A 55,433-nucleotide genomic window follows, 5' to 3' on the forward strand; every position below is an offset into this window, starting at 1 on the left:
CTCCGGGTAGGTGAAAGCGTCGCAACTTCCACCTCGCCGGAGGTCTTCTCACATCTCAAGCCGCCACGCCGTCAACAACGGTCATGATCACTACACCTAGCAGGCCGTATCTACATCCGAGCGCGCGATCCGAAACAGACTGTGGGCGCGCCCGCAGGCCGACGCCGTAGGACCGGACGCACGCAGGCCGGCTCGCCGGCGCCGCATGACGGGGCGCGCGATACTCGGCCGGTCACCGCCGCGCGTGCGCGATTTGTTCAAGAACCGCTCGGCACGCCGCTCCTAGTGTCGACCTCGTGCCCGACCTGACCGACTTCCGCGCTTCGCTCGACGGCGAGTTGACCAGCCCGGACTACGCCCGCCGGGGGCCGCGTCCCCGGCTGGTCGTGCTGTGCCGGTCGATTTCCGATGTCGTGAACACCATCAGGTTCGCGTCAACCACCGGTGACCACATCGCCGTTCGCGGCGGCGGGCACTGTTTCGCGGGCCGGTCGTCGACGGACGGGATCGTTCTGGACACGTCCGGGCTCGACGGCATTGCCGTTGCCGATGACGGAGTGGCCGTCGTCGGAGCGGGTTCCCGGCTGGGTCAGCTGTACACAGCCCTGCACACCCACGGCCGCACCCTTCCGGCAGGCTGCGGTCCCACCGTCGGCATCGCCGGCCTGACGCTCGGCGGTGGCATCGGACTGCTCGGCCGCCGGTACGGCCTCACCTGCGACCGCCTCGTCGCCGCCCAGATCGTCCTCGCGGACGGCAGCGTCGTGAACTGCGACCAGCACCGCGAGCCGGACCTGTTCTGGGCTCTGCGCGGCGCGGGTGGCGGCCAGTTCGGCGTCGTCACAGCCCTGCTATTCGACTCCGTCGAGGAGCCGACCACCACCCGCATCGAGGCGCACTGGCCGAACGTCGCCGCCGAGCGAGTAGCCATTGCCTGGCAGGACTGGGCACCGGACGCCCCGGACGAACTGACCGTCAATCTCACCCTGGCGACCGGGCCCGGCGTACCCGTCCGAGCCACCCTCAGCGGCGCGGCGACCCTCGGCGAGAAGGCGACCCGGGACCTGCTGCGGCAGTTCACCGGCCTTGCCGGAGCGGCCGCCACGGTCGAGGTGCGCGCCGGCCTGCCGTACCTTCGCCTGAAGGAGACCTTCGCCGACCCGCGGGGCTCGACCGGGCACGCCCCGCGGATCAGGTCGGAGTTCTTCTCTCGGTCGATGTCCGAGCACACCCTCGCCGCGTTGCTGGCCCGGCTCCGCGATCCGGGCACCGTAGGCCGGCGGCAGCTCACCTTCACCGCGATGGGCGGGGCTTACAACCGGGTCGCCCCGGACGCCACCGCGTTCACCCATCGCCGGGAGCGCTTCCTGCTGGAGCACATCGGCGAGGCCACCGATCCGTGGGTCGACGACTCGTGGGCGGTGGCGCACGCCGACGGGTCGGGCCACGTCTATCCCAACTTTCCCGATCCCGCGCTCGACGATTGGGCCACTGCGTACCACGGCGACAACTACCCCCGACTGCTAGCGGTCAAGGACGCCTACGACCCACGCCGGCTCTTCACCTTCCCGCAAGCCGTCTCATCCGCACCTCAAGGAGAAGCATGAGCAAGGTCATCGTCGGACTGTCCGTCTCGGTCGACGGTTTCATCACCGGTCGCGATCCCGGCGCCGGCCGCGGCCTCGGTGACGCTCCGATGCTGTTCGACTGGTACTTCAGCGGCGACACGCCCAGCGAGGTGTTCGACGGGTTCCGGCTGAGCGAGCCCAGCGCCGGCGTCTTCGACGCCCTGGCCGGCCGAGTCGGCGCCACCCTGGCCGGCCGCAACACCTACGACGACTCCGGATGGTCGACGGGCGGCACTCCGCACCCGGACGCGCAGCTCGTGGTGCTGAGCCATCGCCCGGCACCGCAGAGCAACGAGCGGCAGATCTTCGTCAGCACAGGCATCGAGGACGCGATCGCCGCCGCCCGGAAGGCCGCCGATGGCAAGGACGTGGGGCTCATGGGCGGCGGCGTGACGACCGCGGCGCTGACCGCGGGTCTCGTCGACGAGGTGATCCTGCATCAGGTGCCGATCCTGCTGGGCGCCGGACGCCGCTTCTTCCAGGAGCTTCCGGAGCACGTGAACCTGAACCTGCTCGCGGCCGTCCCGGCGCCCGGTGTGACGCACCTGCACTACGAGGTGGCCCGATGATTCTCGTCACCGGCGGGCTCGGCATGATCGGCGCCCACACCGCCCGTGCTCTGGTCGAGCTCGGACACGAGGTCGTGGTGACGGCGCACCGCCGGACCGCGGTTCCGTCGTTTCTTGCCGGCGTCATCGTGGAGTCCGTGGACGTCACCGACCGGGACGCCTTTTTGGCCCTCGGCGAGCGTCACCACATCAGCGACATCGTCCACCTCGCCGGCAGCATCCCGGCCGAGGATCCGGTCGGCTTCTTCCGTACGGACATGGCCGGTCTGCTCAACGCGCTGGAGGCCGCACGCGCGTGGAACGTCCGCAGGTTCGCGGTCGCCAGCAGCATCGGCGTCTACATCGGAAGGCCCGAGATTCCCTGGCACGAGGAGCTCCCACTGCCCAGCGCGGAACTGCCGCACCTGATCATCGCGTTCAAGAAGGCCGTCGAACCAATCACCACGCATAGCCTCGCCGGCACCGCAGTGCAGCCGGTCGTCCTGCGGATCGGCAGCATCTGGGGGCCATTGATGGATCCGGAGTCGCCGTTCAACCCGATCCCGCCCTTCGTCAGCGCTGCTCTGCGCGGTGAACAGCCGCGGCCGTTGTACGCCGACGACGGGGGCGACAGCTGCTACGCGCCGGACGCCGGGCGGGCGATCGCTCTCCTGATGAACGCGCGGACGCTTCGGCACACCACCTACAACGTGTCCAGCGGCCGGCCGATCACCAACCGCGAGCTGGCGGCTGCCCTGCAGGCGGTCATCCCCGGTGTGCGGCCCGAGTTGCTGCCTGGGCGGCAGCACGGTCCCGGTCCGGATCCTCACCTCGACATCACCCGGCTCACCCTCGACTCCGGGTTCACACCTGCCTTCGACATCGCCGAGGCAGTGGCCGACTACGTCACTTGGCGGTCCGACAACCCGCGTTGAGAAAGCACCAGACCTGGCGCGCCGCCAATGCGGCCTGAGGAAACACCCGGCTGCGGCCGGCTGAGCCCGCGCACGAGCCGACACCCGACCGCAGCCAGCCGACCTCCGCGCACCCGGCACGGCCCGGCGCCACTCCGACACATCACGAGCCGGGCGCGCAGCGCTTGCCGATGTCCCCGAGCCGTGATGTGCTTCCTTGAAGTCTGGCCCCTTCCGTTTCGGACGCGCCGTCACCGCAACCGGAAGGCAGCACCATGACTCAACGACGCTTCGGCCCGCCTCCGCATCAGGAGGACCCCTACTCCAGGCTCACCTCACCACGAGGTATCCCGGTCGATCAGCTGGTGTCCGTCCTGCAGAAGGACATCCGCCGGGGCAACGTCGACAACGCTGTGCTGGCAGCGTACGAGATGCTTTCGACCTCCGCCGAAGTCGCCGAGCACCTGTGGCGCCGGCTGAAGCTCATCGCCGTCGAGGATGTGGGCGTGGGCGCGCCCCTGGCCCCGCTCCTGCTGGAGTGTCTGCACCGGAATTTCCGAGCTGCTCCGGGCGGCGACACCATGATGGCCGTGCACGCCGTCCGCTACCTCGCCCTGGCCCGCAAGGACCGGACCAGCTCCGAGCACGCTGATCTGGTGGCCACCAAGGTGGAGAGCGGCGACCTCCAGGTCAGCGTTCCGGACTACGCCCTGTGCGTCCACACCCGGGCCGGTCAGGAGCTGGGCCGTGGGCTGATGCAGTGGTGGGAGAACGGGGCCCTGGTCGAGGACGAGATCGAGACGGCCGACCACTCGTACCGCGACGAGCTGATCGCCATCCATCGGGCCGCCGAGCAGGAGGAGCGACGCCCTACCTGATCACGTCGTGCGGGGGCCGGGCACGCCCATCGGGTTGGGGTACGGGATGACGACCGCGGCGGCATCGGCCAACGGTGCCAGCAACCCGGCCAGCCGGGTGCGGTCGGCGGGAGCCAGCGCGGACCATGGCTGAGCGGCCAGCCGGTCGGTGTGGTCCTCAACGGCGCGGTGGACGGCCCTTGCCTCGGCGGTGGGCCGGCTGTCGTCGTCCAGCCAGCCGCGCGATGCCAGTTCCTTGCCTGCGGCGTCCCACTCGGCATCGGTCCAGCCCCGGTTCGGCTGCAGCTGCTCCCTGCCGCCGTGCAGCGCGTCCCGGAGCACGAGCGCCTGGCAGCCGTTCACCTCAGCATGAACCAGCGCGGCTATGTGCCCGTCACCCCGGTGTTCGCGCAACACCGTGGCGGCGTGCCACAGCCGGGCCAGCGGCTCGGCCGGACGCGGCAGGGCGGCGTTGGCGGCACTCAGTGCACGGCCATCGGTCACCGCGGCCCGCGCCGCGACCTCCAGCAGATCGGCCGCCGCTGCCCAGCGCTCCGGCTCCGCGGGCAGCACGGCCCGCAGCGCGGCCACAGCGCCGTCGAGTCGAGCGGCCAGAGCCTGCTCCGGCGACGCCCGCTGCCACACGTCGGGCAGGGCGCGGGCCACCATCGCCGGTGCGAAGGAGAAGAACAACGCCGTGACCGGTGCCGCCGGCACGGCTCCGAGCGGCGCGGCCCGGCCCGCGAAGTAGCCCCGCCAGAACCCGCGCAGCCCGGCACCTTCGAACGCGGCCCGGGCTTCCGGCGCGAAATAGGTGACCGCGTGCAACGGCTCGTACAGCTGCCACAGGTCTCGGGCCCCAGCGTCGTCAGGCATACCGATGATTCAAGGGCCGGGGCCGCCGAGCCGTAAACGGCCAATCGCCAAGAGGCGGCTACTGCGTGAAGTAGGCGGCGCTCGCCGCGTCCGCCGGGTAGTACGACTCGATCGCGACCTCGTCGAGGGTGATGTCCATCGGCGTGCCGAACGTGGTGATGGTCGAGAACATCCGCAGCTCCCGCCCGGCGACGCGGAGGATCATCGGGATCACGACGTCGGCGTCGACCCGGTCGCCCGGGGTGTCCCCCGCGGCGGGGGCCAGCAGCTCCTCGTAGAGCGCGGTCAGCTCCGGGTCGGGCGCGGTGGCCAGCTGGCGGGAGATCCGGGTACGGAACACAGCCCGCACGTCACCCAGATTGACGACCAGCGGAGCGAGCCCGCGCGGGTCCAGGCCCAGCCGCACCAGGTTGACCGGCGGCCGCAGCAGGTCCGGGGCGACGCCGGCGAAGAACGGCTCGACCGCACGATTGGTCATCACGATGTTCCAGCGTCGATCGAAGACCAGCGCCGGGTACGGCTCGTGCGCGTGCAGCACCCGGCGGACCGCGTCGCGCGCCGCGGACAGTGCGGCGTCGTCGAGCGGACGTTGCCCGTACCGGGGTGCGAAGCCGGCCGCGAGCAGCAGCCTGTTGCGATCGCGCAGCGGCACCTGCAGTTGATCCGCCAGCCGCAGGACCATGTCGGCGCTGGGCCGGGATCTGCCGGTCTCGACCAGGCTGACGTGCCGGGCCGAGACGTCTGCGGCGATGGCGAGGTCCAGCTGGCTGAGCCCCCGGCGGTGCCGCCACTGCCGCAGCAGCTCCCCCACCGTGTCCACGAACGTGCAGCGTACTCATCGTGGCGCAGGACGCCATGAACTCCCGTTTCATCGACAATCGCGGCGGTCGCGGAAACACTCCGTCCATGACCACCGACAACAAGGCCGTCATCCAGCGGGCCTTGGCCGCCCTGCTCGAGACGCGCGACGTCGACGCCCTCGCACCGTTTCTCAGCGACGGCTTCGTCCACCGCCGGCCGGATTCCACCTTCTCGACCAAGTCGGAATGGCTGGCCGCCGTCCGGGCGGCGCTGGTGCCCCTCGCGGACATGCAGGTCGAGGTCCTGCAGCTGCTGGCCGACGGCGATCACGTGGTGCTGTGCACCCGGCGCTGGCTGCCCGGCGGGCCTGAGATCACGGTCGTCGAGGTCTGGCGGGTACGCGACGGGCTGATCGCCGAGGGGTTCGAGATCATCGAGCCGGTGTCCCGGGCGGCCGCCAATCTGACCTGGTGGGAGCCTGCTTCACGCTGACCTCAACCAGATGCGGTGAACCTGACGTGCCGGAGCCCCGACTGGATGCGTGAAGGAGGGGCCGATGAGTAGCGCCGCTGGGCAGGAAAAACGCGCTTGCCGCGGCGGAAAACGGGCACTCAGCAATCGGCCGCAGCGAAGGCCGACAACAAGCACCGAGGGAACGGCTACGGAGAAAGAGGGAGCCCAGTGGCGAGCAGGGAGCGACCGCCGATGACCGAGGACGGGCACTTCGTCGTCATCTCGGGGCGGCGCTGGCGGGCCACCGACCCCGCCATCCCCGAGGACGTGGCCGCAGAGCTGCGAAAGGCGCTGATGGCCGCCCGGCGTGACGTCGGCACCGCGCTTCGCGCAGGCGTGGACCCCGCACCGGCCCGCGCTCGCGTACAGCTGGCCAAGGTCGCCCTCGGCGAGCGCGGTGTCCCCTGGTGGGAGCAGACGCCCGAACAACGGCAGCGGCGCTGGGAACAGGGCCTGCGCGACCTGTCCCCCGTGCGAGCTACCCAGGAGTGTCCTCCGTGCGGTGACGATTCCGGCGCGACAAATCCATAGCGTTCAACGCAGCCCGCGGCGCTCCAGCCGCGGACTTCATGGAGGAGTCAACATGCGTCTGGTGAAGCAGTTCCTGGCGGTTGCGGCGGTCGCCTTCGTCGGTGGCCAGGGTGTCGCCGCGGTGCAGGGGAACCCGTGGCTCACCCTGGTGCTCGGGCTCGGGACAGCGGTGCTCGCGGTCCTGGTCTACGCGTGGGTCGTACGGCGCACCGAGCACCGCGCACCGACCGAGGTGGCCCGGTCGGGGGCCGTCGCCCGGCTCCTGCGGGGCGCGCTGATCGGGGCCGGGATGTTCGCGGCCGTCATCGCCAACATCGCCTTCCTCGACGACTATCACGTGCACGGTCTCGGTTCGGTCACCGGCGCGTTGGGGCTGCTGGGGTTCATGGCCGCCGCTGCCGTGACCGAGGAGTTGCTGTTCCGTGGCGTGCTGTTCCGCGTCATCGAGGAACGGATCGGCACCTGGATCTCGCTGCTGCTGACCGGCGTGGTGTTCGGCGCGATGCACCTGGTCAACCCGGACGCGACGCTGTGGGGCGCGACGGCCATCGCGATCGAGGCCGGGTTCATGCTCGCCGCCTGCTACGCCGCCACCCGCAACCTGTGGGTGCCGATCGGGCTGCACTTCGGCTGGAACTTCGCCCTCGGCGGCATCTCCGGCGCGGCGGTCTCCGGCAACGGCGAGTCGAAGGGACTGCTGGACGCCACGTTCTCGGGTTCGACCCTGGTCACCGGGGGCGACTTCGGGCCGGAGGGCAGCCTGTACACGGTGGCGGCCGGGGTGGCCCTGACCGTCGTGTTCATGTGGCTGGCCCACCGCCGCGGTCACATCGTCCCGCGTCGGCGCCGCGCGGCCGGTGAGCCGGCGGCGACCGCTACAGTTTCCCGATGATCGACCTCCGGCGGGTCCCGGAGCGGTGGCGTCGCTGGGACGTCACCGTCCGGGACCTCCCGTTCGCGCTGCTGCTGGTCTTCCTGTCAGCGGTGCCGGCACTGCACAACCGCGGCACACAGCTCGGCGAGCTGCCGACGCGCCCGGCCGACGCGCTGACGGTGCTGGTGGTCGCGCTCGAGTGCCTGCCGCTGGCCGTGCGCCGGCGGTGGCCGGCCCTCAGCCTCGGCCTGGTATCGCTGGGCTTCGCGATCGACCAGCTTCGCGCGTATCACACGGCGGCGAGCATCGCGCTGCCCATCGCCCTGGTGAGCACGGCTCTGCATCTGTCCCGCCACCGGCGTACCACCGTGGTGCTGCTGTCCGTCGCGTACGTCCCGCTGGCCGTCGCTCTCGGCCGCAGCGGGTCGGTCGAGACCGTCGCCGACTTCATCACGTTCTACCTGGCGCTGGCCGTCGCCTGGGGCATCGGGGCCTGGCTGCGCCGGACCCGGCTCGCCGAGGCCGAGCAGCGCCGGCACGTCGCCGAGGCCACCCGTACGGCCGAACGCACCCGCATCGCCCGCGAGCTGCACGACGTCGTGACCCACCACGTGACCGCGATGGTGGTGCAGGCCGAGGCGGCGCGTTACCTGACCACCGCGCCCGACCGGCTCGACGAGAGCCTGACCGCGATCACCGACACCGGCCGGCGGGCCATCACGGACCTGCGGCACCTGCTCGACCTGCTCAATCCCGACCACAGCACCGAGCCGCGGCTGCCGTCCGTCGGCGAGCTGCACACGCTGGTGGAACAGACCCGGCTGGCCGGGCAGCCGGTGGAGTTCACCCAGGACGGCACCCCGGCGCAGACGACGGGCAGTGCCGAGGTCGCGGCGTACCGGGTGGTGCAGGAGGCGCTGACCAACGCCCTCAAGTACGCCCACGGCAGTCGCACCGTCGTGCACGTGCGCCATGGCGAGAAGGAGACCACCGTGGAGGTCAGCACCGAGGGTCCGGGCTCGCACGCCGGCTCCTCCCCCGGCGGCGGCGGGCGGGGCCTCGCCGGGCTGCGCGAACGGATCGGGGTGCTCGGCGGCGAGTTCAGCGCGGGCCGGGGCAACGGCGGCGGCTTCGTCGTGCGGGCCCGCATCCCCGGCGGGAGCCCGTCGTGACCGCGCCGCTGCGGGTGCTGATCTGCGACGACCAGCCGCTGATCCGTACGGGATTCACCACGATCGTCGGCGCCCAGCCCGACCTCGAGGTGGTCGGCGAATGCGGCGACGGCCGGGCGGCGGTCGAGCTGGCCGGCCGGCTGCGGCCGGACGTCGTGGTGATGGACGTACGGATGCCCGTGCTCGACGGCATCGAGGCGACCCGCCTGCTGGCCGGCGCCGGGGTCGCCCACCCGGTGAAGGTGCTGGTGGTGACCACGTTCAACCTCGACGAGTACGTCTACGAGGCGCTGCGCGCGGGCGCGAGCGGTTTCCTGCTCAAGGACGCCCCGCCGGCGCAGCTGCTGCACGGCATCCGCACCGTCGCCACCGGCGCGGCACTGCTGGCCCCCGAGGTGACCCGGCAGCTCGTGGGCCGGTACGCGGCCCGGATCCGGCCCGCCGAGGACACCCCGGACGACGTCGCGCTGACCCCGCGCGAGCTGGAGGTGCTGCGCCTGATCGCCGACGGCCGGTCCAACGGCGAGATCGCGGCGACCCTGGTGATCAGCCACGAGACCGTGAAGACGTACGTGTCGCGCATCCTCACCAAGCTCGGCCTGCGCGACCGTGTGCAGGCGGTGGTCTATGCCTACCGCAGAGGCCTGGTGACCTGAGGGCCGGCGGCCGGCTGCTGCCCGGCCGCCCACAACGCCAGCAGGCGCAGGTTGTCGTGCGAGGCGCTGCCCGGATCGGTGGTGTAGATGAACAGCGTCTGCTCGTCGTCGCCGGGCAACGCCAGCGCCTCGTACCGGATGGTGATCGGTCCGACGGCGGGGTGCACCATGTGTTTGCTGCCGTGGGTGCGTTCGTGCACCTGGTGCCCGTTCCACCACGTACGGAATTCCGCGCTCTTGATGGTCAGCTCCCCGACCAGCTCGCTGAGCAGCGGGTCGTCGGGGAACCGCCCGGCGTAGAGCCGCAGGGTGCCGACCACCTCGGCCGCCACGGCCGGCCAGTCGCTGAAGGCCTCCCGCGCGGCCGGGTCGAGGAACACCCAGCGGGTGTAGTTGCGGTGCCGCGGCGGCAGCCGGGTCCAGTCGGTGAGCAGCGCCCGGGCCAGCGTGTTCGACGCCAGGACGTCCGTGCGGCGGCCGATGATGAAGGCCGGGTGCTCGGTCATGGAGGCGATCAGCTGCTGCAGGGCGGGCCGCACCCGCTGCACCGGTACGGGCTGAGCACGCCGACGGGCCGGGCGGGCCAGATCGGCCAGGTGGGCCCGGGCGGCGGCGTCGAGCTGGAACACCCGCGCCAGGGCGTCGAGGACCCCTTCCGACGGACTCGTGTGCCGGCCCTGTTCCAGCCGCGTGTAGTAGTCGACGCTCACCCCGGCGAGCTGGGCCACCTCCTCGCGGCGCAGACCCCGTACCCGTCGAGCGGACTGACCGGCCTGGCCGGTGAGCCCCACGGCCTCCGGTGTCGTGTCCGTCCGGCACTTCCGCAGGAAGTCACCCAGCTCCGCGCGTCCCACCATGCCTTCATGATTGCCGTTCGCGGGCGCGCTGCCCAGCGGCTGGGTGGGCATGGCGTGCCCAGGCAGGGCTGGGCCCGGCTGACCGTGTCCGGACCCCGGTCCCCGAACGCAGCATGGGATCCGTCCCCCGGCCGGGGACTTCATCGAAAGGTAAGCCTGAGGAGGCTCCCATGTCCCACCCCACCACCAGCCGCGCGACCTGGTTCGTCACCGGCGCCTCCCACGGCCTCGGCCGCGAACTGGTCGGGCAACTGCTGGAGCGCGGGGCCAACGTCGCCGCGACCACCCGCTCCCCGGAACGGCTGACCGCGGACCTGGCCGCCGCCGACCCGTCCCGGCTGCTGGTGCTGCCCGTCGACCTGGCCGACGAGAAGGAAGTCAATGCCGCCGTGGCCGCGGCGGATGACCGCTTCGGCGGCATCGACGTCGTGGTCAACAACGCCGGCTACGGCCTGCTCGGCGCCGTCGAGGAGGTCACCGATGCCGAGGCCCGGGAGCTGTTCGACGTGCAGCTGTTCGGGGCGTGGAACGTGTTGCGGGCCGTCCTGCCCGGCATGCGCGCACGCCGCAGCGGCCACGTCATCAACATCTCGTCGATCCTCGGACTGACCGCGTTCCCGGGCTGGGGCCTGTACTGCGCGGCCAAGTACGCCCTGGAGGGCCTGACCGGCTCACTGGCGGCTGAGGTCGCGGACCTCGGCATCCGGGTGAACCTGGTCGAGCCCGGGTACATGCGCACCGACTTCCTGCGTACCGGAAGCCTGCGCCTGCCGGAACGGACCGCCGAGGGCTACGACGCCGTCCGCGAGATGACCGACACCCACCTGGCCATGCCCGGCACCCAGCTCGGCGACCCGGCCCGCGCGGCCACCGCGATCATCACGGTCGCCGAGTCGGGCACCGCGCCGCTGCACCAGATCCTGGGCTCGGACTCCTACGCCCTGGCCACGACCCGCATCGAGAGCCTGACCGCGGACATCCAGGCCGGCCGGGCGCTCGCCACCACCACCGACATCACCGACGCCGCCTGAGGCGCTCATTCGGCGAGGCTGGGGGCGCGCCGCGACCAGCGGGACCGGCCGACCTCCGCGACGACGAAACCTGCGACGTCGCCCCGGGTGATCCTCCACCCGCGCTCCGGACAGGAGTTGTCGGTCACCCGGTACGCCCCGGTGGCCGGACGGTCCCGCAGGTACGTGGGCCGCACGAACGTCCAGTCGAGGTCGGTGGCGCGCACGAGTTCCTCCATGAGACTCATGTCGGCGTAGAGGTCCCGGCCGAGTGGCCGGACGAGGCGGCGGTACCACCACGAGAAGTGGGGGTCGTCGTGTCGCACGCCGACCGAGGTGATCCCGAGATAGCGGGTGACGCCGGCTCCCGCCATCGCGGTGACAGTGGCGCGGGCGCCGTCCGAGTAGAGGCCCAGGGCTTTGCGCCCGGAGGGGCCGACGGCGGACACGACCGCGTCCTGTCCGCGGATCGCGTCGTCTAGGCTGCCGCTGTCGCGGACGTCGGCCCGGACCACCCGCAGGCCTTCGGCACGGGTGGCCGGGAACGTCTCCGGCGTCCGCACGGCGGCGGTGACCCGGTGCCCGGCGCGGAGGGCCTCCTGGACGATCAGGAGTCCGGTGCGGCCGGCCGCACCGAGGACGACGATGTTCTTGCTGCTGGCGTTCATGACGGGTGCTCCCAGGGGTCGAGCGGTCAGGCGGTGGCGGTGCGCGGCAGGAGGAACACCAGCGCGGCGCAGCACACACAGGAGGTGGCCACGATCAGAGCCCCGGCGACCAGGCCGGCGCCCGGCCCGCCGGCGGCGAAGAAGACGGTGCCCAGGACCGCGACGCCGAGGGCGGTGGCGATCTGCTGGGCGGCGTTGAGCGTGCCGGCGGCGCTGCCGACCTCGTCGGGGGCGGCGACGGTCAGGATGCGCTGGATCAGCGGGCCGAACAGCAGGCCCAGTCCGAGTCCGATGCCCAGCGTTGTGGCGGCCAGGGCCGACGCCGGCGCGCCGGTCCCGACCGCGATGGCCAGCCCGGCGGTACCGAGAAGTTCCACCCCGAGCCCCAGGTGCAGCAGCGCACGGCCCAGCCGGATGGCCAGCGCCGGTGCGAGCAGGGAACTGACGGCGATCCCGGCGGCCACGGGGGCCAGCGCCAGCCCGGCGTGCAGTGCGGAGTAGTGCAGGCCCAGTTGCAGGAACAGCGAGAGGACCAGCATCAGCCCGCCGGTCCCGGCGAAGAAGACGACCGCCACGGCCAGGCCGGCCACGAACGGGCGCCTGCGCAACAGGGCCGGGGCGACGATCGGCGAGGCACTCGTCCGCTGCCGCACCGCGACCAGCGCGAACGCGACCAGGCCCGCGGCGAGCAGGGCGAAGGTCCACCAGGGCCAGCCCGCCTCCCGGCCCTGGATCAGCGGGAGGACCACCACCGCCGAGCCGGCCGCGACCAGCACGGCACCGACCGGGTCGAGACGGGCCGTCCGGTCGCCGCGGTCGGCGGGCATCCAGGCCAGCGCCCCGAGCACCGCGAAGACGCCCAGCGGGACGTTGAGCAGGAAGACGAGCTGCCAGCCGAGGCCGCCCAGGTCCCAGGCGATCAGGACGCCCGCCAGGATCGGCCCGCCGATGCCGGCCAGCCCGCTGACCGGTCCGAAGAGGGAGAACGCCCGTCCCCGCTGCCGGGCGTCGGTGAAGACCGCGGTCAGGACCCCGAAGCCCTGCGGAATCATCAGCGCGCCCAGAGCTCCCTGCACCACTCGTGCCGTCACGAGCATCGCCGGGGACACCGCGGCGGCACAGGCCACGGAGGCCAGCGTGAAGCCGATCGCACCGATGAGGAACAGCCGCCGGCGTCCCCACCGGTCGCCGAGCCGCCCGCCGATCACCAGCAGGACACCGAACGCCAGGGTGTAACCGGCGGTCATCCACTGCACGGTCGCTTCCCCGCCGCCGAGCGCCGCTCGCACCGTGGGCGCGGCCACGTTCATCACGGTCGCGTCCAGCAGATCCATCACCGCGGCCACCAACACGACGCTCAGCACCAACCAGCGCGTCTTCATCGTCTCTCCTTCCTCAACGAACGCCGTTCGCGACGAACAATGTTCGTGCCGAATGATGACCGTGACGAACGTTGTTCGTCAAGTACGATGCCGAGGTGAGAGCCACCACTGGGCAGACGCGTCCCGACAATCCCCGCACCCGTCCCGCCAAGGCGCCGTTGAGCCGCGAGGCGGTCGTGGAGGCGGCGCTGGCGCTGGTCGACGAGGTCGGCTACGCGGCCGTGACCATGCGACGCGTCGCGCAGGCCCTCGACACCGGACCCGCCTCGCTGTACGTCTACGTGGCCGATCGCGACGAGCTGATGGCCGAGGTCTACGACCTGGCACTGGGTCAGGTGGAGCTGCCCGGCGAGGCCGACGGCGACTGGCGGGCCCGCCTCGAGCTGCTCGTCGGCCGAGCCATCACCGTGCTGGGCGGCCACGACGACATCGCGCTCGTGGCGCTGACCGGAGTGCAGACCGGCCGGCACGCCCTGCGGATGTCGGAGGAGACGCTGAGGCTGCTGCGTGCGGGCGGCCTCGGAGACGCCGCCTGCGTCTGGGCGGCGGACCTGCTCGACCAGTACGTCACCTCGTCCGCCCTGGAACGCGCCGGCTGGCTGCGATCCCAGCGCGCCCTCGAGGCGTCGGCCTCACCGGCGGACGCCACCGAGCAGGCCATGTCGCACGCCGCCGGGGCCGAACTGGACGCCGTCTTCGGTGCCCTGTCCCCCGACGAATACCCGACCATCCACGCCCTGCGCGGATCGATGACGGCCGGCGGCGACAGCGAAGCCCGCGCCGCCTGGAAGCTGAAGGTCATCATCGACGGGCTGCTGGCCCAGCCCTGAGCACCGAGTCTGATACCCGCCGGGCATTACAGGGTCGCCGATCCGTATTGGCCGCAGTCCGTCGCGGCCGGAGGCTGGGAGCCGGAAGTCGACGAAAGGACTCCTGATGAACGTCTTTCTCACCGGCGGATCCGGCTACCTCGGTCAGGCCACCATCGCCGCGGTGTCGCGCCGCGGGCACGCCGTCTCGGCCCTGGCCCGCAACGAACGGGCCGCCCAGCTGGTCAGCAGCGCGGGCGCGGTGCCGGTGACCGGCGGGCTCGGCGACCTCGACGCGCTGCGCGCCGCCGCCGGCCGCTCGGACGCGGTCATCCACCTCGCGCAGGCCGACAGCGCCGAGGCCGATCTCGCCGCGGCGCAGGCGATGCTGAACGGCGTCGGCTCCGGTGTCTACGTGCACACCGGCGGCACGTGGGTCTACGGCGACACCGACGGGATCGCCGACGAGTCCGCGCCGTGGAACCCACCGGCGATCGTCGCCTGGCGGCGGGCCGTCGAGGAAGCGGTGCTGAGCCGGGCGGGCAGCGGCGGCCGGCCGGTGGTCATCCGCCCGGGCCTGGTGTACGGCGGGCAGAACCGTCTCATCGACGACTTCTTCACCGGGCCCGGCCGCCGGCAGGGAGCCGTTCCCCACATCGGGGACGGCGCCAACCACTGGGCGCTCGTGCACGTCGAGGACATCGCCGAGCTGTACGCGGCCGCGCTGACCGCCCGGCCCGGTGCCGTCTACAACGGAGTCGCCGGCGTCGATCCGCGAGCCCGGGACGTCGCCCTGGCCATCAGCACCGCGGTGGGCCTCGACGGCAAGGTGACCTCGCTGACGCTGGCGCAGGCCCGCCAGCAGATGGGCCCCGTCGCCGACGCCTTCGCCCTGGACCAGCGGTTCACCCCCGAGCGGGCCCGCGTGGAGCTGGGCTGGGTGCCGCGGCACGTCGACCCGCTCGGCTGGTTCTCGCGCACCACCGGTTGATCGCGCGGTGCCGGCGTTACCATCGACGCCTGCGGGCTGACCCGCGCCGACCGGAGGACGCCCTTGCCCAGCGATCTGGATCTGCGGAAAGTGCGCTACTTCCTGGTCCTGGCCGAGACCCTCAACTACAGCCGGGCCGCCCAGCAGCTGCACATCGCCCAGCCGGTGCTGAGCCGGCAGATCCGGGCGCTCGAGGACGACCTGAAGGTCCGGCTGTTCGACCGCGACAAGCGCCGGGTCGAGCTGACCGCGGCCGGCGAGTCGCTGCGGCTGGACGCCGGCGCGCTGATCGCCGCGGCCGACGGTGCCCGCCGGCGCGCGGTGCGGGCGGCCCGCGGATCGGGGACCTTCACGATCGGCTTCATGCCCGGGCTGATCGTCACCCCGGCCGCGGCGGCCCTGGAGGCCCGTCACCCCGGCCTGAGGGTCGAGGTGATGCGCACCGGATGGGACGAGCAGGAGCAGGTGCTGCGCGACGGACGCGCCGACGTCTCGTACGTCCGGCTGCCCGTCGACGAACGCGGCCTGCGCCTGCTCCCTCTGGCCGACGAGCCCCGGGTCGTGGTGGTCGCCCGTACCCACCGGCTCGCCGGCGAGGACGGGGTCAGCATCACCGACCTCGCCGGCGAGCACCTCGTGCAGAATCCTGACGCCGTACCGGAATGGCGCGACATCGCCGCCGACATCCGCGACCGGATCCCCCGCTCGGCGCAGGAGTCCCGCTACAGCGTCGAGGTGAAGCTGGAGCACGTGGCGATGGGCCGCGGCGTGGTGGTCCTGCCGGCCTCGGTAGTGGCGTTCTACACCCGTCCGGACGTGTGCGCCGTGCCGGTCACCGACATCGGCCCGGGCCGGATCGCGCTGGCCTGGGAGTCGTCGCGCCGCAGCCGTCTGATCAAGGACTTCGCGGAGCTCGCGGCCGCCGCGGGCAGCCCCGCGGCGACCGCCGGCTTCCTCACCCGTCGCTGAAAGCCGCTGCCAGGACGCATTCAGAGAGCCCGGCCTCCCACAGGGATACACGTCGTGTCGCGCAGGCCGGCGAGGCGCGTACCCGGCGCGCGGGTCGAGGGTGACGGAACGCATCGCGTCAGTGTCAACCTCGGGCCGTCAGGAATCCGCCGTCGTCTTTAAGGCTCTCTTATGAAAGTGCGGGCTACGGTCCTGTGATCAACAGTCCGATGAGCCGATCGAGGTAGTCATGTTGCCAGTCATGGTCGCCGACATGGACGCCGGACGGCGCCCGCGGCAAGGGCGTTCGATCGACCTGCTGGGCGGGCGCAAGCTGGAGTACGTACGGCTCGGCCACGCCATCGTCCTGGGCCTCTCGGGCGGCTGCCAGGTGCTGATCGAGACCGTGACCCAGCTGCACGGGCCGGGCGGTCGGGCCGATGTGGAACCGGGCGAGAACCCCTCGGACATCCTCGCGACCCTGCTCGGGGACGTCATCCGGACGGCATGCATCCGCGACACCGGCGAACTGCAGATCACGTTCCGCAGCGGCGCGCTGTTGCTGGTCGGGGTCGACGCGGACTTCGAGTCGTGGGCCGTCGCCGGTCCGGACGGCCTGCTGATCGTGTGCCTGGCGCGGGGCGAACTGGCGGTGTGGGGCGACGCGACGGGGCGGACCGGCGTATCCCTGGGTTAGCTGTCCTGGACGTCTGCGCCTCGTCCTGAGGAACGCCGACGGAGTTGGCACCGGCCGGCGGCGGCTCCGATGAGCCGGGCGAGTGCGGTCGCGCGCTTGGCTGGATCGCCGCTCTCCGCAGGTCATTGAGGCCGGTTCACCCTTTCACGGTCTGCGTCGCTCTGTAGGTCATTCATGCCGGTCCACGGTCTGCGTCCCGGACTGCGTCGCGAGGGCGCCGACCTGGCCGCCGTCAGCGTCGGGTTCCACGCCAAGCGCGAACGGCAAATCTCGGCTGCTCCTGCGCCGGCGCCTGGACTGGCGTCGGATCTGGTGCCTCACCCTGGGTAGGCCTGGCTCTGCGTAGGCGTGGCCTTACGCCTGGTCTGATGCCCAGTCCCGCGCCTGGACTGGCGTCTGGTCTGGCGTCTGGCCCTGCATGGGCCGGGTCCTGCGTAGGCCTGGCCTTACGCCTCGTCTGATGCCTAGTCTCGCGCCTGGACTGGCGTCTGGTCTGGCGTCTGGCCCTGCGTAGGCCTGGCCTTACGCCTCGTCTGATTCCTAGTCTCGCGCCTGGACTGGCGTCTGGTCTGGCGTCTGGTCCTGTGGAGGCCTGGCCCTGTGGAGGCCGGGCCCTGTGTAGGCCGGGCCCTGCGTAGGCCGGGCCCTGCGCAGGCCGGCCCTACGCCTGACCTGGTGTTTGGTCTCGCGCCTGGCCTGGGCTCGGCGCCCTCGCGGGCGCGGCTCGACGAAGCCGAGGAGGGCGCCATTCCATGCGCGCCCGGGCGGCCGGGCTGGGTCGGCCGAGGACGCTCAGTGCCCACCGGCGAGCTCAGATGATCGACCACACCACCCCTTGAGCGTCCTAGGATCCTGGTTCAGGAGGGGTGGGCGGCGGTCAGGATCGCGTCGAGTCCGTGGTCGAACAGGACATCGTCGTCCCAGCGTTCCGCGTCGAGGTGGCCGGAGGCGTTGAGGGTCGGGTAGGCGGCGGGGTCCGCCGCCACGTGCCGGCGGGCCTCGCGCTGCGCTTGGGGATCCGCGGTCCGGCGCCAGGTCGCCTCGGTGAGAGCCGCGCCGATCACGTAGTTGGCCAGCAGCCGGGTGGTCACCGCCAGCGGGAGGCCGGACAGGCCCCCGCGGGTCAGGGCGGCCTGAAGGAACTCGGTGCGGGTGAGGACGTTGGGGCCGAGCATCGGGCGGCCGACCAGGCTCGGGGCCCAGGGGTGGCGCAGCATCGCGGTACGCCAGTGCCGGATCAGCACCCGTGCGTCCTCGCGCCAATCAGCGGTGGCCGGTGGGAGCGGCACGTCGCCGAAGACGCGGTCCAGGGCCAGATCCAGGACGTCGTCCTTGGTCTTCACGTGCCAGTACAACGCGGTCGGCGTGACGTCGAGCCGCTGGGCCAGGCGGCGCATCGTCAGGCCGTCGGCGCCGTCCTCGTCGAGCAGGGTCACCGCCGCCGCGACGATGCGCTCCCGGCTCAGGGGTGCGGGGCGGGGCCGGGCCGGCTCGTCGCGCAGCCAGACCGAGCCCGGGCCGAAGGCGGTTTCGCTCACCGCTTGACCCTAGTACGGTCGACGGGAGATGTAACGCTGTTAAGTTGATTGGACGCCGTTCATTTATGCCGCTGATGCGCGTACAGCTGGAGAGCGACCGGACCACCGCGCGGAAGGTGCTGGAGCTCCACCAGGCCGACAAGGTCCATCGCCCGTCGCGGGAGGCCGCCCTGGCGCAGGTGTGGCGACGTGGCCGTACACCGGCCGGCGAGCCGGTCTTCATCGGCGTCTCGAACGGCGAGCCCGTCCGGCTGCTCTACGACGTGGAGGTCTACCCCGAGACGGCGTAGCGACCATCACGCAGCGGTAGGCCCCGTTCGGTATGTATCGATGAGTATCACTACGTCGCTACGGTTTGTCCGGGCAACCGCCCGCCGTCCCACTCCTCCGGCACAGACAGGACGACCGCATGCGTACCCTCGCCCGGACACTCCTCACCGCTGCCACCGTCGCCGCCGCCGGCCTGCTCATGCCGGCCGCCGCGATCGCTGGGCCCTCCCCCGAGCCGCCGCCCGTCACCCAGGTGGTCAACGGCCGCCCCGCCACCGAGAACTACTCGTTCATGGTCTACGTCTCCGGCTGCACCGGTTCACTCATCAAGGGCAACTGGGCCGTCACGGCCAAGCACTGCCCCACCCCCGCCTCGGTCCGCGTCGGCAGCGTCGACCGCAGCAGTGGCGGCACGGTGGTCTCCGTCCGGCGGGCGGTGAACCACCCTCGGATCGACATCAAGCTGCTCGAGTTGACCTCATCCGTGTCATACGCACCTGCACCTGTGCCGACCGCGTCCGGTGCTGTCGGCACGGCGACCCGGATCATCGGCTGGGGCCAGACGTGCCCGACCCGGGGATGCGGGTCGACGCCGCGCGTCGCCAATGAGCTCGACACCTCGATCGTGTCGGACAGCCGCTGCGCCGGCATCGACGCGGCGTTCGAGATCTGCACCAACAACACCAACGGCAACGCCGGCGCCTGCTACGGGGACTCCGGTGGCCCGCAGGTCCGCATGGTCAGCGGGCGCTGGGCGTTGATCGGGGTGACCAGCCGCGCCGGCAACAACAGCTCCACGTGCGCGACGGCGCCGTCGATCTATGGGGATCTGCCCTCGGTGCGCAGCTGGGTTGATCAGCAGGTGGGTGGGCTGCCGGCCTGACCCCCTCTCGGGACTGCCGACCTGACCGCGAACCGGGCGGGTCGGCCTGACCCACTGCCGAGCAGGCCGGCCTGACCGCCCCCGGGTCGGGCCGGCCCAACCACACGCCCGGCAGGCTGGATTAACCACACGCGGCGGGCCGGCTCAACAACACGCCCGGCGGGCCGTTTCAACCACACGCGGCGGGCCTGGCCCAACCACATGCCGGGCGGGCCAGCCCAACAACACGCCCGGCGGGTCGGCTCAACCACACGCGGCGGGCCGGCCCAACCACATGCCGGGCGGGCCGGCCCAACCACATGCCGGGCGGGCCGGCCCAACCACATGCCGGGCGGGCCGGCCCGATCTAGTCGCGCCGGCCCGTCCGCCGGCCCTCGAGGTGGGTCGTTCGGGCCGGCGCCGATCCATGAACCGCACCTCAACCTGATGCGGCGAACCTCCACATGAGGTGACAGGCCGAAATCAGCTCGCCGGCGTCTCGGCTGTCGCGATCAGAGTGCCGCGGCCGAGGATCTGACCGGCCATATTGAAGCCGAGAAAGGCCGGCGTCGCGTCCGCGGGAACGCCGATGGCCACGATGCCGAGCGCGTGCACCGTGATGAAGTACCGCCGTGCCCAGCCGGCGGGCCGCCCCGACGTACCGGGCGGCACACACGTCGTTCGGCAGCTGGACGGCCCCGGCGGGCAGCCCGGATCCGGTGTCGTCACCCGCCCCTTCCGGAGCGAAGGCGACCAAGCGAAGGCGACCGGGCGAAGGCGACCGGGCGAAGGCGACCGGGCGAAGGCCGACCGGGCGAAGGCCGACCGGGCGAAGACCGACCAAGCGAAGACCGACCGGGCGAAGACCGACCGGGCGAAGACCGACCAAGCGAAGACCGACCAAGCGAAGACCGACCGGGCGAAGACCGACCGGGCGAAAACCGACCAAGCGAAAACCGACCGGACCGGCGGTGACTAGGACGTGCGGCGGGCCAGCAGAGTCGAGTCCGCGATCTCGACCGTGACACCGTCACGGACCGCCGTACGCGGGCGCTGCTCCACCACCACCGGTTCGAAGTTCTCCGGCAGGCCCGGCAGCAGTTCCTCGGCGACGAACATCGCCTTGCGGTGGCTGGCCGACAGCTGCGTGAACACCTCGGACGGCGCGTGGCCGACCACGAGCAGATGCCCGCCGGGCGCGACAGCACCGGCCAGCCGGCGGGTCACCTCCACCATCCCGCCGTCCGGCGGGTGCAGGAAGTGGCTGGTGACCAGGTCGAAGGTCCGGCCCTCGGCCGCGAATTCCCGGGCGTCGACCTGCCAGAAGTCGACGCGGTCAGCCACCCCGGCCTGCTCGGCGTGCCGGGCGGCGCGGGCCAGGCCGTTGGCCGAGAAATCGGCACCGGTGACCTTCCAGCCCTGTTGGGCCAGCCAGATCACGTCGCCGCCCTCGCCGCAGCCGACGTCGAGCGCGGTGCCCGGCGTCAGCCCGGTCACCTCGGCGACGAGCTGCGGGTTGGGCTGCCCGCTCCAGACCTTCTCCGGGCCGGAGTAGCGCTCGTCCCAGCTCGGCGGTTCGAACATGGCCGTCGCCTCGGCCTCGGACTGATGCCCGTGCCCGTGCCCGCTCATCGGGCCACACCCCGGCCCGTCGCGGCGACCCGGCCGTACAAGTTGTTGATGTCCATGCTCATCAGCGTGCGCACCGGTCCTCGTAATGACAAGTTCCGTTGCCGGAACGGCAAACGGGCGGATGCCGGCCATCCACGTTCGGGGCATGATCGGGCCATGGGTTCACCTTTGCACAACCGCGACGTGGACTGGGACCGATGGCCGGTCACCGACTACCTGGACGAGATCTACCGGGACGTGGCGCCCGACGACGACGCCGTGCTCGTGCACCACTCGGCCTTCTACCGGCGCTTCCCGCCCGGGCATTTCGCGCGGTCGCTGGAGCTGGGGGCGGGTCCTAACCTCTACCCCCTCATGCTCACCTCCGCCGTAAGCCGGGACATCGAGGCGGTGGAGCCGAGCGCGGCCAGTGTGGCGTACCTGGAGAAGCAGCTCCGCGACGGCCCGGAGGAGAGCTGGCAGCGCTTCTACCGCCGGTGCCGGGAGCTGCAGCCCGAGCTGCCGCCCACCCTCAGCGCGGCGCTCGCGCGGGTGCGCGTACGGCGGGGTGGCACCGGCGATCTGGCGCCGGACACCTACGATCTGGCCTCCATGCACTTCGTCGCGGAGAGCGCCACCGAGGTCGCCGACGAGTTCCGCGACCTGTGCCTGGCCTTCGCCGGGTCGGTCCGCCCGGGCGGGTGGCTCGTGGCCGCGTTCATGGAGAACATGGGCCGCTACCGGATCGGCAGCGGGCCGCACTGGCCCGGCTATCCCGTGGATCCGGAGATCGTCCGCGCGGTGTTCGCGCCCGTGACCACGGACCTGGTGGTCGAGCGGATCGACTCGGCCGCGACCAGCGACGGCTACGAGACCACCGGGATGGTGCTGCTCACCGCCCGCCGGGCGGGGCACTGACCCGGGCGAGGAGCTCCTGCAGCATCAGCCCGCGGCGCACGTCCAGGTCGTGCGGCACGCCGGACCGTACGGCGGCGGCGAACTCGGCCCGCAGCACCGGCCAGCACTCCTGGTGGTCGACCGGGCCGAAGTCCAGCGTCAGCTCGCCTGCCGGCCCGTACAGGTCGATGCCCGCCTGTGAGGACGACAGCCCGACGGCGCCGGACAGCGACAGCTGGCTGATCGCGCCGCCGCGGTGCGCACAGGTCAGCTCGATCCAGCGGCGGCTGTCGCCGTGGGCGTGCAGTTCCTCGATCGGGCCGAGGGCGGCGTCGGCCAGGTCCAGCAGGTGCGGGCCGAGGTCGTACAGGGCGCCGCGAGTGAGCCGCCAGCCGGTGGCCATCGCGCCGTCGAGGAACGCGCCGTGCAGGTAACGTGCTCTGGCTCCGGTGGAGGTGAACCTTGCCGCAGCGGCGAGGAATGCTCGCGTGCTGTGGTGGTAGCGCTTGGTGAGCACGAGTTGGGTGACCACGCCGCACTCCGCGACGGTGTCGGCCAGCGCGCGGGCGGCGTCCAGGTCGAGCGCGAGGGGCTTTTCCAACAGCAGGGCCTTACCGGCCCGGGCGGCGCGGGGTGCGAGTTCGGCCTGCGCATCCGGCGGTACGGCGAAAGCGACAGCCTCGCACCGATCGAGCAGATCCTCGTACGAGGTAGCGGCGTGCGCGCCCAGCCGGGCGGCGAGGTGTGCGGTGGCCTCCGGGCGGCGCGACCAGACGGCGGCGAGGCGGGTCTGCGGGCCGGCGGCGAGCACCGGCCCGTGCATCGTGGCTGCCCAGGGTCCGGCGCCGACCAGGCCCACGGCGACCGGCTGGGCGCACTCGTCGCGTTCCATATCCGGATATTATCGGCCAGATGCTGCCAGATCGGCGGGCACCATGCGGGCGAGTTCGGCGTCGACGGCGGCCGGGGCGTAGACCTGATCGACGACCATCGCGTACCCACCGGCCACTGCCGACTGGGCACCGAGCCGGCTCGTCGTCACCTCCAGGTGACGGGTCGAGCGCGGCAATGCGCTCTGGTAGAGCACCTCGCGCACCCCGGTGACGAAGTGGATGTCCGCCAGATCTCCGGCGATCACCAGCACCGCCGGATTGAGCATGCAGACCACAGTGGACAGCACCTCGCCGACCAGCTTTCCCGCCGTACGGGCCAATTGCACGGCCTCCACGTGTCCGGAGCGGATCCGTTCGACCAGCTCGGCGCCCGACGATGTGGGCGTGCCCGCGGCGGTGAGCCGCTGGGCCAGCGCCAGGCCGCTGGCCACCGCGGCCAGGCAGCCGTAGAGGCCGCACTCGCAACGGGCCTCGGGATGGTCGTGCAACCGGATGTGGCCGATGTCCCCGGCCCCACCGTCGATGCCGCGGTAGACCTGTCCGTCGATGACCACGCCGGCGCCGACGCCGGTGGCCACCTTCACCAGCACGAGTGCCGGGCAGCCGGGGTAGTGGACCGTCTGCTCACCCAGCGCCATGAGGTTCGCGTCGTTGTCGACGAAGACCGGGCGGTTCCAGGTACGGCGTAAGCGGTCGGCGATCGGGTAGCCGTCCCAGCCCGGCATGATCGGCGGCTGGGTGACCACGCCGGCGTCGAACTCGACCGGGCCGGGCACGCCGACGCCGATGCCCCGTACCCGATCGGGGTCCCACCCGGCCCGGGCCAGCACCCGGCGGAACGCGCCGTCGACCCAGCCCAGCACCGATTCCGGCCCGCAGCCGATCTTGATCGGCTCGTGCTCCTCGGCCAGCGGCTGCCCGCCCAGGTCCACCACCGCCGCCCGGGCGTGATTGCCGCCGAGGTCGGCCACCAGCACCACGCCGTGCCCGGTGTCGACCTCGAGCAGCTCGGCCGGGCGCCCGCCGGTCGACCCCTCGACGCCGGAGGCCCGCAGGTAGCCGGTCACGCGCAACAGGTCGAGGCGCTGGGTGATGGTCGACCGGGCCAGGCCCGTGTAGCTCTGCAGTTCACCTCGGGTGCGGGCACGTCCGGTGCGCACCAGCCACAGCAGGTGCCCGGCCGAGTTCTGGTTGACCGGGAGGCGCTTCACGGCAGAAGTGGTCACGGTGAGTAGCGTAAACACCACCGCTGCCGGGGACGATTGCGCCGCACTATTGCCCGGCGGCGAGACATAAGTAGGACAGTGATCGGCCGGAAGATTATGCGTTCCGCCACGAATGGCCCGACCGATAGGGTGAAATGTCGGAGTGCCGCAGACAGTGCAGTTCACCTCCCCGCAGTGCGTCGAGGTGGTCGACCAGCCCACCGCGAAGCTCGGCCCCGGCCAGGTACGCGTGCATACCAGCTTCTCCGGCATCTCGGCCGGTACGGAGCTGACCGCCTACCGCGGCACCAATCCGTACCTGAACAGGTCCTGGGACCCGGACCTGCGGTTGTTCGTCGACGACACCAGCGGCCTCAGCTATCCGGTGGCCGGGCTCGGCTACTCCGAGGTGGGCGAGGTCGTCGAGGTCGCCCCGGACGTCGCCGGCGATCCGGGCATCCCCGCGGTCGGCGAGCAGGTGTGGGGCATCTGGGGGCACCGCGCCGAAGCCGTCCTGCCCGCCGAGAAGCTGCGCGGCTGCACGGTCCCGGACGGCCTCGACCCGATCGCGGCGACGTTCGCCCGGGTCGGTGCCGTGGCGCTCAACGCCGTTCTGGCCGCGGACGTGCACCTCGGCGAGACGGTCGCCGTCTTCGGCCAGGGTGTGCTGGGCCTGCTCACCACCCGGCTCGTGCGACTCTCCGGCGGTTCGGTGGTGGCGGTCGACGCGGTGCCGGGCCGCCTCGAGAAAGCCCTGGAGTACGGCGCCGACGCCATCGTCGACGTCCGCGACGGCACGGTGGGTCCGCAGATGCGCCAGCTCACCGACGGCCTCGGCGCCGACGTGGCGATCGAGATCAGCGGGTCGTACCCGGCGCTGCACGAGGCGATCCGCGCGGTGGCGGTCAACGGCCGGGTGGTCGCCGCGGGCTTCTACCAGGGCGAGGGCGTCGGGCTGCGGCTCGGCGACGAGTTCCACCACAACCGCGTACGGCTGATCTGCTCGCAGATCGGCGGGGTCCCGCCCGACGTCGCGGGGCGCTGGGATCAGGTTCGCCTGAACCGCACGTTCCTCAGGCTGGCCGTCGAGGGCCGGATCGACCCGGCCGGGCTCGTCACCCATGTCATTCCGGTGGAAGAGGCGGCGGCCGCGTACCGCATGCTCGACCGCCGTCCCCACGAGGCACTCCAGGTGGTGTTGAAGTTCCCGTGATCAAGCTTTCCTGCCAGGAGCAGTTGCTGCCCGGCCAGACGCTGCAAGAGAAGTTCGAGTTCGCCCGGCGCGCCGGCTACGACGCCATCGAATTGCGCGGACACGGCGACTTCGCGTTCCGCGACCGGCTGCCCGAGTTGCGCCGCGCGGCCCGCGACGGGGTGCTCATGCCGTCGGTGTGCGTCGACATGCGGCACTTCTTCGGCGCCTTCGACCCGGACCTGCGCCGCGACGCCGTCGCCCAGCTCAAGTCGCAGCTGTCGGTGATCGCCGAGGTCGGCGGCCCCGGCGCGGTGGCCTGCACGCCGGCCTCCTGGGGCATGTTCTCCCGGCGGCTGCCCCCGTTCGAGCCGCCGCGCGGCGAGGAGGAGGACCGGGCGGTGCTGCTCGAAGGCCTCACCGAACTGGGTGAGCACGCCGCCCGCGAGGGTGCGACGCTCGTGCTGGAGCCGCTCAACCGCTACGAGGACCACATGGTCAACCGGCTCGAGCAGGCGGTCGAACTGGTCGGCGCGGTGGGCCTGCCGGCGCTGAAGGTGCTGGCCGACACGTACCACATGAACATCGAGGAGGACGAGCCCACGTCGGCGCTGGTCAAGGCGGCCGCGGCGCTGGGTCACGTACAGGTCAGCGACTCCAACCGCTTCCAGCCCGGTGCCGGGCACCTCGACTGGGCGGCGCTGCTGGGCACTCTCGACGCGATCGGCTACGACGGCTACCTGGCCCTGGAGTGCCGGCTGCGCGGCGAACCGGCCACCGCCGTCGCCGCCGTGCCGGGCTTCCTGCGCCGCCACGACGTCAGCGGGCCGGCGTGATCGACCTGGACCGGGGCGCCCGCCGGGTGCTGGCCACGAACTGGCGGCACTGCGCCACCGTGCCGGCCGCCGCTCTCTATCCGCACCAGTGGAGCTGGGACTCGGCGTTCATCGCGATCGGGCTGCGCCACCTGTCCCCCGCCCGGGCCCAGCGGGAGCTGGAGTCGCTGTTCGGCGCGCAGTGGCGGGACGGGCGCGTGCCGCACATCGTGTTCGACCCGCACGTGCGGGCCGACGCCTACTTCCCCGGTCCGGCGTTCTGGCGTTCCGGGGCGGTGCCCGGGGCGCCGGGCGTGCCGACCTCCGGCATCGTCCAGCCACCCGCGCACGCTCTGGCCGCCTGGTCGACCTACCTCGCGGACCCCGCGACGGCGCGCGCCCGCGGCTTCCTGCCCCGGATCTACCCACGGCTGGTCCAGTGGCACCGCTACCTGGCGACCCGCCGCGATCTGAGCGGCGACGGCCTGATGTCGGTCGTGCACCCGTGGGAGTCCGGCATGGACAACAGCCCGGCCTGGGACCTCCCGCTGTCGCGGGTGATCCCGGTGCCGACGACCGAGTTCACCCGGCGCGACCTCAACCACGGTGTCGCCGCGGAACGGCCCACCGACGACGACTACGGCCGCTACGTCCGGCTCGCGCGCGACTACCGGGACGCCGGCTACACCGATTCGTTGCAGGTGCACGGCTTCGCGGTCGAGGATCCGTTGTGCAACGCCCTGCTGGCCGCCGGCGAGCACGCGCTGGCGTCGATGGCGGCCGAACTCGGCCACGACCCGGCGCCACACCTGGCCGCAGCCGCCCGTTTGACCGACGCCCTGGTGTCCACTCTGTACGACCCGGGCGCCGGGATGTTCTTCCCACGTGATGTGCACACCGGCCACCTCATCCAGACCTATTCCGTAGGTGGCCTGGCCCCGCTCATCGTGCCGGGCCTGCCGGTCGCCGCCGAGCTGGTGAAGACCGCGCTGGGTGACCGGTTCCGGCTGCACGAGGCCTGCCCGCTGCCGTCGTACGACCTCACCGCCGCCGACCATGACGCGAGCCGCTACTGGCGCGGGCCGGGGTGGGTCAACACCAGCTGGCTGGTCTGGCACGGGTTGCGGCGGCACGGCGAGACGACGCTCGCCGACGATCTGCGCCGGCGCCTGCTGGACCGGGTGCGCACCGCCGGCTTCCGCGAATACCTCGACCCGCTGACCGGTGCGGGCCACGGCGCGAGCGACTTCAGCTGGACCGCGGCGCTGACCCTCGACCTCCTCCGGACGGCGTGAGCGGACACTCGGTGGTCGCGGGCACGACGTGTCTGCTGACCACCGCCGTCGGCGCCGACGTGACAGGTTCGGCGGTGGACGGCTTCTTCATCGACGACTGCCGCCATCTGTCGCGACTCGTGCTCACCGTCCCGGAAACGGCGATCGCGGAATCGAGCAGCCGGCCGGGCGGCGTCCCAGGACAAGGCGGCAGTGCGCACGCCGGAACCACACCCTTACGTGCGCTGCGTACCGACGCCACCTCGACGGTTTACGCGCCCGAGACGGCCCGCCATGAGGACCCGCCCTACGCGGTCACCCGGCGCCGGGAGGTCCGGCCCGGCCGGCTGGTGGAGTCGCTGGAAGTGACGAGCTTCCTCGGCACATCGCAGACCGTCGAGCTCGGTTACGAGCTGGCAGCCGACTTCGCCGATCAGTTCGAGCTGCGCTCGGCGCGCGCCTTCGACAAGTCCGACGCGCTCCGCCACGCCGCTGCTACCGGGGACCGGCTGGTCTTCACCTACGCCCGCCGTGGATTTGAGCGCACGACAACGATCCGCGCCTCGCCGACCGCACTGCTGTCCACCGGCGGTCTGCAATGGACAGTCATCGTCCCGCCACTGGGGTCGGTGACGCTGGAGATCACGGTGTCGGGTGCGGAGCAGGCGTGCACCGCAGGTTCACCTCCGGCACCTCAGGATGACCTTTTCCGCTGCGTACGGCAGGGTCTCGCCGACCTCGACGCCCTGCGCATGCCGGCACCCGGCGTGCCCGGGGCGGTCGTGCCGGCCGCCGGCGCGCCCTGGTTCCTCACGGTCTTCGGCCGCGACAGCTTGCTCAGCTCGCTCTTCGCCCTCCGCCACCGGCCGGAGCTGGCCGCCGGAACCCTACGGGTGCTGGCCGCCACGCAGGGTCGCATGACGGACGCCGCCCGGGTGGAGGAGCCGGGCAAGGTGATCCACGAGATGCGTCAGGGCGAGCTGGCCACTACCGGTGAGGTGCCGTACGCCCGTTACTACGGTTCGGTCGACGCGACGCCGCTGTTCCTCATGCTGCTGGCCGAGCACCACGAGGTCACCGGCGACGACCTGCCGGCCGAGGAACTCGAGGAAGCGGCGCGGGCCGCCGTGGGCTGGATGCTCGGTCCGGGCGGGCTGGCGACCGGCTACCTGCGGTACCGCACCGACCGGCCGGGCCTGGTGCACCACTGCTGGAAGGACTCCGCCGACTCCATCGTCTTCCGGGACGGCACCCCGGCCGCCGGGCCGATCGCGGTGGCCGAGGCCCAGGGGTACGCCTACCGCGCGCTGCTGGGCACGGCCCGGCTCGCGACACAGGTGTGGGGCGACCCGGCGTGGGCGGCAACGCTCACCGCGGTCGCGGGGGACCTGCGCGACCGGTTCGCCCGCGACTTCCGGCTGCCGGACGGCTTCGTGGCGCTGGCCCTCGACGGTACGGGCACGGCGGTCGACGCGGCGGCTTCGAACGCGGGACACCTGCTGTGGTGCGGGCTGCTGGCCGAGGACTGGGCCGCCACGGTGGCCGACCGGCTGTCCGGGGACGACTTCTTCTCCGGCTGGGGTGTACGGACCTTGGCCGCGGGACAGGTGCCGTACCACCCGATGTCGTATCACCGCGGCGGGGTGTGGCCGCATGACACGGCGATCGCGGTGGCCGGGCTGGCCGCGGCCGGGCGCCGTACCGATGCCGCCCGGATCGCCGACGGACTGCTCGCCGCCGCGTCCTTCGGCGACGACCGGCTGCCCGAGGTGATGACCGGCCTGGCCCGTGAGCGGGGGCGCGGACCGGTGCCGTACCCGCATTCATGCTCGCCGCAGGCGTGGGCAGCCGCCGCTCCCCTGCTGCTGCTGTCGCTCTGAGCCGGCGCCCGAACTCCCGTGCCGCTGCCGCCGTGAGCCGGCGCCCGGGCCCGCTTGCTGCTGTCGTGGGCCGGCGCCCCGGCTCAGGACGCCGATGTGGCGAGATGCACGCGTTCGCCCTGGATGCCGATCAGGGTGAGCAGCTCGGCCGGGCTCTCGTCGGCGCTGCCGATCCAGTGCGGTACGCCGGTGTCGAACTCCGCCGCCTCTCCCGGACCCAGCCGCAGCCGCCGGTTGCCGAGCAGCAGGGTGACGTGCCCGTTCATGACGTACAGCCACTCGTACCCTTCGTGGGTACGCGGAACCGGCTCGCCCCAGACCGACGCCGGCGGGTAGATCACCTTGAACGCCTGGATGCCGCCCGCCCGCCGGGTCAACGGCACGAACGTCATGCCGCGGTACGTCACCGGGCGCAGGTGGATGCGTGGATCGCCGGTGTCCCGGGCGCCCACCAGCTCGTCCAGTGTCGTGCCGTAAGCACGAGCCAGCGGCAGCAGCTGCTCCAGCGTGGGGCGACGCTTGCCGGTCTCGAGCCGGGACAGGGTGCTCGGGGTCAGGCCGGTCTCCTGCGCCACGTCGACCAGCTTGGCTCCGCGAGCCCGGCGGACCTCCCGGAGCCGCCCTGCCACGCCCGCCAGCACGTCGTGCTCCACCTCGTCCATCACCGCAGCTTGCCATTTGGCAACGGGCTTTGCACGTGGTCGCCGGGCCGCGGATGCTCGACTCCAACGCTTGCGATGAGGAGGAGCTGCCATGGGTCAACCGCCCTGGACCCGTGATCTCCGGGTCCGCCTCGACGAGCTGCTCGATCAGCACCGCTGGTCCGCGCACGACAGCTTGAAGGGCATGAGCGAGGACGAGGCCCGAGCTTCCCTGGTCCCGTCCCGGACGACGTTGCTCGGGCTGGTCAAGCACCTGACGTACGTCGAGAGGTTCTATTTCGGGCACGTCCTGACCGGCCGGTCGCTCCGGGAGCTCGGGGTGGCCGCCACCCCGGGCCGCTCGTTCATCCTCCGGCCCGGGGACACCATCGCATCCGTCCAGGCCGCGCATCGCACCGCGTGCGAGGAGTCCCGGGCGGCTGTGCGGGGACTCGGCCTCGAGCATGTGGTGAGCGGCCGGAAAGTGCGGTCGATGTGGGCGCTGTACGTACAGGTGCTGCGGGAGCTCGCCCAGCATTGCGGTCACGCCGACATCCTGCGTGAGCAGCTCCTCGCGGCCAGGCCGCGCCGGGCCAGGACGCCGTGAGCCGGCGGGCGCAGCCGGAGAGCGCCGCTGGAGCAGCGGGCGCGGGAAGCGCCTGATCGCCTCGGTCAGAGAGCGCCCAGGACGTGCTGGACCCCCGCGACGGCCGCACCGCGGGCCCAGTCGTTGAAGGTCAGTGTGGCGGTGGTGATGTCGAGGGTGCAGCGCTGGGTCTCGTCGGCGCCCGGGCGGAGCCGGTCGGCGACCACGTCGGCCAGGGCGGGGGACGCGGCGATCTCGGCCACGTCCTCCCCGGCGAGCACGATCCGGGAGGTCTGCAGCGCCCCGGCGAAGGTGGCGGCCAGGTGGCCGAGGGCCCGGGCGGAGCCGGTGAGCAGCCTGGTGGCGGTACGGTCGCCGGCGGCACGCGCCTGGGCCAGCCCGTCGAAGGTCACGGGTCGGCCGGCCGCGACCGAGGCATGGCGTTCGAGGTCGTCGCGGTTGAGGTAGGAGGCGACGCAGCCGGCGTGCCCGAGCGAACATCGGGGACCGCGGCCGGTGAGGGGCGCGTGGGCGAGCAGGTGGCCGTTGTCGATCAGCTCCTCCACGACGATGCCCTCGCGGACGACGCCGAAGCCGAGACCGGCGCCGACGGTGATCAGGCCGAAGGTGGAGTGGGTGCGGCCGGCCCCGAACCAGAGCTGCTCGCGGGCCAGCGCGGTGACGTCGTTGGTGACGACCACCGGCAGGCCGGTCTCCGCCCGCAGCGGCGTGGCCAGGTCGGTGTCGCGCCAGCCGAGGAAGGTGCCCTCCCGGACGATCGACCGGTTCACGACGACGCCGCCCAGCGACACGGCGATGCCGTCCACCGACGGGACCCGGCGGGCCAGCCTCTGCGCCAGCCGCGCCACGGTCTTCACGGTTGCCGCGACGGGCACCGTTCCGTCACTGCGCCGGCGCGGCAGGGCCGCCTTCGCCGCCCAGCGGACCTCGCCGAACATGTCGCACACGACGCCGTAGGCCCGGTCGGCGGTGAGCTTGCAGCCCACGACGTGCCGGGCACCGGGCACCGCGGACAGGATCTGGCGCGGACGCCCGACCGTGAACTCCGGCTCGACGTCCTGGGTGATCAGGCCGCCGTCGGTCAGCGCGCGGGCCAGGCGGGACATCGACGCGTACGACAGCTGGAGCCGGTCACCGAGGGCGGCGCGGGTCGTCGGCCCGTGCACGAGCAGGTGCCGGGTCACCGCCAGCTCGGCGGTGGAGAGGGGTGCCATGCATCAAGCGTAAATAGTGACCCTTGTCACATCGTGATGCCGGGATTATTTTCAACCTGGCTGAAAGTAAGTCCGGCCGCGACGACGGGCGAAGGAGGATCCGATGGCCCTCAGCATCACCACCCGGCCGGACCGGACCGGCACCCCACGCGCCAGGAGACGGGACGACACCCGGCTGGCGCTCATGTTCATCCTGCCCGCGCTGATCGGCTTCCTGGTCTTCATGGTCTGGCCCACCCTGCGCGGCATCTACCTGAGCTTCACCAAGTTCAACCTGCTGACCCCGCCGGAGTTCAACGGCCTCGACAACTACGTCCGGATGGCCCAGGACCCGGTGTTCTGGAACTCGCTGCGGGTGACGATCTACTACGTCGTCATCAACATCGCCCTGCAGACGGCGGTGGCCCTGGTCATCGCCGTGATGATGCAGCGGCTCACCCGGCGGACCTGGCTGCGGGGCATCGTGCTGACGCCGTACCTGGTCTCCAACGTGGTGGCCGCACTGGTCTTCCTCTGGATCCTCGACTACCAGCTGGGCATCGGTAACACGCTCATCGCCGCGATCGGGCTCGACCGGGTCGCGTTCCTGTCCTCCGACGCCCTGGTCATCCCGACCATCGCGCTGATCAACGTGTGGCGGCACGTCGGCTACACCGCCCTGCTGATCTTCGCGGGCCTGCAGACCATCCCGGAGACGATGTACGAGGCGGGCCGGATGGACGGGGCCAGCGAGCCCCGGATGTTCCGCAGCATCACCGTCCCGCTGCTGCGCCCGGTGCTGGCGCTGGTCCTGATCATCACGGTGGTCGGGTCGTTCCAGGTGTTCGACACCGTCGCCATCGCCACCCGCGGCGGACCGGTCGACTCGTCACGGGTGCTGCAGTACTACATCTACGACGTCGCCTTCGGGCGCTTCCAGTTCGGGTACGCCTCCGCCATGTCGGTCGCACTGCTGCTGGTGCTCGTGATCATCACCTTCGTCCAGTACCGGGTCACCCGGGCCGATACCTCCGACCTGACCTGAGGAGCGAGCATGACCATCGACACCGCTCCCCCGGCCACCACCATCGGACCGGCACCTGTCTCCCCCACCGTCGAACCCCCGGAGCCGAAGCGGTTCAGCGTCGGCCGCGCCCTCGCCTGGACCTTCATGATCGTGGTCATCGCGATCAGCCTGTTCCCGTTCTACTGGATGCTGCGCACCGCGCTGTCCAGCAACAACGCCCTCTACGCCGGCAGTGACAGCCTGCTGCCGGTGCAGCCGTCGTGGGGCGGCTTCGCGCGCGTCTTCGGCCTGCAGAGCGGCCAGGAGGCGATCGACGCCGGCGGCGCCGGACAGCCCATCAACTTCTGGCGCTACCTGTTCAACTCGGTGGTGGTGTCCACACTGGTCACCGTCGGGCAGGTCTTCTTCTCCGCGATGGCCGCGTACGCCTTCGCCCGCCTGGAATGGAAGAACCGGGAGAAGTGGTTCGGCTTCTTCCTCGGCGGCCTGATGATCCCCACCATCTTCACCCTGCTGCCGAACTTCGTCCTCATCAAGCAGCTCGGCCTGGTCGACACGTTGCTCGGCATCGCCCTGCCGAGCATGCTGATGACCCCGTTCGCGGTGTTCTTCCTGCGCCAGTTCTTCCTCGGCATCTCCAAGGAGGTTGAGGAGGCGGCGCTGATCGACGGCGCGTCCAAGGTTCGCGTGTTCTTCCGGCTCATCCTGCCGATGTCCACCGCACCGATCGCGACGCTGGCCATCCTCACCTACATCTCCGTCTGGAACGAGTACTTCTGGGCGCTGATGGTCAGCTACACCGACAAGTCCCGGGTGCTCACCGTGGCGCTCGGCGTGTTCAAGTCGCAGACCCCGCAGACCGGGCCGGACTGGGCGGGCCTGATGGCCGCCACCCTGGTCGCCGCGCTCCCGATGCTGCTGCTCTTCATGGTCTTCGCCAAACGGATCGTCAACTCCATCGGCTTCAGCGGGATCAAGTGATGTCACGTACCTACCGGGCCACCGCGGCCGCCCTCACCCTGACCCTGCTGACCGCCTGCGGAGGTGCCGGCAGCGGCGGCACCACGGGCACCATCGAGTACTGGCTCTGGGACTCCGCCCAGCAACCCGGCTACCAGAAGTGCGCCGACGCGTTCCAGCAACAGAATCCGGGCCTGCGCATCAACATCTCGCAGTACGGCTGGGACTCGTACTGGTCGAAGCTGACCGCCGGCTTCATCGCCGACGCCGCACCGGACGTCTTCACCGACCACCTGGCGAAGTTCGCCCAGTACGTCGACCTGGAGGTGCTGCGGCCGCTGGACGACCTGGCGCCGACCAGCGACCTCCAGGACAGCGACTACCAGCCGGGCCTGGCCGAGTTGTGGAAGGGCAAGGACGGCAAACGGTACGGCGCCCCGAAGGACTGGGACACGGTCGCGGTGTTCTACGACAAGGCAGCCCTGGACGCGGCCGGCGTGGACCCGGCCCAACTGCAGAACCTGTCCTGGAATCCGCAGGACGGCGGCACCTTCGAGAAACTCATCGCGCACCTGACCGTCGACGCCAAGGGCGTGCGCGGTGACGAGCCCGGCTTCGACAAGAACAACGTCAAGACCCACGGGCTGGCGTCCGAGGGGGCCGGCGGCAGCGGCTGGGGACAGACCCAGTGGTCGGCGTTCACCGCCAGCGCCGGCTGGCAGGTCACCGACACCAACCCCTGGGGCACCCGCTTCAACCTCGACCAGCCGGCGTTCCAGGACACCCTGCGGTGGTACTTCGGCCTGGCCGACAAGGGCTTCATGCCGACCTACGCCGAGATCGGCGGCAGCAACCCGATCGGTACGGACAAACAGCTCCAGTCCGGGATCGCCGCCCTGGGCATCAGCGGCTCCTGGATGATCTCGACCTTCACCAAGCTCACCGACGCGGCCGGCCGGAAGCTCGAGATCGGGGTCGCCCCGACCCCGATCGGCCCCACGGGCAAACGCGCCTCGATGTTCAACGGTCTCGCGGACTCGGTCACCACGCTGTCGAAGCAACCGGAGAACGCGGCCAAGTGGGTGAAGTTCCTGTCCGGCGAGCAGTGCCAGAACCTCATCGGCGAATCCGGCGTGGTGTTCCCGGCCCGGCCCGAGGCCACCGAGCTCGCCGTCGCCTACAACAAGAACGAACGCAAGCTCGACGTCACGGCGTTCACGGATCAGGTGAAGGACAAGACGACGTTCCTGTTCCCGGTGACCACCAACGCCGCGGACATCACCGCCCTGCTGCAACCGCGGCTCGACGCCGTCTACCTCGGCAGCAAGCCGGTCAGCTCCCTGACCGAGCTCAACAACCAGCTCAACGATCTGTTCAAGGTCGCCCAGTAGCCGCGGCCGTCGACGGCACGTGGCGGCAACCAGCCCGGTTGCCGCCGGGCGCCCGGCGTCGGCCATCCTGACCTGGTGGAACACAGCGATGACGTAGCGGTGTCCGTCACGGACGGGATCGGGCTGCTCGAACTGCGGCGGCCGCCGAACAACCACATCGACGCCGAGCTGATCGGCCGGCTCGCCGATGCCGCCGGCGCCCTGGACGAGGACGCCGGCTGCCGGGTGATCGTGCTGGCCAGCGAGGGCAAGAACTTCTGCGGCGGCGCGGATCTGGGTTCGGCGGAGTTCGCCGTGGACATGGTGGTCGCCGCCGAGGGCCTGTACCGGCGGGCGGCGCGGCTGTTCGAAGTGCGTACCCCGATCATCGCCGCGGTGCAGGGCACCGCGGTCGGCGGCGGCCTGGGGCTGGCTTGTGCCGCGGACTTCCGGGTGGCCGAGCCGTCGACCCGGTTCGTCGCCAACTTCGCCCGGCTGGGTTTCCACCAGGGGTTCGGGCTCAGCGTCACCCTGCCGGAGCTGGTGGGCCGGCAGTTGGCCACCGATCTGCTGCTGACCGCGCGCCGGGTGGGCGGCGAGGAGGCGGTCGCCATCGGGCTGGCCGATCGGCTGGCCGAGCCGGGCCGGGTGCGCGAGACGGCCCGGCAATGGGCGCGCTCGATCGCGGCGGCGGCGCCGCTGGCCGTACGGTCGATCCGCGCGACCCTGCGCGGCGACCTGCCGCAGCGGGTCCGCCGGGCCATGGAGCACGAGCTGGCCGAGCAGGCCGCGCTGTGGCGGACCCGCGACAGCGGCGAGGGCATCGCCGCGAGTCTGCAGCGGCGGGCACCGGTGTTCCGGGGCGAGTAGGCATTGACTATTAACAATATGTGTACTTTATTAACAGTTACCGAGTGCACCCACCGGCACGGAGGTAACCCATGCGTCAGAAGCCGATCGCGGTCCTCACGATCGCCGTCACCGCCCTCCTCCAGGTTCAGATCGCGTTGCCCGCGCAGGCCGCCACCGTCTGCAACCGTTACTGCGACGCCCGGGATCCGGGCCTCTCCCCCGGCGACCGCGTCGCCACCAGCACCACCCTGTACGGCCGCTCGTTCAAGGTTCACGTCAACGACACCGACGCGATGATCTGGGCGACCGTCGAGAACGGCCAGGCCGGCGACCAGGTCTGGCTGGACCGGTCCTTCGACGGCGGGCGCACCTGGTCGGGCGACAGCCGGCTCGGCGACACCACCGTCCCCGCCGGCTCCGGCAGCGCGCGCACCGCCATGTTCAACGTCGACAACTGGGCCTCGCGCGGCGTCGGCGTGCTGCGCGCCTGCGGCAAGGCCGGCGACCGGCCCGAGCTCACGTGCACCGGCTGGACCCGCAGCAACTGGAACGCGTGGGACCGGCGGACCGCCGCGGCCACCGCCCTGATGATGCGGTTCGACCAGGGCACCGGACTCTTCGACACCAACGGCTGGTGGACCGGCGCCAACGCGCTCACCGCACTGATCGACAACAGCCGGATCAGCGGCATGCACAGCTACGACTACGCGATCGCGGCCACGTACGACAAGAACATCAACGCCCGGCAGGGCCAGTTCCGCAACGAGTATCTCGACGACACCGGCTGGTGGGCGCTGGCCTGGGTGGCCGCGTACGACCGGACCGGTGACAGCCGCTACCTGAACACCGCCCGGGCCGGCGCCGACCACATGTTCAGCTACTGGGACACCCGCTGCGGCGGTGGCATCTACTGGCGTACCGACCGGACCGTGAAGAACGCTGTCGCCAACAGTCTCTACATCCAGCTCAACGCTGCCCTGTCCTTGCGCATCGGCGGCGACAGCGTCTACCGGGGGCGGGCGCAGGCCGGCTGGACGTGGTTCCAGAGCACCGGGATGCTCAACAGCTCGAACCTGGTCAACGACGGCCTCAACCTGAGCACCTGCCGCAACAACGGCGACGTCACGTGGACCTACAACCAGGGTGTGCTGATCAACGCGCTGGTGCAGCTCAACCGGCTGACCGGTGACGCGAACGCGCTGACCGTGGCCCGCCGGGTCGCCGACGCGGCCACCACGAGCACGTACCTCAACACCAACGGCATCCTGCGCGAGCCCAACGAACCCAACCAGTGCAGCGGCGACGGGGTCTCGTTCAAGGGCGCGTTCATCCGCGGGCTGGGCGTGCTGAACGCGGCCGTGGGACGGGCTTACGACGGGTACCTGCGGCGGCAGGCCGATTCCGCGTACGCCAGGAGCCGGACGAGTTTCGACGCGTACGGCAGCCATTGGGCCGGGCCGTATGTCAGTACGAACCACTCCTGTCAGCACAGCGTGCTCGACCTGCTGAACGCGGCTCCCTGAGCAGAGCGCGGGCCCGGCCGACAGGTGCCGGCCGGGCCCGCAGTTCACCTCAGCCGCATGCGGCTCCGTTGAGGGTGATCAGCTCCGGTGCCGGGTTCGGTCCGCCCGGCGTCGTCGCGTTGAAGCCGAGGTACACCGTCTGACCCGGCTGGATCCGGCGATTGACCGCGGTGTTCTTCGCGGTCACCGTGGCACCGGCCTGCGTGGCCTCGGTCGACCACGCCTCCCGCAGCTTCTGACCGCCGAGGAAGGCGAAACGTGCCGTCCAGCCGTCGACCACCGTGCTGCCCGTGTTGGTGATCGCCAGCTGCGCCGTGAAGCCGCCGTTGCCCTGCCAGGGGCCGTAGTTGGTGTACTCGGCCTTGCAGGACGACGCGGCCGGGGCCTGGCCCGTGCCCTGGTCGGCCAGGAACGACGACACCCAGGCGAGCGCCGAGTTCCAGTTGATGGCAACCTCGTTGGTCGCGTACGACTCGATGTGGTCGACGTAGCAGAACTGCGGCTTGCAGCCTTCCAGCAGGTCCTTGGCATAGGGGTCGTCCAGGCCCGCGTTGGCCCCGCCCGCCAGCGATCCGGCCGGCGGATGCGGCAGGCTCGCGTCCGCCTGGTGGGCGAAGATCCGGCTGTGCTGGTTCTGCGACGCGTGCTCGCCCCAGCCGGTGACGTACGACTGGTTCAGCGCGTTGCGGCCGAAGATGTAGTCGACGCCCTGCAGCGCCCCGTCGCGGTAGCCGGCTTTGCCGGTCAGGTCGAAGGCGGTGGCCAGCACCACGACGTTGTTGAGGATGTTGCTGTTGCCGCCCCAGAAGTAGCTCCCGGCGTCACCGGGCATCGGCAGCCCGTACGCCTGGGCCTTCAGGGTCGCCAGGTAGCGGTCCGCCGCCGTGACCACCGACTGGCGGACCCGCTGGCGGTCCGCCGCCGGCAGCAGGTTCGGCACCGTGGCCAGGTCGAGCCGGCCCAGGGCGGCCGTGCTGCCCCAGCCGAAACCCGTGGCCGCGAAGACGTCGCCGGTGTGGTGCGGCGAGGCGGTCAGATCGGTGAGGTACGGCTGCTCGGCCGTGCTCAGGTACAGCTCCGCCGCCGCCCAGTAGAACTCGTCGCTGACGTCGGCGTCGCCGTAGCCACCGCCGCCGCCACCGAGGTCCTGGGCCACCTTCGCGGGGTTGGCCTTCGCCGCGGTGTACGCGGTGCGGGCCGCGGTAAGGCACTTGGTGGCGAACGCCGCGTCGTAGGGCGCGAACAGCCGGGCGCACTGGGCGGCGGTGGCAGCCAGGTTCAGGGTGGCGGCCGTCGACACCGGGTGCAGTTCGCGCTGCTCGGGATCGTCCTCGGGCTGCATCGGGATGCCGGTCCAGTTGGCGTCGTGCATCTTGTGGTGCACCATGCCGGCGAGCGGCTTGCCCGCCGGGACCTGCATGCGCATGAGGAACTCGAGCTCCCACCGCGCCTCGTCGAGGATGTCGGGCACGTCGTTGCCGCGCTCCGGCACCCGCAGCGTGCTGTCCGCCAGAGCGACACCGTGGGCAGCGGTGACGGCCGTCTTGGTGCGTTCGAAGGTGCTCATGAGCTGCTGCACGGCGATGCCGCCGTTGACCACGTACTTGCCGTGGTCGCCGGCGTCGTACCAGCCGCCGCGCACGTCCAGCCGGTAGTCGCAGGCGTTGGCGCGGCACGGCACGTCGGTGTCACCGCGGTTGGGAGCCACGCCGAGGTGGCCGGCCGGGCGGGCGTACTGCTCGCCGACCAGGTCGCCGTCGATCGCGATGCCGCTGCGCTGGATGTAGAAGAACTGCAGGGCGTCCGAGCGCAGTTGCTTGTAGACGGTGCCGGAGATGTCGAACGGGTGGCTGGTCTGCCCGTCGGCGACCAGCGTGTAGCCGGTGCCGGCGGTGCGGAAGCCGGAGAAGTCGATGGTGTGCACGTTCTGGCCCGAGGCGGCGTCCACCCCGCGCGGCGTGCTGGTGCCGTCGGCGACCACGTCACCGGAGGCGTTCTTGAGCTGCCAGCCGAACGCCGTGGTGGCCTCGGTGACCACGGTCGCGTTCTTGGGTCCGGCCGGCAGGTAGCCGACCTGGTTGACGCGGACCCGCGGCCCGGTGTCCGGGGTGTACGGCGGCTCTTCCTCGCCGCCGATCAGCGACACGTTGTCCACGCAGAAACGGTACGCCTCGGCATTGCCACCGACCTGGAAGGCGACCTGACCCGCGGTGGTGTCGGCCGATGCGGTGAAGGTGAACTCCACGTGCTGCGTGGTGGAGGTCAGCGCGACGTCCCGCGACAGGAACGACGTGTACGGCTCGGCGCCCAGCTGGACGGCGGCCCGCACGCTCGCGCCGGGCGTGGCCGAGGCGTCGAACGACAAGGTGTACGAGGACCCGGCGATGAGCGCCACGCCGTTCTGCCCCACGCCGGCGTCCCACGGGTTGGCCAGCCCGGCCGGCACCGCGGTGCACAGCCGCCCGTCGCCGGTTCCGGTGTCCGTGGTGCCGTAGGAGTACCAGCCCGCGGTTCCCTCGGCGAAGTCACCGTTCTCGATCTGCTCCGGCCCGGCCGGCGGGGGCGTGTCACCGTCGCTGGTCAGGCTGACGTCGTCCAGGCAGAAGGTGTAGGCCTCGGCGCTGCCACCGAGCTGGAACGTCAGCGTGCCGTTGGCCGAGTCGAGACCTCCGGTGAAGGTGTACTCGAACTTCTGCGCCTCACTGGTCAGCGCGACGGCCCGGGACAGCGCCGCGGTGTACGGCGCCTCGTTGAGCTGCACGTTGGCCCGGACGGTCACCGCGGTGCTGGCCGAGGCGCTGAAGCTGAGGGCGTAGGCCGCGCCGTTGATCAAGGGAACGTCGTTGTGGCCGAGGCTGACGTCCCAGGCATTGGTGGTGCCGGCCGGGACCTCGGCGCAGAGCCGGCCGCCGACCACGGAGACGGGTGCGTTCTCGGTGGACCACCAGCCGGTGGTGCCGCTGGTGAAGGTGCCGTTGGGGATGTGCTGGACCGGCTCGGCGGAGGCCGGTTGGACCGTCAGCAGGGCCAGGCCGAGGCCGGCCGCGGCGCTCGCCGCGATCAGCCCGGCGGCCCGCCGGCGTCGATGTGGAGTCACGGGGGTCCTCTCAGAACTTCGCGGCCGCTGCCGGAGCGGTGGGACGGCCGCGCAGGGACGGAGCCTGTGGGAGCGCTCCCATGACGCGAATGTTGCCAGCCGGTCAACCAGCCGTCAATCGACCGACGTGATGGTTTGCACCGGTCTGCAAGAGTTACGGCCATCGATGGGCCGGGCCATCGGGCCCGGCTGACGGGAGGCCCTTCCATGCGCCTGCGAAAACTGTCCGCCGCACTGCTCGCCGCCGGGACGGCTGCCGCGCTCACCGCGGTCGTGCCCGCCGCGGCGAGTGCGGCACCCGGTCCGACAGCCCCGCTCGGCCCGGTGACCACGGGATCCACCAGCATCACCCTGATCACCGGGGACCGGGTGATCGTCGCACCGGACGGCCGGACCAGCGTCGAACGCGCGCCGGGCCGGAGCGGTATGCGGTTCGTCAGCCACAAAGCCGCCGGGCACCACTATGTGCTCCCGGTGGACGCGCTGCCCCTGGTCAAGGGCGGCCGGCTCGATCAGCGGCTGTTCGACCTGACCGCGCTGCGCGACTTCGGCTACACCGGCGAGGCTGAACTGCCGTTGCTGCTCGCGTACCCCCGCTCCGGAAACCGCAAGGGACCCGCCGCCGCCCGCGCGGCGACCAGCGGAACGGCCCGCGTCGCCCGCGATCTGGGTGGGGTGAGTGCGCTCGCGGTGCGCGCGCAGCGCACCGCACGGGCCGAGCTCTGGACCTCTCTGACCACGGGTACGGCGGCAGCCCGCACCCTGAGCCCGGGCGTCGAACGGGTCTATCTGGACGGCAAGCGCAAGCTCGACCTGGACGTGAGCGTGCCGCAGATCGGTGCCCCGGCGGCCTGGCAGGCGGGCCTGGACGGCACCGGCGTCACGGTGGCGATCCTCGACTCCGGCATCGACGCGACCCACCCGGACTTCGCCGGGAAGATCGTGGCGGCCGAGAACTTCACCCCCGACCCGGACGCCGACGATCTCGTCGGCCACGGTACGCATGTCGCCTCGATCATCGCCGGCAGCGGCGCGAAGTCCGGCGGCAGGTACAAGGGTGTGGCGCCCGGCGCGAAGCTGGCGATCGGCAAGGTGTGCTCGACCGAATTCTGCGAGGAATCGTCGATCCTGGCCGGCATGCAGTGGGCCGCCAAGACCGCCCCGGTGATCAACATCAGCCTGGGCGGTGGTGACGCGCCGAGCATCGATCCGCTGGAGCAGGCCGTCAACGACCTCACCGCGGCCCACGGTGCCCTCTTCGTGATCTCGGCCGGCAACTCCGGAGCCACCGCGACGGTCGGCTCGCCGGGCAGCGCCGACTCGGCGCTCACCGTCGGTGCGGTCGACGACCAGGACCAGCTGGCCGACTTCTCCAGCCGCGGCCCCCGGGTCGGCGACGACGCCATCAAGCCCGACATCACCGGGCCGGGCGTGGACATCGTCGCGGCCCGCGCCGCGAACGGTCAGATCGGCACCCCGGCCGGAGAGGGCTACGTGAGCCTCTCCGGCACCTCGATGTCCTCCCCGCACGTCGCCGGCGCGGCGGCGATCGTCACCCAGCAGCACCCCGGCTGGTCCCCCAAGCAGCGCAAGACCCTGCTCATGGGCGCGGCGAAGCCGGCCGCGGACGTGGACGTCTTCGGTCAGGGCGCGGGCCGCGTCGACGTGGCCCGCGTGGTGCGCCAGGCGGTTTCCGTGGACGAGGGCAGCATCAGCTTCGGCCGGCAGGAGTGGCCGCACAGCGACGACGTCCCGGTCACCAAGACCGTCACCTACCGCAACGGTGGCACCGCGCCGATCACCCTGGCGCTGTCTCTGATCGACAAGTCCGGCACGTTCTCGCTCGCGGCGACCAGCCTGACCGTGCCGGCCGGGGGCACCGCCACGACCACGGTCACGGCGGACACCCGCGGCGCGGGCACCGACGGCTTCAAGACCGGACAGCTGGTCGCGACCGGCCCCGGTGACGTCCGGGTGGAGACCCCGGTCGCGGTGAACCGCGAGGTGGAGAGCTACGACGTCACGCTGGAGCACCTGGGTCGCGACGGGCAGCCCGCCGAGCACGTCACCTCGCTCCACCGGCTGGACGAGCCGGCCTTCTACGACGTCTTCAGCGACGAGCCGGCCGACAAGGTGCGCCTGCCCAAGGGCGAGTACGGCCTCTTCACCTGGATCTACGGTGCGGACGACACCACCACCATGCTGGTCCAGCCGAAGCTCGTGGTGGACGGGCCGGCGACCGTACGGCTCGACGCCCGCCGCGGGCAGCCGGTGCGGATCACCGTGCCCCGCAAGGACGCCACCGCGGCCCTGGTCGCGGTCAACGCCGACTGGGTCAGCGACGAGTACGGGGTCGGCGCGTCCGCGCTGTCCGACACCGGCGACGACATCTTCGTGGGACAGGTCGGCCCGCGCCGCCAGCAGAAGGGCTTCTACGGGTCGGTCAACGCGGCCTTCGCGAAGTTCGACGAGGCGAGCGAGTCGTTCCAGGACACCCCGTTCACCTACAACCTCGCGTACCTGAAGGAAGGCGCGTTCTACACCGGCTTCACCAAGCGGGTCCGGGCCGGCGAGCTGGCCACGGTGCGGTCCCGCTTCGCCCGGGAGGCCGAGGGCGTCACCGCCGTCAAGCTGAACTGGCCCGACCTCGGGCCGAACATCGGCGGATGGGCCGCGGGGCTGCCGTTCGGGCTGCCGTCGAAGCGCACGGAATGGCTGAGCACCGAGGGCCGGACCACCTGGTCGGGCGAGTTCGACCAGGAACGGCAGACGGATCCGGACAGCTTCCCCGAGCTGCTGAGCATCGCGTTCTCGCCCGAGAAGCGCTACCACGCGGGACGCGCCTACGCCGAGGACTGGAACCGTGCGGTCTTCGCCCCCTCGGTCGCCGGGGACCTCGACGCGGCGCTGCGGATCGAGAACCTGATCGTGGCCGGCGTCCCGCTGTTCGGTGACGGTGCGGGCCACTGGGGCGACGCGCGCCCGGAGACGGCACGGACCGCGCTGTACTCCGGCGGCAAGCTGATCGGCGAGGAGCCGTCCGGCTATGCCGAGTTCGAGGTGCCGCCGGGCAACGCGCAGTACCGGCTGGAGCAGTCCGCCACTCGTGGAGCACCGTTCCGGCTGTCGACGTCGGTCAGCGCGGTGTGGACGTTCCGTTCGGCGACGACGGCCGGGGAGACTCCGACGCGTCTGCCGCTGTCGAGCGTGCGCTTCAGCCCGCGGGTGAACGAGCTGAACGTGGCGCCGGCGGGTAAGGCGTTCCTCATCCCGGTCACCGTAGGACGGACGTCCGGGTCGGCGGCCAGGCCCAACCGTACGCTGACCGCCGAGTTCTCGACGGACGACGGGCGCACGTGGCACCCGGCCACGGTGCGCGGGACGGGCGACCGGCGGACGGTGCGGGTCACCAACCCGGCTGCGGGTGGGTTCGTGTCGTTGCGGGCCAACGCTACCGACGCCGCGGGCAACACGGCTGCGGTGACGGTGCTGCGGGCGTACGAGGTCGGCTGAGGTCAGGAGGCGGTGGGTCAGGTGACCCACCGCCTCGTCAGCTGTCGAGGATCACGGCGACCGTCACCCGGCCCTTGTCGTCGCGGTGGGAGGTCGCGTGGCCGGTCCGGTCCGTGCCGTCCAGGTGCAGGGACAGGGGTGCCCCCGCGCCGAGGAAGTTGCGCCACCAGGTCTTGGCCTCGGGCATCCGGACGCCGATGGTGATCTGGTCGCCGTCGCGGCGGTAGCCGACCGGGATGGTGAACGTGCGGCCGGAGCGGCGTCCCGTGTAGGTCAGCAGGACGATCTTGCGGCCGACGAAACGGCCCCAGCGTGGGGATGCGGTCAGGGCGGCCATCCGCTGGTTGACCGGGGCGGCGAAACGCACCAGCGAGGCACGGGAGAGTGACGGCATGCGGCGGACGCTAGCGGAACACCTCGTCCGTTTCGCCGAAGTGAGACAGGTGCCGGTGCGTTCGCCTCAGTAACCCGCGCTCATCGCGGTGATCCGCGGGTGGTGGGCCACGCCGGCGAGGTAATTGTCGGGGCGTACCAGGAAGGTGGCCGGGGCGCTGACGTCGTATGCCTCGTGGGCGTGTCCGTCGCGGTCGACGACGGCCCCTTCGGCGGCCGGGGCGCCCGGCCGGACGATGTGGTGGATGTGCAGGTCCGGTGATTCCGGCGGGAGGTCGGCGTCGGGCGCGTCGAAGACCAGCAGTGTCCGATGCGGACCGCGGAGGAGGTCGAAGACACGGGTGGATCCGCAGGGCGCGTCCGGCGCCCGGTCACCCGCATGCAGCCGACCCGACGCGCTCCGCGTCCCGTCGGCCAGCGGCCCGTCCCGGTAGGTCAGGGACAACTGCCGCAGCACCGGATCGTCGCGGCGCATCGCGTCCTCGGCGTTCTCGGCGTGCCGGCGGTGCAACCGCGTGCTGATGCCGAGCACCTCGGCCGCTACCGGCAGTCGCTCGGCCTCGTAGGTGTCGAGCAGCGCGTCATCGCCCGCGGCCAGCTTCCAGCCCAGGTTGAAGGCGTCCTGGATCCCGGTGTTGAGGCCCTGCCCGCCCGCCGGTGAGTGCACGTGAGCGGCGTCGCCGGCCAGGAAGACGTGGCCGACCCGGTAGCGGTCCACCATCCGGATGTTGGCCCGGTACAGCGAGGTCCACCCGACCTGCGTCAGGCTGACCTGAGCCTGAACGTCGTCGACGAGGCGTTGCAGGGCCGCCGGTGCGAGGTCCTCCGGATCGGGCCTCTCGGCCAGGGGCGCGGTGAGCTGGAAGTCTTCGGTGCCGGGCAGCGGGCACAGCCCCAGGCGCAGAGAGTTCGGCTGGGCGCCGGGCCACACGTGCCAGCGGTCCCGGTCCAGGCCGGTCAGCCGGACGTCGGCGATCAGCATCCGCTCGGTGTCGTGGGTCTCGCCGGCGAAGCCCACCCCGAGCGCGCGCCGGATGGTGCTGCGGCCGCCGTCCGCGGCGACGAGGTACGTCGTGGTCACGCGCTCGCCGGTGCTGAGGGTGACGTCAACTCCACCCTCGCGCTGGGTGAAGCCGGTGACCTCGACGCCGAGCTCGACCCGGCCGCCCAGCTCGGCCAGCCGCCCGGTCAGCAGTTCCGCGGTGCGCCACTGCGGCACCATCAGGATGTTGGGGTACGGCACCGCGGGGGTCGGGGCGTGCAGCTCGGCCATCCGCCGCGTCGTCGTGGCGCCGCCGGGCAGGTGGATCAGCAGCTCGGGATAGTCCCCGCCGAACTCACGGAACCGGTCCAGCACGCCGAGGTCCTCGAGGATCTCCTGGGTCCGCGGCTGCACCCCCTTGCCGCGCGAACCGGCGTACGGCGTCGGCGACTTCTCCACGATGCGGAACGGCACCCCGCGCCGCGCCAGGTCGATGGCCAGCGTGAGCCCGGTCGGACCGGCGCCCGCGATCAGTACGGTGAATCTTGATTCAGTGAACATGAATTCACCATAGGGTGGCTGGTAGCGTGCGGTCAAGGCACGGATCTCGGAGGTAGGCATGGCGGTCGGGGTACGCAAGCGGCAGGCCGCGGAGACCGAAGCCGAGCTGAAGGCGGCGGCGGTCCGGGCGTTCGCGCGTCTCGGCTACCTGAACACCAAAATCACGGACATCACCGCCGAGGCGGGTCGCGCGGCCGGCTCCTTCTACACCCACTTCACCAACAAGGAAGCGCTGCTCGAGGCGCTACTGACCGACCTGCTGGCCGAGGGCGACGTGTCCGCCGGGACCCCCGGGCACAGCGACGACTTCCGCGACCGCGACGCCGTGCGCTGGCACGTGGCCGTCTACTGGGAGTTCTACCGACGGCACCGCACGATCGTGGTGGCGCTGCAACAGGCGGCCACGGTGGACGAGTCGTTCGCGCGGCGCAGCCAGGAGCTGCTGGAGCCGGACCTGCGGCACATCGCGGATCACCTGGCGAAGCTCGAACTGCCGGGCGAGCCGCTGGTGGTCGCGTCCATGTTCACGGGTCTGCTGTCGACCTTCGCCGACCGCTGGCTCTCCGGGCGCGGACCGGACCTCGGCCGGGAGCTGTCCGACGAGGAGGCGATCGAGACGCTGACGTCGTTCCTGCACGCCGGCATGGGCGGCCGGCAACCCTGACCCGCCGAGCCACACCGGGCTACGGCACCCGGTGCGGCGAAACGGAGCGCGCACATGGCGAAGCGGACCCCGATCCGCCCCGATGATTGAAGACCCCGCCCCCGGGCACTGCTTCGACTGCCACCCATCCCGAAGGAGCCACCATGCGGGCCCTGATCTACACCGTCGCCGCCGTCGCCGTCGTGCTCATCGTGCTCGGCCTGATCCTCAAGGCCGTCAAATGGCTCATCATCATCGGCCTCCTCGCCCTGGCCGCCTCCGTCGTCATGGGCGTCGTGAAGGGCCGCCGAGCCCTACGCTGAGCGCCCCGCCGGACACGCCGAAGGCCCCGATCGGAACCGACCGGGGCCTTCAAAGGCGAAGCATCGTGATCAGCTTCGGTCGAGCAGCTGCGCCAGGTGCACGGCCGGGCGGTCGCGGAGGTCCGCGACCTGGGTACGGCACGAGAAACCGTCGGCCAGCACCACGGCATCGGGGGCCGCGTCGAGAGCCGGCAGCAGGTTCTGCTCCGCCACCGCCACGGACACCTCGTAGTGGCCGCGTTCGACGCCGAAGTTGCCGGCCAGTCCACAGCACCCGGCGAGTCGTCGCACCTGGGCCCCCGTCGTGGCCAGCAGATCCGCGTCCGCCTGCCAGCCCAGGACGGCGTGGTGGTGGCAGTGTGGCTGGGCGATGACGTCCAGGCCGGACAGGTCGGGCGGGGTCCAGCCCGGCGTCCGGGCGAGCAGCTCGGCCAGGGTGCGCACCGAGCCAGCCACCGCCTCGGCGTCCGCGTCCCCGGGGAGCAGTTCGTGGACGTCGGAACGCAGCACGGCCGTGCAGGACGGCTCGATGCCGACGATCGGGATGCCGGCGCGGGCGTCGGCCGCGAGCGCTGCCACCGTACGGCTGAGGATCTTCTTGGCCGCGTCCAGTTGACCGGTCGTGATCCAGGTCAGACCACAGCAGACCGACCCGGACGGCAGCCGCGGTTCGTAGCCGGCCGCGCGCAGCACCCGTACCGTGGCCTCCGCGACCTCGGGCGAGAACGCGTCGGAGAAGGAATCGGCGAAGAGCACCACGGGTTGGCGGCCCTCGGCCGCCGTCCTGACGAACGTGCGCCGGAACGGGCGCCGGGCGAAGGCCGGCACGGACCGCCGCTTGTCCACCCCGGCCAGCCACAGGGCGAACGGGCCGAGCACCGGCAGCCGCACGGCCAGGTTGGCCAGCCGCGGCGTCCAACCGGCCAGGCGGGACCAGAACGGCAGCTTGCCCAGCGTGTAGTGCGAGCGCGGGCGCAGCTTGCCCCGGTAGGTCTGATGCAGCACCTCGGACTTGTACGTGGCCATGTCGATGCCGGTCGGGCAGTCGGAGGCGCAGCCCTTGCAGGACAGGCAGAGGTCCATCGCGTCGTGCACCGACGGGTGTGACCAAGGGAGCTCGCCGCGGACGACCTCCTGCAGCACCCGGGCGCGCCCTCGGGTGGAGTCCTTCTCCTCGCGGGTGGCCAGGTACGACGGGCACATGACGCCGCCCGCCGCGGAGTTGTCCGCGCGGCACTTGCCGACGCCGGTGCAGCGGTGCACGGCCTGACCGAGCTCGCCGTCGTCGTGCGGGTACGCCATCGCGAGGCGCTTGAGCGGGAAGCGGCCCGCCGGGCGGACGTCGGCGTCGATCGGGTCCGGGTCGACCAGTACGCCGGGGTTGAGCAGGTTGCCCGGGTCGAAGGCGTGCTTGATCCCGGCGAACAGGGCGATCGCCTCCGGCGAGTACATGTGCGGGAGCAGCTCCGAGCGGGCGCGGCCGTCGCCGTGCTCCCCGGACAGCGAACCACCGAACTCGCCCACCAGCCGGGCGGCGTCGGTGAGGAACTCGCGCATGATCTTCGTGCCGCCGGGCTGGTCCAGGGGCAGGTCCAGCCGGACGTGCATGCACCCGTCGCCGAAGTGGCCGAACGGGGCCGAGGTCATGTCGTACGAGGCGACGAGCTCGTCGAAGCGGGCCAGGTAGGCGCCCAGGCGCTGCGGCGGGACGGCGGCGTCCTCCCAGCCGGGCCAGGCGGGCTTGTCCGACGGCGCCCGGCCGGCCAGGCCCGCGCCGTCCTCCCGGATGCGCCACAGCCGGGCCTGCACGGCGGGATCGGTCACCACCAGGGCGTCGTCGGCGATGCCGTCAGCCGCGAGCCGCTGCGCCCGGGCCGCCACCTCGCCCGCCTCGTCACCGGCCAGCTCGACGAACAGCCAGGCCCCGCCGCGCGGCAGCGGCGGCACGGCGTCCGCGCCGCGCCGCGCGCGCAGCACGTCGAGCAGGCGCGAGTCGAGTCCCTCGCAGGAGGTCGGGCCGTGCGCGACCACGGCCGGCGCCGCCTCGCCCGCGGCGACGATGTCCCGGAAGCCGAGCACGACCACCACCCGGACCGGGGAGTCGACGACCAGCTCGACGGTCGCCCGGGTGATGACCGCGAGGGTCCCCTCCGAGCCGACGAGCGCCCGGGTCAGGTCGAAGCGTTCGGGCAGCAGGTGCTGCACCGCGTAGCCGGAGACCTGGCGGCCGAACCGGTCGAACTCGGTGCGAGCCGTGGCCAGGTGGGCGCCGACGGCCGCGCGTACGTCGTCGATGACCTGCCCGGCGCCGTGCACGCCGGCCGGCCCGGTGGTGAGCCTCTCCCCCGCGGCGGTCAGCAGCTCCAGGCCGGCCACGTTGTCGGAGGTCCGGCCGTAGGCCAGCGAGCGCGAGCCGCAGGCGTTGTTGCCGATCATCCCGCCGATGGTGCAGCGCGGATGGGTGGACGGGTCCGGCCCGAAGCGCACGCCGTGCGGCATGACGGCCTTCTGCAGGACGGCGTGCACGGTGCCCGGCTCCACCACCGCCGTGCGGGCCTCCGGGTCGATCTCCAGCACCCGGTTGAGGTGGCGGGAGAAGTCGAGCACGATGCCGCGTCCGACGGCGTTGCCCGCCACCGAGGTGCCCGCGCCCCGCGAGGTCAGCGGCACCCCGGTCTCCCGGGCCACGGCCAGCGCGGCGGCCACCTCGTCGACGTGCCGGGGCCGCACCACGGCCAGCGGCAGGATCCGGTACAGCGAGGCGTCGGAGGCGTACATGCCGCGGGTGCCGGCGTCGGACCGCACCTCGAGGCCGGCCCGGCCGAGGGCCGCCACCACGCTGCTGGACTGGTCGCTCATGAGTAACATGTTACTCATGCCGAAGCTCGCCCTGCCGCCGGAGGCGCCCACCCTCGCCGACGCCGTCGCCCAGTCGGTCCGGGACGGCGTCGCGGCCGGTCAGCTCGTGCCCGACAAGACGTACTCCGTCTATCAACTGGCCGACCTGCTCGGGGTGTCCCGCAGCCCGGTACGCGAGGGCCTGCTCCGGCTGGCCCAGGCCGGGCTGGTCGAGATCCGGCGCAACCGCGGCTTCCGGGTGCTCCCGCCCCGGGCGCACGACATCGAGGAGATCATCGGCATCCGCCTCGCCCTCGAACCGCCCGCCGCCCGCGCGGCCGCCGAGCAGGCCACCGACGAGCAGCACGCCACCATCCGGGCGGCGCTGGCCACCATGGCCGCCGCGGCCGCCCGGGGCGACGACGCGTCGTTCTGGCCGGCCGACCGCACCCTGCACGACCTGCTGCTGCGGGCCGCGGGCCGGCCCCGCACCGCGGCCATCGTGGAACAGCTGCGCAGCACGACCGCCCTGCTCGGACCGCCGACCACGGCCAGCGGACGCACCCTGGCCGAGATCCACTCCGAGCACGAACCCGTGGTCACCGCGGTGCTGGCCCGCGACGGCGGCGCCGCCGAGGCGGCCATGCGCGCCCACCTGGAGGCCACCCGCGGCCTGCTGATGGCGAACCTGCGGCGGTAGCGGACGGCGTTTCGCGGCGGCGGCGCCGGGTACGCGACGGGCACACTGCAGGAAGGACACGGCCATGACCGAAACCCCGTCCGCTGCCGGGCTCCCCCTCGCCGCGACGATCGCGGGCGACCTCGTCGACAACGAAGCGCACCAAAGTGGTGCCGGTCCGACCGTCGGCGCCTCGGACCGTGACGCCGACGCGGCCCGTACCGGTGCCGACGTCGACCTGGACCACGCCGACCGCGACTCCGACGGCGTCCCGGTGGGCGAGGCCGACGCGGCGGCCGACGCCGAGAAGGACTGACGTCTCCAGGCCCGTTCAGCGCAGGGCCGGGAGCACCTGACGACGGTCGAGCGACAGCGCTGAACGGGTCGCCGTGCGTCACGTGGCGCGCCAGGACCGAACGGTGTGGTGAGCCGGGGCCGAGCGCGATCGGCGCCTGGATCTGGATGCCGCCAACCGGTGATCTTCGGCCGGGCGGTCATCCCGAGATGCCGGAGGCGGTGCGGTGCAGCCGGGCCAGGATGAGTTGCCCGGCCCCGGCTGGTTGTGCCGCTACGACTGCGAGGTCTGCGGCTGCGGCGCGCCCTTGCCGCTCTTCAGGAGCTGACGCCGGACGTCGCCCGAGCGGGCGGCCAGGGACCAGCCGGTGGCCGACGACACCAGCCGCAGCGCGTCGATCGTCGCGCCCTTCACCCGGCCCGGGCAGGGCTGGCCGACCGCGGGCGCCACGGAGGTGCCCGAGATGCCGAAACTCGCGCCGGCGAGCCGGAAGCCGGTGATGCTCGTGGCGCCGTAGCCGGCGGTCGCGCGCTTGCGGACCACGGCGTCGGTCAGCTCGTAGCGGCCGAACTCCCGGTGGTGCACCACCGGGTACGTGCGCTTGCCGCAGACGACGGAGTAGGTGTCGTCGGTCCAGAAGTCGTGGTCGAAGGCGACACGGCCGGCGCGCGCGGCGAGCTTCGCGGGCGTCCAGCCGAAGGCCTGCCGAACGTCCGCCGCGGCGACGAAGCCGGTGCGGGTGGCGGGGTTGTAGGTCACCGTCGCGGACGCCGGGGCGGCGAACGCGACACCGGCGACGAGCGTCGCACCGGCGACAGCGGGCCGGGAAAGGCAACGCCAAGACATGTCTGACTCCTGAATCGGTTCGCGGGCGCCCGCGAACCGACGGGTGCCTCCGCCGACTAACGATCAACGTGGTCGTCAGGGTGCGTCGCCCGCGTAGCGGCAACGTGCCGTCACGGCGGGCCGGCCGGAGGCAGGCAACGGCTCGGCGCGGCCGCTTGCCGGGCGACTCAGCCGCCCTGGTCACCACCGGAGTCGCCGGAATCGCCGTGATCGCCGGCGTGCGAACCCGAGCCGCCGTGCGAACCCGAGCCGGCGTGCGGACCGGAGCCGCTGATCTGGTCGGCCAGTTCGCGCAGGTCTTCCAGCTCCGGCGTGTCCGGCTCCTCGTCAGCTCGGCGTTGCCCGTGCTCCGGCTTGCTCCGCAGGTCCGCCACGACCTCGGGTGGCAGCCGGGAGCCGGTGCGCCCGTACCGGCGCAGGTCCCGGCCGATGCGCAACCCGGTGAGCAGAGCCAGCAGGCCGAACGCGGTGCCGCCGAAGCCATACCCCAGCTCGGGCAGCGGTGATTCCAGCCGAGCCGAGTCCGGCGCGACCCACCCGCGCGGATCGACCAGGAGGTCGAACCGGTCGCCGGGCTTCTCCACCTCCGGTGGCTCGTAATCGATCTCGCCGAGGTCCGCGCCGGTCATCGGGTCGACAGCCCGGATCTTCTGGATCTTCGGAATCCCGTACACGCCGCTGTCCTCCTCGGTCACCACCGCGGTCACCCGGTCACCGGTCAGATGCAGGTAGGTGAGCGGCACCGCGGCCGGCAGGAAGAAGAGCAGGCAGATGCCGACGATCGTCATCGGGATGATCCAGGGTGGTTCGACGTCCAGCGAGTCCTCGCCGATGAACCAGATCCCGACGAGGCCGTAGAAGCCGACGGCGATCGGGATCACGGCCAGCAGTGCGAGCCAGCCGGAGACGTTGCCGAGGATGAAGCCGAGGGAGCCGTAGGGGACGAGGGCGCAGAGCAGAGCTCCGAAAGTCAACAGGAGCTGTCGCAGGACGATCCAGGTCCGGGGCACACGCTCATCGTGGCGGGATCACGCAAGCTCGGCCGGCAGGTGAGTGTCGACCCGACCATCAGCCGGCAGACACCCACCACGATGAGCCACCGGTTCACCATCACCCTGGCCTCGGCACGCCGGCCTGCCGGTCAGGACCGTGCTGGACGCCCTCGGGGGTTGCTGACAGCAGCCTCAGGGCAGGGGGACGACGTAGGAGTCGACCCGGGCGATGCGGCCGTCGCGGAAGGTGAACAGGTCGTTGAAGGCGAACCGGAACGGGCCGTGGTCGACGGTGGCGCCGCGGCCTTCGCCGGTGGTGACGACGACCGGGCCGTCCTCGTGAACGCGGTGGATGTCGAGTGCCGGGTGGCCGGTGCAGGCCGGGTTCTCGATCTCGCCGTCGAACTCGTCCTTGCCGTGGGTGGTCCGGTGGCCGTGGATGACCCACTCGACGTCGTCGGTGAGGGTGGCCAGGATGCGCGGGTGGTCGCCGGTCCGGAAGCCGGCGAAGTACTCCGCCACGAGGGCGCGCTGAGTCACGATGTGCTCCGTTCGAGGTGCCGCAGGTGGGTTTCGAGGGCTTCCAGGATCGAGGCGAGCCCGTCAGCCGCCTGGGTGGTGCGCAGCTCCGGAGGCAGCCGGCGCTGGTGGACGGTGAGGTCCGTGCCGGTGTCCGCCGGGCGGATGGTCACGGTGGTGCGCAGGCCGGTGACGGGCTCGTCGAACACCAGCTCGTGCGGCTCGGTGACGCTCACGTAGACGAACCGCAGCCGGTGGGTTGTGCCGTCGGACCCGCGGGTGTCGAGGGCGAACTCGCCGCCCGGGCGCAGGTCGACGGTGACCGAGCCGGCCGGCACCGTCGCGTGGGAACCGCCCCAGAATGCCGCGATGCTCGCCGGTGCGGTGAAGGCCGCCCAGACGCGGGCGGGTCCGGCCGGGAGGTGGCGGCGGGCGATCAGTTCATCGCCGCGCAGGTCGGCGGTCATCGCTCCGCCCCCTCGCCGGTCAGGTGCCGTTCGAGGGCGTCGAGCCGGTCGGCCCAGGTGCGGCGCTGGTCGTCGATCCAGGTGCTGAGCAGCGCCAGCTGGTCGGTGCGGAGCCGGCAGGGGCGCCGGGTGCCCTCCCGGCGCTGCTCCACCAGGCCGCAGCGGCGCAGCACACCGACGTGGTGGGAGATCGCCTGCGAGGTCAGGTCGAACGGGGCGGCGAGCTCCCCCACCGTGGCGTCACCGTGCGCCAGGCGGGTCACCAGGGACCGCCGGACGGGGTCGCCGAGAGCGGCGAAGGCGGAGTCCAAGTCCATGGCCTCACCTTAACGCAAACCTTTGTTTGCACAAGTGAACGTTTGCATTGGTGATGGACCGGGCTGGACGGGCTTGGACACCGCTGAACCCTGGAGGCTGGACGCCGGCCCGGCGAAGACTCCACCTCGAACCCCTGACGGAGGAGGAACTTCCATGGCCACCACGACCGAGATCGTCCTGCCCGGCATCGTCGAGCCCGAACAGCTGCTCGTACGCCGGCGTCCCACCCCGGCCCCGGGACCCGGCCAGGCCTTGGTCGCCGTCGAGGCGAGCGGGGTCTCCTTCGCCGAGCAGCAGATGCGGCGCGGGCGCTACTTCGCCCAGCCGGCCTTTCCCTTCGTCCCCGGCTACGACCTGGTCGGCACCGTCGCCGCGGTCGGGCCCGGCGTCGACCCCGCGCTGGCCGGCCGGCGGGTCGCCGCCCTGACCAAGATCGGCGGCTGGTCGTCCACCGCCCTGCTGGACGCGGCGGACCTGGTCCCCGTGCCCGAGGGCATCACCCCCAGCCAGGCCGAGACCGTCGTGGTCAACGGCATCACCGCCTGGCAGATGCTGCACCGCGTCGCGAAGGTCCGCTCCGGCGCGACGATCCTCGTCCACGGCGCGAACGGCGGCGTCGGCTCGACCCTCGTGCAGCTGGCCCGGCACGCCGGCATCCGGGTGCTCGGCACCTCCTCGGCGCGCAACCGTACGGCGGTCGGCGACCTCGGCGCGATCCCGCTCGACTACGCCGCCGCCGACCTCCCCGCCCAGGTACGGGCCCTGGCCCCCGCCGGGGTGGACGCCGTCTTCGACCACGTGGGCGGCCCCGGCATCGTCGACTCGTTCCGCCTGCTCGCCCGCGGCGGGACGCTCGTCGCCTACGGCACCGCGTCGACCCGCGACGACAAGGGCAACCCGCTGCTGCCGGTCGTCGCCCTCGCCGCCCGCCTGATGGCGTGGAACCACCTGCCGAACGGCCGGTCCGCGGCGTTCTACAACGTGTGGGGCGGCCGGCGCCGCAAGCAGGTCTTCCGCGCCCGGCTCCGCGAGGACCTCGGGCAGGTCTTCACCCTGCTGGCCCAGGGCGTCCTCAGCGCGCAGGTGGCGGCCGAGCTGCCGCTGGAACGCGCCGGCGAGGCGTTGCGGCTGGCCGAGTCCCGTACGGTCGTCGGCAAGGTGGTCCTCGTGGTCGACCACGGCACCGAGCCGGGCCGGTGAGTCACCGGGACGCGAGCTCGGCCTCCCAGAGCACGTCGCTCACCCGGGCGACAGCCGCCCGCAGATGCCGGCGGTACGTGCCGAAGGGCAGGCCGAGCCGGCGCGCCGCCGCCTCGTGGGTCGGTGCCCCGGAGAAGTAGGTCGCCACCAGAGCCGCGTGCGCCTTCACCCCGGCGAGGTCCGTACCCATCGCGTCGACCGCTTCCTGGACCAGCGCGCGCAGGACGACGGCCGGATCACCGCCGGCCGCGGTCAGGAAAGGCCGGTGCAGCAGGCGGTTCGAGGCGAAGCCCTCGGGGTGGCGCCAGGTCTGCAGGGCCAGGCGGACGTACTCGTCGAATTCCTCGCGGTCCGGCACGGCGCCGGGCGCCGGATCCGGGCGCACCGTGACGGCACCCTGGTCGCCGACGCTGGCCGGGACGGCC

55 protein-coding genes (1 of these 55 running past the window's edge) are annotated in these 55,433 nt (G+C 72.0%); 34 read left to right on the forward strand and 21 right to left on the reverse strand.

Annotated features, from left to right (window positions below; genetic code table 11):
* Window positions 1-296 precede the first annotated feature (296 nt).
* From AB0C12_RS43445 to AB0C12_RS43460, 4 genes are all read left to right on the forward strand, one after another.
* Window positions 297-1,607, forward strand: coding sequence for an FAD-binding oxidoreductase (locus tag AB0C12_RS43445; RefSeq protein ID WP_360557042.1), 1,311 nt, complete (start codon window positions 297-299; stop codon window positions 1,605-1,607).
* On the forward strand, window positions 1,604-2,197 hold the full coding sequence (locus AB0C12_RS43450; RefSeq protein WP_360557043.1) for a dihydrofolate reductase family protein: 594 nt from the start codon (window positions 1,604-1,606) through the stop codon (window positions 2,195-2,197). The genes AB0C12_RS43445 and AB0C12_RS43450 overlap by 4 nt, the downstream gene beginning before the upstream one ends.
* Complete coding sequence (locus AB0C12_RS43455) at window positions 2,194-3,111, forward strand: NAD(P)-dependent oxidoreductase (RefSeq protein WP_360557045.1); 918 nt, start codon at window positions 2,194-2,196, stop codon at window positions 3,109-3,111. The genes AB0C12_RS43450 and AB0C12_RS43455 overlap by 4 nt, the downstream gene beginning before the upstream one ends.
* 344 nt (window positions 3,112-3,455) lie before the next feature.
* Window positions 3,456-3,968 (forward strand): hypothetical protein, encoded by a 513-nt coding sequence (locus AB0C12_RS43460; RefSeq protein ID WP_360557046.1) that lies wholly within the window; start codon window positions 3,456-3,458, stop codon window positions 3,966-3,968.
* On the opposite strand, the gene AB0C12_RS43465 is transcribed toward AB0C12_RS43460, so the two are convergent.
* Both AB0C12_RS43465 and AB0C12_RS43470 read right to left on the reverse strand, forming a co-directional pair.
* On the reverse strand, window positions 3,969-4,823 hold the full coding sequence (locus AB0C12_RS43465) for a hypothetical protein (RefSeq protein WP_360557047.1): 855 nt from the start codon (window positions 4,821-4,823) through the stop codon (window positions 3,969-3,971). It lies immediately after the preceding gene.
* A gap of 58 nt (window positions 4,824-4,881) precedes the next feature.
* A complete protein-coding gene (locus AB0C12_RS43470) occupies window positions 4,882-5,643 on the reverse strand; it encodes a helix-turn-helix transcriptional regulator (protein ID WP_360557049.1) in 762 nt (253 codons plus the stop codon).
* Window positions 5,644-5,729: 86 nt separating this feature from the next.
* Here AB0C12_RS43470 and AB0C12_RS43475 point away from each other — a divergent pair, with 86 nt between their 5' ends.
* The 5 genes from AB0C12_RS43475 to AB0C12_RS43495 all read left to right on the forward strand — a co-directional run bounded on the left by AB0C12_RS43475 (window position 5,730) and on the right by AB0C12_RS43495 (window position 9,370).
* Entirely contained in the window at window positions 5,730-6,116 is a 387-nt protein-coding gene (locus AB0C12_RS43475) for a nuclear transport factor 2 family protein (RefSeq protein WP_360557050.1), read from the forward strand.
* A 213-nt stretch (window positions 6,117-6,329) separates the two neighbouring features.
* Complete coding sequence (locus tag AB0C12_RS43480; RefSeq protein WP_360557051.1) at window positions 6,330-6,668, forward strand: hypothetical protein; 339 nt, start codon at window positions 6,330-6,332, stop codon at window positions 6,666-6,668.
* Window positions 6,669-6,720: 52 nt separating this feature from the next.
* Entirely contained in the window at window positions 6,721-7,560 is an 840-nt protein-coding gene (locus AB0C12_RS43485; protein ID WP_360557053.1) for a type II CAAX endopeptidase family protein, read from the forward strand.
* Window positions 7,557-8,714, forward strand: a complete 1,158-nt coding sequence (locus tag AB0C12_RS43490; protein WP_360557054.1) for a histidine kinase — start codon at window positions 7,557-7,559, stop codon at window positions 8,712-8,714. Before AB0C12_RS43485 ends, AB0C12_RS43490 begins: the two co-directional genes overlap by 4 nt.
* Window positions 8,711-9,370, forward strand: coding sequence for a response regulator transcription factor (locus AB0C12_RS43495; protein WP_360557056.1), 660 nt, complete (start codon window positions 8,711-8,713; stop codon window positions 9,368-9,370). The genes AB0C12_RS43490 and AB0C12_RS43495 overlap by 4 nt, the downstream gene beginning before the upstream one ends.
* Here AB0C12_RS43495 and AB0C12_RS43500 read toward each other — a convergent pair.
* Window positions 9,346-10,227 (reverse strand): helix-turn-helix transcriptional regulator, encoded by an 882-nt coding sequence (locus AB0C12_RS43500; RefSeq protein WP_360557058.1) that lies wholly within the window; start codon window positions 10,225-10,227, stop codon window positions 9,346-9,348. The genes AB0C12_RS43495 and AB0C12_RS43500 overlap by 25 nt on opposite strands.
* Before the next feature lie 170 nt (window positions 10,228-10,397).
* On the opposite strand from AB0C12_RS43500, the gene AB0C12_RS43505 reads away from it, so the two are divergent.
* The gene (locus tag AB0C12_RS43505; RefSeq protein ID WP_360557060.1) at window positions 10,398-11,258 is read left to right on the forward strand and encodes an SDR family NAD(P)-dependent oxidoreductase; all 861 of its coding nucleotides are present in this window, start codon (window positions 10,398-10,400) and stop codon (window positions 11,256-11,258) included.
* A gap of 5 nt (window positions 11,259-11,263) precedes the next feature.
* Here AB0C12_RS43505 and AB0C12_RS43510 read toward each other — a convergent pair whose 3' ends face one another.
* Complete coding sequence (locus AB0C12_RS43510) at window positions 11,264-11,905, reverse strand: SDR family oxidoreductase (protein ID WP_360557062.1); 642 nt, start codon at window positions 11,903-11,905, stop codon at window positions 11,264-11,266.
* Window positions 11,906-11,931: 26 nt separating this feature from the next.
* Window positions 11,932-13,287, reverse strand: coding sequence for an MFS transporter (locus AB0C12_RS43515; protein WP_360557064.1), 1,356 nt, complete (start codon window positions 13,285-13,287; stop codon window positions 11,932-11,934).
* Window positions 13,288-13,382: 95 nt separating this feature from the next.
* Between AB0C12_RS43515 and AB0C12_RS43520 the strand changes: the two genes are divergently transcribed.
* From AB0C12_RS43520 to AB0C12_RS43535, 4 genes are all read left to right on the forward strand, one after another.
* Window positions 13,383-14,117, forward strand: coding sequence for a TetR/AcrR family transcriptional regulator (locus AB0C12_RS43520; RefSeq protein ID WP_360557066.1), 735 nt, complete (start codon window positions 13,383-13,385; stop codon window positions 14,115-14,117).
* A gap of 106 nt (window positions 14,118-14,223) precedes the next feature.
* Entirely contained in the window at window positions 14,224-15,087 is an 864-nt protein-coding gene (locus AB0C12_RS43525; RefSeq protein WP_360557068.1) for an NAD-dependent epimerase/dehydratase family protein, read from the forward strand.
* Window positions 15,088-15,150: 63 nt separating this feature from the next.
* Window positions 15,151-16,056: a LysR substrate-binding domain-containing protein gene (locus tag AB0C12_RS43530; RefSeq protein ID WP_360557070.1), complete on the forward strand. Its 906-nt coding sequence runs from the start codon at window positions 15,151-15,153 to the stop codon at window positions 16,054-16,056.
* Window positions 16,057-16,285: 229 nt separating this feature from the next.
* Window positions 16,286-16,732: a DUF6188 family protein gene (locus AB0C12_RS43535; protein WP_360557072.1), complete on the forward strand. Its 447-nt coding sequence runs from the start codon at window positions 16,286-16,288 to the stop codon at window positions 16,730-16,732.
* Window positions 16,733-17,589: 857 nt separating this feature from the next.
* Here AB0C12_RS43535 and AB0C12_RS43540 read toward each other — a convergent pair.
* Window positions 17,590-18,270 carry a TetR/AcrR family transcriptional regulator C-terminal domain-containing protein gene (locus AB0C12_RS43540; RefSeq protein ID WP_360557073.1) on the reverse strand — a complete coding sequence of 227 codons (681 nt, stop codon included), beginning with the start codon at window positions 18,268-18,270 and terminating at the stop codon, window positions 17,590-17,592.
* Window positions 18,271-18,344: 74 nt separating this feature from the next.
* On the opposite strand from AB0C12_RS43540, the gene AB0C12_RS43545 reads away from it, so the two are divergent.
* The 3 genes from AB0C12_RS43545 to AB0C12_RS43555 all read left to right on the forward strand — a co-directional run bounded on the left by AB0C12_RS43545 (window position 18,345) and on the right by AB0C12_RS43555 (window position 20,381).
* Entirely contained in the window at window positions 18,345-18,560 is a 216-nt protein-coding gene (locus AB0C12_RS43545) for a hypothetical protein (RefSeq protein ID WP_360557074.1), read from the forward strand.
* Between the two features lie 179 nt (window positions 18,561-18,739).
* Entirely contained in the window at window positions 18,740-19,423 is a 684-nt protein-coding gene (locus AB0C12_RS43550; protein ID WP_360557160.1) for a trypsin-like serine protease, read from the forward strand.
* A 568-nt stretch (window positions 19,424-19,991) separates the two neighbouring features.
* The gene (locus AB0C12_RS43555) at window positions 19,992-20,381 is read left to right on the forward strand and encodes a hypothetical protein (protein ID WP_360557075.1); all 390 of its coding nucleotides are present in this window, start codon (window positions 19,992-19,994) and stop codon (window positions 20,379-20,381) included.
* Here the strand turns inward: AB0C12_RS43555 and AB0C12_RS43560 are convergent.
* The gene (locus AB0C12_RS43560; RefSeq protein WP_360557076.1) at window positions 20,378-21,034 is read right to left on the reverse strand and encodes a class I SAM-dependent methyltransferase; all 657 of its coding nucleotides are present in this window, start codon (window positions 21,032-21,034) and stop codon (window positions 20,378-20,380) included. The genes AB0C12_RS43555 and AB0C12_RS43560 overlap by 4 nt on opposite strands.
* Before the next feature lie 156 nt (window positions 21,035-21,190).
* Here AB0C12_RS43560 and AB0C12_RS43565 point away from each other — a divergent pair, with 156 nt between their 5' ends.
* The gene (locus AB0C12_RS43565) at window positions 21,191-21,931 is read left to right on the forward strand and encodes a hypothetical protein (RefSeq protein ID WP_360557078.1); all 741 of its coding nucleotides are present in this window, start codon (window positions 21,191-21,193) and stop codon (window positions 21,929-21,931) included.
* On the opposite strand, the gene AB0C12_RS43570 is transcribed toward AB0C12_RS43565, so the two are convergent.
* Window positions 21,906-22,802, reverse strand: coding sequence for a Gfo/Idh/MocA family oxidoreductase (locus tag AB0C12_RS43570; protein ID WP_360557080.1), 897 nt, complete (start codon window positions 22,800-22,802; stop codon window positions 21,906-21,908). The two genes, AB0C12_RS43565 and AB0C12_RS43570, sit on opposite strands and share 26 nt — an antisense overlap.
* Window positions 22,803-22,811: 9 nt before the next feature.
* Window positions 22,812-24,029, reverse strand: coding sequence for an ROK family protein (locus tag AB0C12_RS43575; protein WP_360557082.1), 1,218 nt, complete (start codon window positions 24,027-24,029; stop codon window positions 22,812-22,814).
* 142 nt (window positions 24,030-24,171) lie between these two features.
* Between AB0C12_RS43575 and AB0C12_RS43580 the strand changes: the two genes are divergently transcribed.
* From AB0C12_RS43580 to AB0C12_RS43595, 4 genes are read left to right on the forward strand one after another with little or no spacing between them, the layout of a single operon-like run.
* The gene (locus AB0C12_RS43580; protein WP_360557084.1) at window positions 24,172-25,221 is read left to right on the forward strand and encodes a zinc-binding alcohol dehydrogenase; all 1,050 of its coding nucleotides are present in this window, start codon (window positions 24,172-24,174) and stop codon (window positions 25,219-25,221) included.
* Window positions 25,218-26,036, forward strand: coding sequence for a sugar phosphate isomerase/epimerase family protein (locus tag AB0C12_RS43585; RefSeq protein WP_360557086.1), 819 nt, complete (start codon window positions 25,218-25,220; stop codon window positions 26,034-26,036). The genes AB0C12_RS43580 and AB0C12_RS43585 overlap by 4 nt, the downstream gene beginning before the upstream one ends.
* Window positions 26,033-27,310, forward strand: a complete 1,278-nt coding sequence (locus AB0C12_RS43590; RefSeq protein ID WP_360557088.1) for a trehalase family glycosidase — start codon at window positions 26,033-26,035, stop codon at window positions 27,308-27,310. The genes AB0C12_RS43585 and AB0C12_RS43590 overlap by 4 nt, the downstream gene beginning before the upstream one ends.
* A complete protein-coding gene (locus AB0C12_RS43595; RefSeq protein ID WP_360557089.1) occupies window positions 27,307-29,169 on the forward strand; it encodes a glycogen debranching N-terminal domain-containing protein in 1,863 nt (620 codons plus the stop codon). Before AB0C12_RS43590 ends, AB0C12_RS43595 begins: the two co-directional genes overlap by 4 nt.
* 83 nt (window positions 29,170-29,252) lie before the next feature.
* Here the strand turns inward: AB0C12_RS43595 and AB0C12_RS43600 are convergent, their stop codons facing one another.
* Window positions 29,253-29,831 (reverse strand): XRE family transcriptional regulator, encoded by a 579-nt coding sequence (locus AB0C12_RS43600; protein ID WP_360557090.1) that lies wholly within the window; start codon window positions 29,829-29,831, stop codon window positions 29,253-29,255.
* Between the two features lie 91 nt (window positions 29,832-29,922).
* On the opposite strand from AB0C12_RS43600, the gene AB0C12_RS43605 reads away from it, so the two are divergent.
* Window positions 29,923-30,417 carry a DinB family protein gene (locus tag AB0C12_RS43605; RefSeq protein ID WP_360557092.1) on the forward strand — a complete coding sequence of 165 codons (495 nt, stop codon included), beginning with the start codon at window positions 29,923-29,925 and terminating at the stop codon, window positions 30,415-30,417.
* A gap of 65 nt (window positions 30,418-30,482) precedes the next feature.
* Here the strand turns inward: AB0C12_RS43605 and AB0C12_RS43610 are convergent, their stop codons facing one another.
* Window positions 30,483-31,631, reverse strand: coding sequence for an ROK family transcriptional regulator (locus tag AB0C12_RS43610; RefSeq protein ID WP_360557094.1), 1,149 nt, complete (start codon window positions 31,629-31,631; stop codon window positions 30,483-30,485).
* Window positions 31,632-31,734: 103 nt separating this feature from the next.
* On the opposite strand from AB0C12_RS43610, the gene AB0C12_RS43615 reads away from it, so the two are divergent.
* The 5 genes from AB0C12_RS43615 to AB0C12_RS43635 all read left to right on the forward strand — a co-directional run bounded on the left by AB0C12_RS43615 (window position 31,735) and on the right by AB0C12_RS43635 (window position 37,342).
* Window positions 31,735-32,655: a sugar ABC transporter permease gene (locus tag AB0C12_RS43615; RefSeq protein ID WP_360557095.1), complete on the forward strand. Its 921-nt coding sequence runs from the start codon at window positions 31,735-31,737 to the stop codon at window positions 32,653-32,655.
* Window positions 32,656-32,664: 9 nt separating this feature from the next.
* Window positions 32,665-33,618 (forward strand): carbohydrate ABC transporter permease, encoded by a 954-nt coding sequence (locus AB0C12_RS43620; protein ID WP_360557097.1) that lies wholly within the window; start codon window positions 32,665-32,667, stop codon window positions 33,616-33,618.
* Complete coding sequence (locus AB0C12_RS43625) at window positions 33,618-34,988, forward strand: sugar ABC transporter substrate-binding protein (protein ID WP_360557098.1); 1,371 nt, start codon at window positions 33,618-33,620, stop codon at window positions 34,986-34,988. Before AB0C12_RS43620 ends, AB0C12_RS43625 begins: the two co-directional genes overlap by 1 nt.
* 75 nt (window positions 34,989-35,063) lie before the next feature.
* Window positions 35,064-35,837: an enoyl-CoA hydratase/isomerase family protein gene (locus tag AB0C12_RS43630; protein ID WP_360557100.1), complete on the forward strand. Its 774-nt coding sequence runs from the start codon at window positions 35,064-35,066 to the stop codon at window positions 35,835-35,837.
* A gap of 71 nt (window positions 35,838-35,908) precedes the next feature.
* Window positions 35,909-37,342 carry a glycoside hydrolase family 76 protein gene (locus AB0C12_RS43635; RefSeq protein ID WP_360557101.1) on the forward strand — a complete coding sequence of 478 codons (1,434 nt, stop codon included), beginning with the start codon at window positions 35,909-35,911 and terminating at the stop codon, window positions 37,340-37,342.
* 49 nt (window positions 37,343-37,391) lie between these two features.
* On the opposite strand, the gene AB0C12_RS43640 is transcribed toward AB0C12_RS43635, so the two are convergent.
* Window positions 37,392-40,439, reverse strand: coding sequence for a glycoside hydrolase family 9 protein (locus tag AB0C12_RS43640; protein ID WP_360557103.1), 3,048 nt, complete (start codon window positions 40,437-40,439; stop codon window positions 37,392-37,394).
* Between the two features lie 207 nt (window positions 40,440-40,646).
* Here AB0C12_RS43640 and AB0C12_RS43645 point away from each other — a divergent pair, with 207 nt between their 5' ends.
* On the forward strand, window positions 40,647-43,952 hold the full coding sequence (locus AB0C12_RS43645; protein ID WP_360557105.1) for a S8 family serine peptidase: 3,306 nt from the start codon (window positions 40,647-40,649) through the stop codon (window positions 43,950-43,952).
* Window positions 43,953-43,989: 37 nt separating this feature from the next.
* On the opposite strand, the gene AB0C12_RS43650 is transcribed toward AB0C12_RS43645, so the two are convergent.
* Both AB0C12_RS43650 and AB0C12_RS43655 read right to left on the reverse strand, forming a co-directional pair.
* Window positions 43,990-44,346, reverse strand: coding sequence for a nitroreductase/quinone reductase family protein (locus tag AB0C12_RS43650; RefSeq protein ID WP_360557106.1), 357 nt, complete (start codon window positions 44,344-44,346; stop codon window positions 43,990-43,992).
* Between the two features lie 66 nt (window positions 44,347-44,412).
* Window positions 44,413-45,888 carry an FAD-dependent monooxygenase gene (locus AB0C12_RS43655; protein WP_360557107.1) on the reverse strand — a complete coding sequence of 492 codons (1,476 nt, stop codon included), beginning with the start codon at window positions 45,886-45,888 and terminating at the stop codon, window positions 44,413-44,415.
* Between the two features lie 58 nt (window positions 45,889-45,946).
* On the opposite strand from AB0C12_RS43655, the gene AB0C12_RS43660 reads away from it, so the two are divergent.
* Entirely contained in the window at window positions 45,947-46,552 is a 606-nt protein-coding gene (locus tag AB0C12_RS43660; protein ID WP_360557108.1) for a TetR/AcrR family transcriptional regulator, read from the forward strand.
* Window positions 46,553-46,695: 143 nt separating this feature from the next.
* Window positions 46,696-46,854, forward strand: coding sequence for a hypothetical protein (locus AB0C12_RS43665; protein WP_360557110.1), 159 nt, complete (start codon window positions 46,696-46,698; stop codon window positions 46,852-46,854).
* Window positions 46,855-46,923: 69 nt separating this feature from the next.
* Here the strand turns inward: AB0C12_RS43665 and AB0C12_RS43670 are convergent, their stop codons facing one another.
* The gene (locus tag AB0C12_RS43670) at window positions 46,924-49,713 is read right to left on the reverse strand and encodes an FAD-binding and (Fe-S)-binding domain-containing protein (RefSeq protein ID WP_360557111.1); all 2,790 of its coding nucleotides are present in this window, start codon (window positions 49,711-49,713) and stop codon (window positions 46,924-46,926) included.
* Window positions 49,714-49,729: 16 nt separating this feature from the next.
* Here AB0C12_RS43670 and AB0C12_RS43675 point away from each other — a divergent pair, with 16 nt between their 5' ends.
* Together AB0C12_RS43675 and AB0C12_RS43680 are read left to right on the forward strand one after the other, a co-directional pair.
* Entirely contained in the window at window positions 49,730-50,392 is a 663-nt protein-coding gene (locus tag AB0C12_RS43675; RefSeq protein WP_360557113.1) for a GntR family transcriptional regulator, read from the forward strand.
* A 64-nt stretch (window positions 50,393-50,456) separates the two neighbouring features.
* Window positions 50,457-50,687, forward strand: a complete 231-nt coding sequence (locus AB0C12_RS43680; RefSeq protein WP_360557114.1) for a hypothetical protein — start codon at window positions 50,457-50,459, stop codon at window positions 50,685-50,687.
* Between the two features lie 252 nt (window positions 50,688-50,939).
* Here the strand turns inward: AB0C12_RS43680 and AB0C12_RS43685 are convergent, their stop codons facing one another.
* The 5 genes from AB0C12_RS43685 to AB0C12_RS43705 all read right to left on the reverse strand — a co-directional run bounded on the left by AB0C12_RS43685 (window position 50,940) and on the right by AB0C12_RS43705 (window position 53,807).
* Window positions 50,940-51,512, reverse strand: coding sequence for a hypothetical protein (locus AB0C12_RS43685; protein ID WP_360557116.1), 573 nt, complete (start codon window positions 51,510-51,512; stop codon window positions 50,940-50,942).
* A 167-nt stretch (window positions 51,513-51,679) separates the two neighbouring features.
* Window positions 51,680-52,522, reverse strand: coding sequence for a hypothetical protein (locus AB0C12_RS43690; protein WP_360557118.1), 843 nt, complete (start codon window positions 52,520-52,522; stop codon window positions 51,680-51,682).
* Window positions 52,523-52,696: 174 nt separating this feature from the next.
* Window positions 52,697-53,044: a nuclear transport factor 2 family protein gene (locus AB0C12_RS43695; protein WP_360557119.1), complete on the reverse strand. Its 348-nt coding sequence runs from the start codon at window positions 53,042-53,044 to the stop codon at window positions 52,697-52,699.
* The gene (locus tag AB0C12_RS43700) at window positions 53,041-53,490 is read right to left on the reverse strand and encodes an SRPBCC domain-containing protein (RefSeq protein ID WP_360557120.1); all 450 of its coding nucleotides are present in this window, start codon (window positions 53,488-53,490) and stop codon (window positions 53,041-53,043) included. The genes AB0C12_RS43695 and AB0C12_RS43700 overlap by 4 nt, the downstream gene beginning before the upstream one ends.
* Window positions 53,487-53,807, reverse strand: a complete 321-nt coding sequence (locus AB0C12_RS43705) for a metalloregulator ArsR/SmtB family transcription factor (RefSeq protein ID WP_360557121.1) — start codon at window positions 53,805-53,807, stop codon at window positions 53,487-53,489. The genes AB0C12_RS43700 and AB0C12_RS43705 overlap by 4 nt, the downstream gene beginning before the upstream one ends.
* 154 nt (window positions 53,808-53,961) lie before the next feature.
* Here AB0C12_RS43705 and AB0C12_RS43710 point away from each other — a divergent pair, with 154 nt between their 5' ends.
* Window positions 53,962-55,008 carry a medium chain dehydrogenase/reductase family protein gene (locus tag AB0C12_RS43710; protein WP_360557122.1) on the forward strand — a complete coding sequence of 349 codons (1,047 nt, stop codon included), beginning with the start codon at window positions 53,962-53,964 and terminating at the stop codon, window positions 55,006-55,008.
* 1 nt (window position 55,009) lies between these two features.
* Here the strand turns inward: AB0C12_RS43710 and AB0C12_RS43715 are convergent, their stop codons facing one another.
* On the reverse strand, window positions 55,010-55,433 hold the final stretch of the coding sequence (locus tag AB0C12_RS43715; protein WP_360557123.1) for an ATP-binding protein. It continues 1,640 nt past the right edge of the window; 424 of the gene's 2,064 nt are visible here — the last part of the coding sequence; the start codon falls outside the window, past its right edge; its stop codon occupies window positions 55,010-55,012.

This window comes from Actinoplanes sp. NPDC048967 (assembly GCF_040649415.1).
In the GTDB taxonomy this organism is placed as follows: domain Bacteria; phylum Actinomycetota; class Actinomycetes; order Mycobacteriales; family Micromonosporaceae; genus Actinoplanes.

Bases quoted from the DNA above. Each gene is read 5' to 3' on its own strand.
- AB0C12_RS43665 (WP_360557110.1), top strand. From the start codon at position 46,696: ATGCGGGCCCTGATCTACACCGTCGCCGCCGTCGCCGTCGTGCTCATC.
- AB0C12_RS43505 (WP_360557060.1), top strand. From the start codon at position 10,398: ATGTCCCACCCCACCACCAGCCGCGCGACCTGGTTCGTCACCGGCGCC.
- AB0C12_RS43515 (WP_360557064.1), bottom strand. From the start codon at position 13,287: ATGAAGACGCGCTGGTTGGTGCTGAGCGTCGTGTTGGTGGCCGCGGTG.
- AB0C12_RS43455 (WP_360557045.1), top strand. From the start codon at position 2,194: ATGATTCTCGTCACCGGCGGGCTCGGCATGATCGGCGCCCACACCGCC.
- AB0C12_RS43635 (WP_360557101.1), top strand. From the start codon at position 35,909: ATGCGTCAGAAGCCGATCGCGGTCCTCACGATCGCCGTCACCGCCCTC.
- AB0C12_RS43650 (WP_360557106.1), bottom strand. From the start codon at position 44,346: ATGCCGTCACTCTCCCGTGCCTCGCTGGTGCGTTTCGCCGCCCCGGTC.
- AB0C12_RS43605 (WP_360557092.1), top strand. From the start codon at position 29,923: ATGGGTCAACCGCCCTGGACCCGTGATCTCCGGGTCCGCCTCGACGAG.
- AB0C12_RS43655 (WP_360557107.1), bottom strand. From the start codon at position 45,888: ATGTTCACTGAATCAAGATTCACCGTACTGATCGCGGGCGCCGGTCCG.
- AB0C12_RS43700 (WP_360557120.1), bottom strand. From the start codon at position 53,490: ATGACCGCCGACCTGCGCGGCGATGAACTGATCGCCCGCCGCCACCTC.
- AB0C12_RS43570 (WP_360557080.1), bottom strand. From the start codon at position 22,802: ATGGAACGCGACGAGTGCGCCCAGCCGGTCGCCGTGGGCCTGGTCGGC.
- AB0C12_RS43485 (WP_360557053.1), top strand. From the start codon at position 6,721: ATGCGTCTGGTGAAGCAGTTCCTGGCGGTTGCGGCGGTCGCCTTCGTC.
- AB0C12_RS43600 (WP_360557090.1), bottom strand. From the start codon at position 29,831: ATGGACGAGGTGGAGCACGACGTGCTGGCGGGCGTGGCAGGGCGGCTC.
- AB0C12_RS43480 (WP_360557051.1), top strand. From the start codon at position 6,330: ATGACCGAGGACGGGCACTTCGTCGTCATCTCGGGGCGGCGCTGGCGG.
- AB0C12_RS43645 (WP_360557105.1), top strand. From the start codon at position 40,647: ATGCGCCTGCGAAAACTGTCCGCCGCACTGCTCGCCGCCGGGACGGCT.
- AB0C12_RS43625 (WP_360557098.1), top strand. From the start codon at position 33,618: ATGTCACGTACCTACCGGGCCACCGCGGCCGCCCTCACCCTGACCCTG.
- AB0C12_RS43465 (WP_360557047.1), bottom strand. From the start codon at position 4,823: ATGCCTGACGACGCTGGGGCCCGAGACCTGTGGCAGCTGTACGAGCCG.
- AB0C12_RS43475 (WP_360557050.1), top strand. From the start codon at position 5,730: ATGACCACCGACAACAAGGCCGTCATCCAGCGGGCCTTGGCCGCCCTG.
- AB0C12_RS43565 (WP_360557078.1), top strand. From the start codon at position 21,191: ATGGGTTCACCTTTGCACAACCGCGACGTGGACTGGGACCGATGGCCG.
- AB0C12_RS43545 (WP_360557074.1), top strand. From the start codon at position 18,345: ATGCGCGTACAGCTGGAGAGCGACCGGACCACCGCGCGGAAGGTGCTG.
- AB0C12_RS43680 (WP_360557114.1), top strand. From the start codon at position 50,457: ATGACCGAAACCCCGTCCGCTGCCGGGCTCCCCCTCGCCGCGACGATC.
- AB0C12_RS43675 (WP_360557113.1), top strand. From the start codon at position 49,730: ATGCCGAAGCTCGCCCTGCCGCCGGAGGCGCCCACCCTCGCCGACGCC.
- AB0C12_RS43560 (WP_360557076.1), bottom strand. From the start codon at position 21,034: ATGAGCGGGCACGGGCACGGGCATCAGTCCGAGGCCGAGGCGACGGCC.
- AB0C12_RS43615 (WP_360557095.1), top strand. From the start codon at position 31,735: ATGGCCCTCAGCATCACCACCCGGCCGGACCGGACCGGCACCCCACGC.
- AB0C12_RS43550 (WP_360557160.1), top strand. From the start codon at position 18,740: ATGCCGGCCGCCGCGATCGCTGGGCCCTCCCCCGAGCCGCCGCCCGTC.
- AB0C12_RS43535 (WP_360557072.1), top strand. From the start codon at position 16,286: ATGTTGCCAGTCATGGTCGCCGACATGGACGCCGGACGGCGCCCGCGG.
- AB0C12_RS43710 (WP_360557122.1), top strand. From the start codon at position 53,962: ATGGCCACCACGACCGAGATCGTCCTGCCCGGCATCGTCGAGCCCGAA.
- AB0C12_RS43660 (WP_360557108.1), top strand. From the start codon at position 45,947: ATGGCGGTCGGGGTACGCAAGCGGCAGGCCGCGGAGACCGAAGCCGAG.
- AB0C12_RS43510 (WP_360557062.1), bottom strand. From the start codon at position 11,905: ATGAACGCCAGCAGCAAGAACATCGTCGTCCTCGGTGCGGCCGGCCGC.
- AB0C12_RS43450 (WP_360557043.1), top strand. From the start codon at position 1,604: ATGAGCAAGGTCATCGTCGGACTGTCCGTCTCGGTCGACGGTTTCATC.
- AB0C12_RS43525 (WP_360557068.1), top strand. From the start codon at position 14,224: ATGAACGTCTTTCTCACCGGCGGATCCGGCTACCTCGGTCAGGCCACC.
- AB0C12_RS43500 (WP_360557058.1), bottom strand. From the start codon at position 10,227: ATGGTGGGACGCGCGGAGCTGGGTGACTTCCTGCGGAAGTGCCGGACG.
- AB0C12_RS43490 (WP_360557054.1), top strand. From the start codon at position 7,557: ATGATCGACCTCCGGCGGGTCCCGGAGCGGTGGCGTCGCTGGGACGTC.
- AB0C12_RS43610 (WP_360557094.1), bottom strand. From the start codon at position 31,631: ATGGCACCCCTCTCCACCGCCGAGCTGGCGGTGACCCGGCACCTGCTC.
- AB0C12_RS43670 (WP_360557111.1), bottom strand. From the start codon at position 49,713: ATGAGCGACCAGTCCAGCAGCGTGGTGGCGGCCCTCGGCCGGGCCGGC.
- AB0C12_RS43685 (WP_360557116.1), bottom strand. From the start codon at position 51,512: ATGTCTTGGCGTTGCCTTTCCCGGCCCGCTGTCGCCGGTGCGACGCTC.
- AB0C12_RS43555 (WP_360557075.1), top strand. From the start codon at position 19,992: ATGGCCACGATGCCGAGCGCGTGCACCGTGATGAAGTACCGCCGTGCC.
- AB0C12_RS43705 (WP_360557121.1), bottom strand. From the start codon at position 53,807: ATGGACTTGGACTCCGCCTTCGCCGCTCTCGGCGACCCCGTCCGGCGG.
- AB0C12_RS43620 (WP_360557097.1), top strand. From the start codon at position 32,665: ATGACCATCGACACCGCTCCCCCGGCCACCACCATCGGACCGGCACCT.